Source organism: Pseudomonas sp. GD03944, from assembly GCF_029839275.1.
Taxonomy (GTDB): Bacteria; Pseudomonadota; Gammaproteobacteria; order Pseudomonadales; family Pseudomonadaceae; genus Aquipseudomonas.
Map to the genome: position 1 here is coordinate 338,265 of NZ_JAOCAH010000001.1, position 57,388 is coordinate 395,652.

Below are 57,388 nucleotides of genomic sequence, written 5' to 3' on the forward strand. Positions count from 1 at the left end.
GGTGGTCGGCTCTTCGTTGTCCAGGTTCTGCACGTGGTAACGGCGAGCCTGCAGGTCGTGGAAGGTGTCCAGCGCGGACCAGGTGGTCGGCAGGTCGTAGTAGTTTTTCAGGTAGGCGATCGAGACGCGCCACAGCTCGCCACGACCGTCGTACTGATCCACCACCGCGGCTTGCCAGCTGTCCTCGTCGAGGAACAGGGTGCGCTTGGAGTAGATGTGACGGGCGCCGGACTTCAGCGTGCCCTCGACGACCCACACGCGGTGCAGTTCGTTGCGGGTGACCGCCGGGTTCAGGTGGCCGACCTGCAGCAGGTCCTTGTACTTCACGTCAGGGCTGGTGACCTTATAGTTGTTGTAAGGAATGTAGATTTCCTTCTTGCCAACCAGTTTCCAGTCATAACGATCCGGTGCACCGTTGAACATGTCGGTGTCGTCTGCGGTACGCAGGCCGTCAGCCGCGGCGATCGGGGTGTCGTAGGCCAGGTTCGGCGCGCGACGCACGCGACGCTGGCCGGCATTGTAGCCCCACGCCTGGCGCGGCTCCTTCACCTGGTCCAGGGTCTCGTGTACCAGTACCGCACCACCTGCCAGGCGGGCCGGGCTCTTGGTGAAGGACAGGTAGTAGAACATGATGTTGTTCAGGTCCGCGTACGACCCGGCCGGGTTGTAGAACTTGAACATGGCTTCCTGCTGCGAGGTCACCAGGGAGTAGCTGCCATTACGCTGCACGGCCACTTCGGACGCACGGCGCACGATGTAGGTACCGCGGTAACGCGCAACGTGGTTCCACAGCGCCTCGACACCGTTCTGCGGGATCGGGAACGGGATGCCGCCGTAGGCGTCGGAGAAGCCGTTGCCGCCATCGAGGAGCTTGGCGCTGGTGGCGTTCTTGATGGTGTTGTCATAGACCCACTGCGGCGCGGAGCCGGAACGACGGGTCTGGTAAACCGGCATCTGGTAGGTGTCCGGGTAAGCCTTGAACATGGCGATCTGACCCGGGGTCAGGTTGGCCTCGTACTGGCTCAGGTTGGCCGCGGTAATGGTGAACAGCGGCTTGTCTTCCGGGAACGGATCGACGTGGTGCTGGCCCGGGGAGGTGTAGCCGGCCGGCGCCTTGGTGATGCCGCCGGTCCACTCGGGGATGGTGCCAGCGGCGTTGCCCGCCTTCTCGGCACCGAACGGCGTCAGGCTGGTGCCCAGCTTGGCCGCTTCTTGCGACGAAACCGCGGCCATTACGCTACCGGCAGACAGCGCCAGTGCAATCGCGGCGCCCATCAGCGTGTGCTTTTTCAGCATCTTGATTCTCCGTGATAAGTCATCGACCGAGCGCCCGTGGGCGCTCGGCATCTTTATAGGGGTCTTAGAACGAGTACTTGACGTTGACACCGATGTTGTCGCGGTCACGACTGGAGTTGTTCTGGCCGGCACCGTAGAACTCGGTGTACTGCAGCTCGGCTTCCAGGCTGTTCAGGTAGCTGGCACGCAGACCGACGGTGTAGGCCTTGCGACCTTCGATGAAGTTGCCGGTCTGGTGCGAGTTGCCTTCGAAGTCATGCTTGAACACGGCGAACGGCGACAGGTTCACACCGGCGTAGACGTCGTTCCAGGTACCGGACATGACCAGGGTGTAACCGTACGAGTTCTTGTTGATCTGGTCGTCGCGACCATAGTCGCTCGCATAAGCACCGTTGCCTCGGCCAGCGTAGTAGCGATTGTTGCCTTGGTAATCGATGTACTGCAGATCGCTGCCACGCAGGTGCTCGGAAGCCAGTTCAGCAACCCCGAACAGCGAATCGAAGCCAAGCGCCGGGCCGAAGTTCTGGATAGCACCCAACGAGGTATTGAACGCCTCGACGCGCTCGTAGTTGTGCAGCTCACCGCCCAGCCTTACGTCCTGACCCGCGATATTGATGCCCTGCCCCAGGGAAAACTGAGTGGCCTGACCGAGCAACTGCTGCAACGCATCGTTGGTTGCCGCCATGCCGATCGGCATATTCGGACGATAGGCAATTTCCCCGAACACCGATGTCTCATTGATCGTGGTGTTGAAGCTGAAGCCGTACACCCGGATGTCTTCAACGTATTCGCGACGGGCTTGAACCTGATTCCCCAGGTCTACCGCCAGCAATCCACCTACGACCTGCTGGGCACTGATACCACTTGCAGCTGCAGCTGCTGCCACAGCAGCGTTACCCAGCAACCCGCCGTACTGAGCAAGCGAAATGCCATTGTAAGCGCTGTTCACATCGGCATAGATGTAGGGTTCTTTGGAGTGATAGTTGATGAAGTACGCCCCGAACTCAGTGGAGTTCAGCTCTTCAGCAATGTATTTGAAGTTGACGCCGAACTGGCCGTCGTTTTTTGCGTTGATATCCGGTCCGATGGACGCAACCTTGAATGCATTACTGTTAGCAAACTCGCTGCCACGCAAACCAGTCGCCGGGTTGCTGGACAGCAGCCCATACAGCGAGTTGTTACCAAAACCTGGATTGGGCGTGAGCAGACCGGCCAGTGCCCCGCTTTCGTTATAGGCGGTGCTGCCACCATCGGCAAAGAGGTCGGTTTCAGAGAAATAGGTGCCAACCGGGTCGATGGCGCTTTCTTTCCAGTTGAACTGGTAGAAGGTTTCCATCGACAGGTTATCGGTGAGGCCGATGTTGAAGCTCAGGGCCTCGACCGGCACCAGCACTTCCTTCAGCTCCGAACCAGGCAGGCGGAACTTGGCGGCGTCCACCGGGTTGGTGGTGTTGATACCACCTCGGTAGAACAGGCCCTCACCCCAGTTGAATACCTGCTTACCGATACGGCCAGTAACCGGCATGTTGGCGATGTCCCAGTTGCCATACAGATAGGCGTCGAGGATCTGTGCATCACGACCGGCCTTGTGGCGGGTTTCACGGGTGAAGCTGTTGTCCCGCGGATAATTCTGGCTCGGCTGGACCGGGCTGTTGGCGTCGTAGTAATCGTTGCGCTTGTCCATGATCTGAGTGTCATAGAACGCAGTACCACGAATGAAGGCGCCGTAGTTCTGGTAGCTCACTTCCAGGTCGGAGGTGATCTTGAACACTTCGGAAACCAGGCCGGTGTCGAAGTTGCGGTTGCCATCGTTGGTGTTGATGTCGTTGTTGGTCTTGTCCTGGCCCTGGACACGCCACAGCTGGCCGTAGGAGACCGTGGTGTCGATGGAGCCGCTGATTTCATTGTCGGCGAAGCTGAACTCCACCGCCTGGGCGTGAACCGCGACCAGCAGTGGCAGAACGCCGGCGAAGGCAAAACCCGCCTTGGCAGGCGCAAAACGTAGTACGGGCTTACGGGACTTAATTTCCATCGAGATTTCACTCCGTGGACAGATCATTCTTCTTGTTTGCACTCCCGTAGGAGGGAGCACGATATGGCCATACTGACGACGGCCTTGTTATTTCCTGGATGGAACACGCCGACAAGGCCGTGCACACCGTTCCCCCAGGTTTGCTCCAATACGGGACCGAATCCGCGCATCCACCTGCAACCATGGTGCCAATTCAAACGACCGTATCAGCCAACACCCCTTTTCTAGAGCTTTCCCTTTCCAGCCATTCGTGACTGGTCATTCACTGATCAATCGGCCAGCTTTTAACCCTTGACGTGCGCGTTTTGTCCTACGATCTGGCGCCTTAAGTCACTCTTACAGGCGAGGCGAGCGCGGGAAAACCCATGAATAAACGGTGCAGTCAAGCCAGCGAACGCAATCTTAAGTAAGCGAACGCATAAGCGACGCCCTTCACATTCCTTTGGGTAACAAAAAAGTGTTACCAGCCAGAGACTGGTAACACTTTTTGTCCAACAAGATGCGCTGTCAGGCGAGGCTTTTGCTGACCACTTCGAAGACGTCGCTGGACAGCTCGCCCGAGGCCAGGATGCGCTCCAGCTCGGCCTTCATCAGGGCCTGCCGTGCGGCATCGTATTTGCGCCAGCGGGTCAGCGGCGCCAGCAGGCGCGAGGCGATCTGCGGGTTGAGTGCATTGAGGGTGATGACCTGATCCGCCAGGAAGCGGTAGCCACTGCCGTCGATCTGGTGGAAGTTCACCAGGTTCTGTCCGGCAAATGCGCCGATCAGCGCACGCACCTTGTTCGGGTTCTTCAGGGTGAACGCCGGGTGCTGCATCAGCGCCTGCACCTTGCCCAGGGTGCCCGGCAGGCTGCTGGCCGCCTGAACGCTGAACCACTGATCCATGACCAGCGGATTGTCCTTGAAGAAGTCGGCGAAGCTGGCCAGCGCCGTCGCCTTTTCCGCTTCGAAGGACGAATTGACCAGGACCGCCAGCGCGGTCAAACGCTCGGTCATGTTGTCACACGCTTCGAACTGCTCCAGGCAGGCGGCCAGGACATCCGGACGACCGCTGAGCATCAGGTAGGACAAGGCGATGTTCTGCAGGCTGCGACGCGCAAAGTGCTGGGCTTCGGCGACGTAGGCGCTGCTGCGCGAGGTCTCGCGGTTGGCCTGATAACGCTGCCAGAGCGGCTCGTACAGCGCTTCGGCCAGTTGCCCGCGGGCGAATTCACGGGCCGCGTGGATGGCGTCGACATCCGCCACGTCGCTGATTTCCACCAGGTAGGCTTCGCCCGGCAGGGAGAGCATTTCCGCCACCATGGCCGGGTCCAGCTCGGTGTTTTCCAGCACGCTGCGCAGCGCAGTGACCAGGCGCTGGTCGAGCACCAGGGCTTCGCCGCGCTGGTGCTGGCCGATCAGCTCTTGCAGCACCTGCACCGACAGTTGCTGCCCCGCCTCCCAGCGGTTGAAGCCATCAGCGTCGTGCTGCATGAGGAACATCAACTGGTCACGGCTGTAGGGGAAGCTCAGCTTGACCGGTGCCGAGAAGCCACGCAGCAGCGACGGCAGCGGCTTTTCCGCGACGTCGACGAAGGTCACTACCTGCTCGGCCTCGGTGATCGAGATCACCCGACTGGTGGCGCTGCCCGCCGCCTCGCCGCTCAGGCGCAGCGGCAGTTCACGACCCTGGGCGTCCAGCAGCCCCAATTCGACCGGAATCACGAACGGCAGTTTTTCCGCCTGCCCCGGGGTCGCCGGGCAGCTCTGACTGAAGGTCAGGCTGTAGGTCCTGGCCTGGGCGTCATAGGCCTCGCTGACCGCCAGACGCGGAGTGCCCGCCTGGCTGTACCAGCGCTTGAACTGGGTCAGGTCGATGCCACTGGCGTCTTCCATGGCCTTGATGAAGTCGTCACAGGTCACGGCCTGGCCGTCATGGCGCTCGAAGTACAGGTCGGTGCCCTTGCGGAAGCCCTCGGCGCCCAGCAGGGTGTGGATCATGCGCACCACTTCCGAGCCCTTCTCGTACACGGTCAGGGTGTAGAAGTTGGAGATCTCGATGAAAGCGTCCGGGCGCACCGGGTGAGCCATGGGGCCGGCATCTTCGGCGAACTGGTGGGTACGCAGGTAGGCCACGTCCTCGATGCGCTTGACCGTGCGCGAGTTCATGTCGGCGCTGAATTCCGCGTCGCGGAACACGGTGAAACCTTCCTTGAGCGACAGCTGGAACCAGTCGCGGCAGGTCACGCGGTTGCCCGACCAGTTGTGGAAGTACTCGTGGGCCACCACCGCCTCGACCCGCTGGTGCGCGGCGTCGGTGGCGGTCTCGGCCTTGGCCAGCACGCAGCTGGAGTTGAAGATGTTGAGGCCCTTGTTCTCCATCGCGCCCATGTTGAAGTCGTTGACCGCGACGATCATGAAGATATCCAGGTCGTACTCGCGGCCGTAGACCTCTTCGTCCCAGCGCATGGATTTCTTAAGGCTGTCCATGGCGTGCTGGCACTTGTCGATGTTCTCCGGCTCGACGTAGATGCGCAGGGCTACCTCGCGCTGGCTCATGGTGGTGAAGCTGTCTTCCACGCACCAGAGGTCGCCGGCCACCAGGGCGAACAGGTACGCCGGCTTCATGAACGGGTCTTCCCAGGTCGCCCAGTGCCGGCCACCCTCTTCCGGGCCGCTGGCGATCGGGTTGCCGTTGGACAGCAGCACCGGGTAGCGATGCTGCTCGGCGCTGAGCGTGGTGGTGAATTTGCTCATCACGTCCGGGCGGTCGAGGTAATAGGTGATCTTGCGGAAGCCTTCGGCCTCGCACTGGGTGCAGAACATCGTGCCCGACTTGTACAGGCCCTCCAGCGCCGTGTTGCTTTCCGGGTGAATGCGCACGCTGGTATCGACCACGAAGCTGGCCGCCGCCGGCTGCAGGCTGAGATGGTCGTCGTCGAGCTGATAATCCGCGGCGCCCAGCTCGGTGCCATCCAGCGACACCGCCAGCAGCTCCAGCTGCTGACCATCCAGTTGCAGGCGCGGCAGCCCGCCACCGGCAGCCGGGTTGCGGCGCATGACCAGTTGCGCATGCACCAGGGTGTGATCCTCGAACAACTCGAAGGTCAGGTGCGTCTCGTCGATCAGGTAATCGGGCGCCTGGTAGTCCTTCAGGTAGATCATTTTCGGCTGTTCGGTGCGCATGGCTTGTGGCCCTTTGTGTTCGGACCCTGGTCGGGCCCGGTTTGCGGAAGTCGGTTACTCGTGCACGGCGAGCTGATAGGCCGTGTACTTGCGGATATTGATCACGCCGGTGTCGAACATCAGGTACTGGCCCTTGATACCCAGCAGGGTACCCTCGGCGACCGGTTCCTTGTCCAGGTTGAAGCTGCTGATCTTGGCCGGGTAGGCCTCGATCGGGTAGCGGATGTCCACCACCGCCTGGTCGACGAGGGGCTGGATGGCCTGCAGGCCGAAGCGCTGTTGCAACGTCAGCAGGCCGTCCGCGCAGGCACTGAACAGCTGCTCACGGATCGCGATCAGGTCCACGGGTGCGGCATCGCCCTTGAGCAGGGCCCGCCAGTTGGTCTTGTCCGCCACCTGGGTGCGCAGCAGGTCTTCGACGAAACCGGACTGCTGACGGGTCGCCATGCGCAGGATCGGCAGCGCCTGGGTCGCGCCCTGGTCCATCCAGCGGGTGGGGATCTGCGTGGCGCGGGTGATGCCGACCTTCACCCCCGAGGAGTTGGCCAGGTACACCACGTGATCGGTCATGCAGAACTGCTCGCCCCAGCTCGGCTCGCGGCAGGTGCCGGCCTCGTAGTGGCAGCGTTCCGGGCTCATGATGCAGATATCGCACTGGGCCAGCTTCTGCATGCAGGGGTAGCAATAGCCCTGGCTGAAACTGGTCTTGGTCTTGCGCCCGCAGTGGGAACAATGGATCGCCCCTAGGTATTCGAGCCGCAGGCGCTTGCCGATCAACGGGTTGACCGGCACTTCCTCATCGCCCAGGCGAAACGCGTACTGCACCGGCGCGCCCAGGCGCGCCGCCATCTTGCTCAGCGAGCCACGAGCCAGCTCAGCCATCAGTGCACGGTGTCCGAGGATTTGAACAGCAGGTTGGGGATCGGCTCGGACTTGGACTCGCACTCCTGCGGGCCCATGTAGCCGATGCGCTCTTCTTCCGGCAGGTTCTGGATTTCCCAGGCGATGAGCGCCTGCAGGCTCAGTTCTTTCTGCTCCTGGGTCAGCTTGCGGCCGTCGGGCCATTTGCCGATTTCCACAGCCAGCTTGAGGCTCTGATAGATGTCCGGGGTGATGTTTTCAATCGCTTCGAGAAAGGACGACATGGCGCGCCTCCAAATACAAAGGGTCAGTTTACCGGTGCCGGCGCGCCAGCGCACCGCCCAGCAGCCCGGTGACACACCCGGCGAGCAGCCCGCCGACGTGCGCGGCATTGGCGATGGCGCCGAATTGCAGCAGCTCGAAGATGCCGGTCATGCAGATCAGCAGCCAGACCAGCATCATCACCAGCACGCCCGGCGGCAGCCGGTAGCTGTCGTTCGGCGCCAGGCGCTGGTACAGCCAGCAGTGCCCCAGCAGCCCGTAGAGCACCCCGGACAGCCCGCCGAACAGCGACGGCCCGCCCCACCAATACTGGGCGAAATTCGACGCCAGGCTGAACAGCAGGGTCAGGGCCAGCAGGCTGATGGCGCCCTGCCGGTGTTCGATGCGCCGCCCCAGCTCCCAGTACCACAGGCTGTTCATCGCCAGGTGCAGCCAGCCGAAATGGATCAGCATCGGCGTGGCCAGCCGCCACCACTCGCCCTCGGCCAACGTGGCCGCCAGGTAGTTGAGGTAGATGCTGTCACCCTGGATGCGGAAATCGGTGAAGCTCAGCCAGCGAATGGTAGCGAAGTTCTCCCCCGCCGCCGTGATGCCGAACACCACCAGGGTCAGCACCAGCATCACGGCCGTTACCGGGCTGCGCCAGAGGCGCGCCAGCAGGCCGTCGCCTGAGGCGGAGGCCACGGCGGGTGGCATCTCGGCCGCGGCGTCACCCTGGGGATAGCGCGCATACAGCTCACGCACCTGTTCGGCCAACTGCTCGCCCGGCACCCACAGCACCTGCTCGCCCGCCTCCTCCGAGACCCGGTGCGGCACCTGCAGGCGCCGCAACAGGGTCACGAAACCGCTGAGGTCCACCTGCACCGGCAGGCGCATGGCCACCACCGCACTCACGAGGGCAGCTCCGGCTTGAGCACATCGACCCAGACGAACTTGTTCGGGTCCAGGCGGGTTTCCTGGTCCAGGCGGTAGGCCACCAGCTTGCCGTACATCACCGCGCTGTAGTCCAGGCAGGCCAGGTTGGGGCGGATCGGTGCCGGCTTGCCCCTGCGCCAGTAATGGCCGACGAACAGCATCGGTTCGTGTGCGCCATATTTCAGCAGTTCGTCCTTCTGCAGTTCCGACAGCGGCGTCTGGGCCGCCTGCACCGGCAAGGCGTCGGGCTGGAACACGATGTCGCCGTAGGTCTGCGGGTTCTCTTCCCAGAACTTGGTGCGGAAGAACGAGCGGGTGAAGCCGTCATTGCTGGTCAGCGTCAGGCCATGGGGCAGGCGCATGTCGGTGCCACGCAGCAGGCGATCCAGCGCGGTGCAGGCGAAGCTGCCGGGCAGCGCCGAGGCCTGGAGGAAGTGCTCGTCGATGCAGGCATCCGGGAACTGCGCACGCAGCGGCTCGATCAGCCCGGCGTCCCAGCAGGCATGCACCACCCGAAAGCGGCCGGCGTCGATGAACAGCGGCATCTCGTAGAACCAGGCGAGAAATTCCCGCCATTCGCTCGGGTAGGCCGCGAACTGCTCCAGGGTTTCCTTGATCAGGCGCTCGTGACGCGGCGTGTGCTCGCGCACGAACTGCCGGCCGCTACCCGGCGGCGCCGGCGTGCTCCAGCCCAGGGCGTTGAACTCATGGTTGCCCATGATGCACAGCGCCTGGCCGGCAGCGACCATGTCATACACCAGGTGCAGCGATTCACGGATGCGCGGGCCCCGGTCTACCAGGTCGCCGACGAAGATCGCCATGCGCTCGGGATGACGCCAGGCGCCACCCTGCAGGCGATAGCCGAGCTGTTCCAGCAGGCGCTCGAGGGTATGGGCGCACCCGTGAATATCGCCAATCAGGTCATAGCTGCGCGACGGGTCCAGAGGCATTCAATCACCCCCGCCACCGAGCCGGCTGCCCCAGCCCAGCTTGGTACGACAAACCTCGTAGTAGTTGTGATCCAGCGGATGGATCAGGCACAGCTTCTGCGGCTTCTTGCGCACCGTGATGGTGTCGCCCGGCGCGCAGGTGAAATGGTTCTGCCCGTCGCACGACACCTGCGGGTAGATCTGCAGGTCCTTGGAGACGACGATCTTCAGCTCGCTGTTGCCGTCCACCACGATCGGCCGGCTGGACAGAGTGTGCGGGTACATCGGCACCACCACGATCGCATCCAGCTTGGGGTGCATGATCGGCCCGCCGGCGGACAGCGCATAGGCGGTGGAACCGGTCGGGGTGGCGACGATCAGGCCGTCGGCCTTCTGGCTGCAGACGAACTGGCCGTTGATGTACAGCTCGAACTCGATCATCCGCGTGGACTTGCCCGGGTGCAACACCACGTCGTTGAGGGCGTCGCCCTGGCCGATGGCCTCGCCATGCCGGCGCACTTCAGCCTCGAGCAGAAAGCGGTTCTCGGTCAGGTAATTGCCTTCCAGCACCTCGGCAATCTTCACCTCCAGCTCGTCGGGACGAATGTCGGTGAGAAACCCCAGGCTGCCGCGGTTGACGCCCAGCACCGGAATCTTGTGCCGGGCCAGGGCGCGGGCCGCGCCCAGCAGGCTGCCGTCGCCACCGACCACCACCACCATGTCGCACACCTCGCCCAGGTTCTTGCGCGAGGAGGTCTGCAAGCCATGGCCCGGAAGCACTTCGGCGATGGTGTCCTCGAGAATCACGTGCAGGTGGCGGTCGAGGAGAAACTTCTTCAGCCGGCGGATGGTGTCGAGCACCTGGGGACTGCCCAGGCGACCGATGATGCCGATATTGCGAAACTGCTCCATGGTGCTCCCGCGAACTCTGGGTGTAGAGGGCCGATTATGGGCGAAAGGCCGCGGCAGCGGCAAACGCGGGACTTTGCCGGGCATTGCCGAACGCAGCGATGAGCCGTTTTGCCACGGCCAGATGAAGATTAGGCGCTATGCTCGCAGGATGACGCCCTTTTCCTCACTCGCCGACCTGCCCCAGCGCCTGCGCCAGCCCGCGGTAAGGGACCTGGCCTGGGTCCTGCTGTCGCCGCCATTGCTCAGCCATACGCCCTGGCCGCAACGCCACCCGCTGATCGCCAGCGCCTGGAGCCGTGCCCCCGACGCTCTGGCCGACTGGCTGCTGCATCAGGACCAGGACAGCAGCGCCCTGCTCGCCTGGCTCGCGCAAAGCTCGGTGCGCCGCCTCGGGCTGTATTACGAACGCCTCTGGCAATTCGCCCTGCGTGCGGCGCCCGGTATCGAACTGCTGGCGGCCAACCTGCCGATCCGCCAGGGCGGGCACACCCTGGGCGAGCTGGACCTGCTGCTGCGCGACGAGGAAGGCACCCACCACCTGGAGCTGGCAGTGAAACTCTACCTGGGGCCGGAGCACGACGACGGTGACCAGGCGCGGCAGTGGCTGGGCCCGGGCAGTCATGATCGCCTGGATATCAAACTCGACCACCTCAGCCAGCACCAGTTGCCGCTGTCCGCCCGTGCCGAAGCCCGCCCGGCATTGGCCGAGCTCGACGTGCCGGGCATCAACGCCGCGCTGTGGCTGGGTGGCTACCTGTTTTACCCCTGGCCCCACACCTGCCACCCGCCGCAAGGCGCCAACCCACAGCACCTGACGGGCCACTGGCTGCACCGCCGTGACTGGCCGGCCTTCCGGCGCGACAGCCCACCCGGCACCTGGCAACCCCTGCCTCGCCAGGCCTGGCTGGCACCGGCGCGCATCGCCACGGAAGACCTGTGGGGCAGCGAACGGCTCAGCCAGTGGTTCGACGACCTGCTACCGCTGAGCAACGCTCAGCTCCTGGCACGCGTGCAGCCCGACGCCCACGGCGACTGGGTGGAAGCCGAGCGAATCTTTCTGGTGGATGACCGGTGGCCGGAAACGGACGAGACGCCCTCGCCCTGAGCGATCAGCGGCTGCGTTCGATGCGTCCGCCGGAGCGGGCCAGGTAACCGGAACCGCTTTCGCACAGCAGCGCATCGCGCTGCGCCACGGGCAGGGCATCCAGGCCATCGCGCAATGCATAGGCGCGGTAGCCGAGCTGCGACAGCAGGAACACCGCACTGGCGCTGCGCTTGCCGCTGTCGCAGTAGCACAGGTAGGTACGGCCCTTGTCCAGCAGCCGGGCCTTCAGGCGCAGCAGCTGCAGCGGCATATGCAGGGACTGGGGCGCGTGGGCGCGTTCGTATTCTTCCTGCAGGCGCACGTCCAGCCACTGCGCATCGGCACTGAGCAGGCGCGCGGCCTCGCCGAGGGAGACTTCGTCGACCACCGGCGCCTTGAGCAGGGAAAAGAAATCCTGGCGGCTCAGGCGCAGCACGACGCCGTCGTCCAGCAGGGTCACCGTGGCGTTGCGTGGCCGGTCGGCGAGCAGCGCTTCTTCACCGAAGCAGGCGCCAACCTCGAGTTCAGCCAGCACTTGGCTGTCACTGCCGGCCCCGCGGATGACCTCGGCCCGGCCGTTTTTCAGGAAGTAGCAGCAATCGCCGGTCTCGCCCTCACGCAGCACCGTGCTGCCAGCCGCCAGCTCGACCCGCTGCAGGCGCTCGAGCATGGCCCGCACGTTGGAAGGTGGCACCTTGGAGAACAGCGGGTTTTCCAGCAGGCGCTCCAGCCACTCCACCTCGTCGCCCTGCTGCCCCAGTTCCAGTAACAGGTCCTGGTAGGCCAGGCGCCAGGTCAGCAGGCGGTTGAGCAAGGCGCTGTCCAGCGCCAGGACACTGACGTCGCTCAGGGCGCGGGCTTCGTGCAGACGCGGCAGGCTGGGCGAAAGCGGGTGGCAGCTGGCTTCGCTGCCGGCCACCAGGCGCTGAGGCTGGCCATCGGCGCCCTGCAGCAGCAACTCCCCGGCCAGCAGGTAATAGGTCAGGCGGGCCTGATCCCCCTGGCGGAACAGCAGCTGTCCTGCCAACAGCGGCTGCGGCACCAACTGGCTGCGCAACTCGCGCCATTGCTGCTCGGACAGCACGTTGAGTGGCGTCAGACTGCGCAGCTGCTCGGGGTTCAGGGGTTCACTCATGGAAAATCCAGGCTCCGCTGGTCAAGAGTCAGTGTAGCCGGCTGCCGCAGAACCACCTGCCGGTCGCCGTAACGCCAGGGCAGCCTCTCGCCCCTGCAGACCGCCCGTGTGCACGAACAACACACGACTGCCGCGCGCAAAGTAACCGGCCTGCACCTGGTGGCGCAACGCAATTAATGCCTTGGCGGTGTACACCGGCTCCAGCGGCAATCCACTCGCCACTTCAGTGGCCTGAAGAAAGGCCAGCAGCTCGTCATCGACCCGGGCGAATCCGCCGCGGCTGACGTCCAGCAATTCGTAGCCACCCATCGTCACCCGGGCATCCTGCAGGATCGATGCGACCTGTTCCGCCACGCCATGCCCGTGCGGCACGGCCATGGCGCCGTAGACCGGGCGAGCGCCCTGCTCCCCCAGCACCAGCCCGGCCAGCGTGGTGCCGGTGCCACAGGCCAGCCACCAGCCGTGGTAGTCGGCCCAACCAAGCGCAGGCAATTGCGCACGGGCCTGGCTCACCAGGTCGACGCAGCCCAATGCCCCGGGCAGGCCACCGCCGCCTTCGGGGACGCAATGAAAGTCTGGATAACGCTCGCGCCAGGGCATCCAGAAACCCGCCTCATGCCGGGCACGGTAACCGCCGTAGCCCAGCCAGTGCAGGTCCATGCCGAAATGCTGGAGGTCGCGCACAGTCGGTGTGTCCTGCGGCGTGCCGCGCAGCAGCCCTACCGTGGCAAAGCCGAAGCGCCGGCCGGCAGCGGCCAAGGCGTGCAGATGATTGGAGTGGGCGCCGCCCAGGCTGATCACGCCCTGGGCGCCCGCGGCACTGGCCGCGCGCAGATGATGCTGGAGCTTGAACCATTTGTTGCCGCTGATCAGCGGGTCGATCAGGTCGAGGCGCAGCACCGCCACCTCGACACCCGCCGCTTCCAGCCAGTCGAGGTGCAGCGGCTGCAGCGGCGCGGATGCCGCCCAGTCAGGAATGACGAGCGACAAGGCTCAGCTGACGGTACGCAGGCGGCTGCTGGCCTTGTGGCGCGCGCAGCAGTTGGAATCGCCCACGGCGAAACGGCTGGGGGTGTCGACGCGGTCGATCGGGATGGCGCAGCGCTCGCCGCTGGGCAAGGCCGCTTCGCAGGTCGGCTGCTGGTAATGGGCCAGCCAGTGGCGGTACTGCTCCTCGGACACGAAGCACTTGGCCGCGGCATAGGCCATGGGGTTGTCCTGGTAGCGCGCGATGTCCTGCAGCGGAATCGTCAGGTGACCGGCGCCCGGGTGGTAGACCACGAACACCACGCCCAGCTTGGCCAGCCGCTCGAGAATCTGGTCGCCGCCCTGGTTGGTCAGCGCGTCGCGCTCACGCTTGAGGCGTTCCAGCTCCTGCTGGGTCTGGGCATCCTGTTCGTTGCGGTACGCCAGCTCGACATCGCGGATGGCAATCTGCTCTTTGTACTCGACCACGGCCGAGGCGATCTTGGCCTGCATTTCCCCCTCGAACTGGGCGCGCAGGATGTCGCTCTCGGTGCGCCCGTTGCGCTCGATGGCGCGCAACTGCTCGCTCATTTCCTCGCGGGACGACTGGAAACTGCTGGCCTGGGCCGCCAGTTGCGCCTTCAGCGTGGCGTTCAATTCTTCCTGCTGACGCAGGGCCTGGTGCATACCATGGATCTGCGACTGCAGGTTCTTGCTCTGCTCTTCGCCGGCCAGGCGGAACTTGGCCAGTTCCTCTTCGTGCTGCTGGCTGAGGCTGGCAATACGCAGGCGCTGCTGCTTGATCAGTTGTGCGGTCTTGAGGCGGTGCTCCTGCTCCATTTTCGCGGCGAGCTTTTCCGCGACTTCCTTGGCCGGGTCCGGGGCGTACCACTGCTCTTCCGAGGCCATCTGCAGGCGCTCGGGGGCGACCGCCTGGGCGCTGTCGTCCTCGACCAGCACACCCAGGCTGTTGCGTTTGATGGTTTCGCGCAGCAGCACCAGGTCGTTCTGGCCAGGCGCCAGGCTCGGGTCCCACAGGTGCATCTGGTGCCAGGACACCGGGCACTGGCTGCGGCAGGCCAGGCGGATCGGCCCGGCGCCCATGTCGGGGCCGCGCCCGGCGCGCTCGGCCAGGTGCTGCAGGGGAATGTTCCAGCCCTTGTCAGGCGCCCCGCGCTCGTCGAAATCCAGGTAGAAGAACACCACGGCCTTGATCAGCAGGCGCGGGTTGATCACCACGTAGGCGACACGCATCTGCTCGTCGGCGAACTCGGGCATGTTGACCACGCCATCGAGCAGCGCTTCGAATTCGGGAAAGAACATTTGCTTGCAGATGCCGCCACGTTCACTGAAGAACATCACGGCCTCAACCATCTGCGGCTTGTTCTGCATGCTCATCGGTTTCCCTCTAGGCCAACACGGTGAAGTCCGCTCAAGCGGGTATACGCCATCACGAAACGAGCTCCCCAGACACTCGGTACAACAGACACGCCGCGGGCCTGTGCGGGCAACGGCCGCACAGGCCCGGTACAGCGAATCAACGGTTGATTGTGTGGTAAGGCATCGCCTGTATTTCAGGCGCTATCCCTTTGTTTACGCAAGTCTAGGGGAAAAGCCGAAGCCAGCAATGTGACTGGGTTGGCAGTCGCTCCGCGCACTGGAGCGCGCAGACCGGCGGCAGCGCAAAACTGTGATGGGCTTGGTGCAAGCCGCAAAAGGCAAACGGCCTCGTCACTGCTTCCGCGGGCGCTGCCACACGGCGCTCTACCTTTCACCGGCGCTCGGCAGCGCCACGGCTCGCCCTCGCGAAATGCCGTCGAACATCGGCGGATTTCCGCTTCTTTGCCTCAGCGCATGAGCGTCTTACCGCTCACGCGGCTTCCTGCTCGGGCAACCGAACCGCTCTAGGGCGGGAATGCTGTCAAACTGGCACGCCATCTGCTGCGCCCAGCACGTCCGCGCGAACCAGACGTACGGAACGACTGATAAAAAAGATAAGAGGTCAGCGATGCATCGCCTTCCATTTCTCGTCACACCCCCTGTGCGTCCCGCACACGGACGCCCCCGGTTACCCACGAAAAACCCCTTCTGATAATCGCCACAGGTCATTGACCCTGCCGGCCGGATAACGCGTGCCTGCGCGTATTTTTTCTGCCTGAACACAACAATAAGAACGGAGAATTCCCATGCGTTTGAGCAAACGCCTCAGCCTGCTGGCTGCCGTTGCGGTACTGGCCCACAGTCCCGTCACCCTGGCCGAGCCCACCAAGATCAACATCCTGACCGGCGGCACCAGCGGGGTTTACTACCCCATCGGCGTGGCCCTGTCGGACCTCTACAGCGAAAACATCCGGGGGTCGGAAACGACCGTACGGGCAACCAAGGCATCGGTGGAAAACCTCAACCTGCTGCAGATCGGCCGCGGCCAACTGGCGTTCGCCCTGGGCGACTCGGTCGCCGACGCCTGGAAAGGCGACCAGGAAACCGGGTTCAAGGCGCCGCGGGACAGACTTCGCGCCGTGGCCGGCATCTATCCGAACTACATTCAGGTGGTCGCGCGCCGGGATTCGGGGATACAGACCCTGGCCGACCTCAAAGGCAAGCGCATTTCCCTCGGCGCGCCGCGCTCGGGAACGGAGCTCAACGCACGGGCCATTTTCAAGGCCGCCGGCCTGACCTACGACGATATGGGGCAGATCGATTTCAAACCCTACGCCGAGTCGGTGGAGCTGATCAGACGCAATGAACTCGATGCCACCTTGCAGTCCGCAGGCCTGGGCATGGCGGCCATTCGCGATCTGGCCTCGGCGATGCCCATCACCTTCGTGTCCATCCCGGCGGACGTCGTGGGCCGCATCGGCAATGGCGCCTACCAGGCAGGAATCATCCCGGCAGGCACTTACCAAGGCCAGAGCAGCGATGTACCCACGGTCACCATCACCAACGTCCTGGTCAGCCAGACGAAGGTTTCCGATGCAGTGGCCTACCAGATGACCAAGCTGCTGTTCGAAAACCTCGACCACCTGGCCGCCTCGCACCCTGCCGCCAAAGACATCAGGCTGGAGCGCGCGGTGCAGGGCTTGCCGATTCCCCTGCACCCCGGCGCCGAACGCTATTACAAGGAGGCTGGGGTGCTGAAGTAGCCCAGCGGACCGGGCAAGCGGTCAGCCCTTGCCCGCCGCCAGGAAGGGCGCCAGGCGTGCGCCCATTTCCGCGCCGAGGGCCTGCAGGCCGCTCATGGGGCGGATCATCACTTCGAACTCGACGATCTTGCCCGTCTCGTCGAAGCGGACCATGTCGATACCCTTGAGCTCGCGCTCGCCGACCCGGGCGCTGAACTCCAGCACCACGTTGAGGCCATCGGCAGTCGCCAGTTCACGGTGGTAGGTGAAATCCTCGAAGACCTTGAGCACGGTATTGAGGATCAGGTTGACCGCCGGCGCGCCTTCATACGGCTTGAAGGCCATGGGCGAGCGAAACAGTGCCTGCGGGTGCAGCAGCTCGCTCAACCGGCTCAGGTCGCCGGCGGCGACCATCCGGTGCCAGTGTGCGAGGCTCGCGGCCACGGCAGGCAGCAGTTGCGGGGATGTAATCATGGCAGTTCTCCTTGTTGTTATCCGCCTTGAAGGCCCAGGGGGCCATAAACAAAACGCCCCGCACGAGGCGGGGCGCTGGTGACTCAGAGCTCAGCGGCGAGGCGCGAGCCCTGGTTGATCGCCCGCTTGGCGTCCAGCTCGGCCGCCACGTCGGCACCGCCGATCAGGTGCACGTTCTGCCCGGCGCCCACCAGCTCGTCGTGCAGCTCACGCAACGGGTCCTGGCCGGCGCAGACGATCACCGTGTCCACCGGCAGTACCTGGGGCTCGCCTTCGGCGATGCGGATATGCAGGCCGGTGTCGTCGACCTTGAGGTACTCGACGGAGTTGAGCATCTGCACGTTCTTGTTCTTCAGGCCGGTGCGGTGGATCCAGCCAGTGGTCTTGCCCAGGCCATCGCCCACCTTGGATTTCTTGCGCTGCAGCAGGAACACCTCGCGCGCCGGCGCATGGGGCTCGGCGCGCACGCCTGCCACACCGCCACGGGCCTCGAGGTCGCCGTCGATGCCCCACTCTTTCCAGAACGCCCCACGGTTGAGGCTGGTGGCCTCGCCCTTGTGGGTGATGAACTCGGACACGTCGAAGCCGATACCACCCGCACCGATCACCGCCACGCGCTGCCCAACCGGCTTGCGTTCCAGAATCGCATCCAGGTAGCTGATCACCTTGCCGTGCTCGATGCCATCGATGGCCGGCGTGCGCGGGGCGATACCGGTGGCCAGGATGATCTCGTCAAAACCGCCGGCCGCCAGATCGGCTGCCGACACCCGGGTGTTCAGGCGCAGGTCGACGCCGGTGGTTTCCAGCTTGCGCTTGAAGTAGCGCAGGGTCTCGTAGAACTCCTCCTTGCCCGGCACGCGCTTGGCCACGTTGAACTGCCCGCCGATCTCGCTCGCGGCATCGAACAGGGTCACCGCGTGCCCGCGCTCGGCGGCCACGGTGGCTGCCGACAGGCCGGCTGGCCCCGCGCCCACTACCGCGATCTTCTTCACCGCCGCCGTGGGAATGTAGTTCAGCTCGGTCTCATGGCAGGCGCGCGGGTTGACCAGGCAGGTGGTCAGCTTGCCGCCGAAAGTGTGGTCCAGGCAGGCCTGGTTGCAGCCGATGCAGGTGTTGATCTCGTCGGCGCGGCCTTCGGCGGCCTTGTTGACGAAATCCGGGTCGGCCAGGAACGGACGGGCCATGGACACCATGTCCGCATCACCCTCGGCCAACACCTGCTCGGCCACTTCCGGTGTGTTGATGCGGTTGGTGGTGATCAGCGGGATCGACACCTCGCCCTTGAGCTTGGCGGTCACCTTGGTGAAGGCTGCACGCGGCACCTTGGTGGCGATAGTCGGGATACGTGCTTCGTGCCAGCCGATGCCGGTATTGATGATGGTCGCGCCGGCCTTCTCGATGGCCTTGGCCAGCAGCACGATTTCGTCCCAGGTGCTGCCGCCTTCCACCAGGTCGAGCATCGACAGGCGGTAGATGATGATGAAATTCGGGCCCACGGCCTCGCGCACCCGGCGCACGATTTCCACCGGCAGGCGCATGCGGTTCTCGTAGCTGCCACCCCAGCGGTCGGTGCGCTGGTTGGTGTGGGCCGCCAGGAACTGGTTGATGAAGTAACCTTCGGACCCCATGATTTCGACGCCGTCGTACTCCGCCTGCTGGGCCAGCACGGAGCAGGTGACGAAATCGGCGATCTGCTTCTCGATGCCCTCCTCGTCCAGCTCCTTGGGCTTGAACGGGTTGATCGGCGCCTGGATGGCGCTCGGCGCGACCTGCTTGGGGCTGTAGGCATAACGGCCAGCGTGGAGAATCTGCATGCAGATCTTGCCGCCCGCCTCGTGCACCGCCTGGGTGACGATCCTGTGCTTCTCGGCCTCTTCCGCCGTGGTCAGCTTGGCTGCGCCGGCGTACACGCCACCCTCTTCGTTCGGACCGATGCCGCCGGTGACCATCAGGCCGACGCCGCCGCGAGCCCGCTCGGCGAAATACGCCGCCATGCGCTCGAAGCCGCCCGGCTTCTCTTCCAGGCCGGTGTGCATGGAACCCATCAGCGTGCGGTTCTTCAGCGTGGTGAAGCCGAGATCCAGCGGGGCGAGCAGGTGCGGGTAACGAGCGGTCATGGAAGTCTCCACCATCAAGCGAGTGCATTTCACGGAATGCCGTGGTCTCAGATGGATCACGGTCGGTATGGGGCTAGACGATAATGAGCCGGACCAGGCGCCTCAATGACCCAAACTGACAACTTATTGATCCAAATGCACTCAACTGCTTGGCAAGCCCTCGCCATCGGCCTACCCTTCGCCCCATGAAAATCATCCTCTCGCTTTGCCTCCTCGTCCTGCTTGCCGGCAGCGGCCTGGCCGTGTTCCTGAACTGGGCGGAAAAACGCCCGGACGCCTATTACCTGTCCGACCTGCGCAGCGCCATCGACAGCGAACCTGCGCCCGCGACGGCCAGCGGCAACCTGCTGCTGATCCGCCCGCAAGTGGCCCCGGCGGATTACCAGAGCCCGGACCACCTGCAGCTGAAGATCGCCAGCAGCCTGGACAACGCCCGCCAGGCCGGCCTGCTGGGGCCAGAAACCCTGGTCGTCCTGCCGGAACACGTCGGCACCTGGCTGCTGGCCCGGGACGAGAAACCCGAGCTGTACCAGACCCGCAGCCGCCAGGAAGCCCGTGACTGGCTGCTGCTCGGCAACCCATTGCTGGCAGTCAAGGCGCTGCTGGTCAACCTGGACGCCGACCGCCTGGACGAAGCGCTGCTGCGCATGAAGGCCGAGCAGATGGCCCGGGATTACCAGCAGCTGTTCTCGACCCTCGCCCGGGAGTACCAGGTGACGCTGCTCGCCGGCTCGATCCTGCTACCCGAACCCCAGGTCCGCGATGGCCAGCTGGTCAGCGGCGACGGTCCCTTGCGCAACCTCAGCCTGGTGTTCGCGCCGGACGGCAGCATTCAGGACAAGGCCTATGACGAACCCTGGCCCTGGCGCCCGGGTGCACGTGCGCCCCAGCAGGTCACCGTGGGCACGCAGCGCTACCGTATCGAGCGCGACTGGCGCCCGGGTTATCCGCAAAGCACGGTGCAGGTCATAGGAACAGGCGTCACCAGCCCGCCCCTGTTCCTGCGCGGCAACCTCGACTGGCCGGTGGGCGGCGCCTCGCGCAACATCCACCTGACGCCCAAGGCCGCGCCCCAACTCAGCGACGCACCGGGCAGCCACGTGCTGAATCTCTGGCTCACGCCGCCATGAAACCGCAGCGGGTCCGTCTGGGCGATCTGTCGGTCGGTTTCGTTCACGGCCTGGCGGACGCCATGCAGCAGCTCGGCCAGGACCCGCAACCGCTGCTCGACCAATATGGCCTGGACCACGCCCGCCTGGCCGAGCCCCGCGCACGCCTGTCGATCCCGCGCTACATGCGCCTCGGCCATGCCGCGATCCAGGTGTGCGGCGAACCGGGGCTGGGCCTGCGCATGGGGCAACTGAGCCGCCTGAGCCAGATTGGCCTGGCCGGGGTCACCGCCGCCCAGGCCCCCACGGTGCGCGAAGCCGCCCGCGCCCTGACCCGCTTCGAACCGCTGTATGCCTCCAACTACCGGGGCAGCTCCAGCCTGCACGAAGACGCCCAGGGCGCCTGGCTGCGCTTCTATTCCATCAGCCCCTATAACGCCTACAACCGCTTCGTGGTCGACTCGGTGCTGGCCAGCTGGCTGCAGCAACTGGGCCACCTGGTTCGACAGCCGCTGACGGTGGACAAGGTGCAGATCGAATTCCCGCCGCCCAGCTACAGCGCGCAGTACAACGCGCTGTTCGACTGCCCGGTGGAGTTTTCCGCAGAGCAGAACCAGCTGCGCCTGAACCAGGCCACGCTGAATCTGCGCAACCCGGAACACTGCCCGAGCACCTGGCGGCACCTGCTGGAAATCTGCGAGCGGGAACTGGAGCAACTGACCCGCACCCGCAGCCTGCGCGAACGCATCAGCCAATTGCTGGGGCCGTTGCTGCATGGGCGCGAGCCCGATCTGAACGAAGTCGCCGCGCGCCTGCAGTTGCCCACCTGGACGCTGCGCCGCAAACTGGCGGAAGAAGGAACACAATTCCGCGCCATCCTCAACGACACGCGGCGCGACCTGGCGGTCGCCTACATAAGGGACACCGAACTGGCGTTCGGCGAGATTGCCTACCTGCTCGGCTTCGCCTCGGCGGAAGCCTTTCAGCGGGCGTTCAAGCGCTGGATTCAGCAGACGCCCGGGGAATTCCGCCGCGCCCAGCGCAAAGCGGGCTGATTAGCGCGGGTCTCTCACAACTCAGTGGCGTCTTCCACCGGCTCCAGGCCGCCCTCTTCCAGGGCACGGGATTCGAGCAGTTCTTCCTGGTAGTCATCCATCGAACGGTCCTCCTCATCGATCTGCACGGCCGAAAAAGGACCGTGCCCGATGACTCTAGGCCCGCCAGATGACCATCCGATGACGCCCGCCAGCAAATCGCGGGCAAGAAAAAACCCTCAGGTATCGCTACCTGAGGGTTTTCGTGTATGGCGCAGCGGACGGGACTCGAACCCGCGACCCCCGGCGTGACAGGCCGGTATTCTAACCGACTGAACTACCGCTGCGCGTCGGTTGGACTTTCGTCCGTGGAACTCTTGCTTCGTCTGGCAAACGACCCTTGCGGGTTTTCTGCCTCATCTCAGGGGGAGAGCCTGGGATGGAAAATATGGCGCAGCGGACGGGACTCGAACCCGCGACCCCCGGCGTGACAGGCCGGTATTCTAACCGACTGAACTACCGCTGCGCGTCGGCCGGACTTTCGTCCGATTCACAAAGATGGTGGGTGATGACGGGATCGAACCGCCGACCCTCTGCTTGTAAGGCAGATGCTCTCCCGGCTGAGCTAATCACCCATCGCTTTGCGAGGCGCGCAATTTACGGTTGGAACGATCCTAAGTCAACACCCTGCTTAAAGTTTTTCTCAAATCAGGCAAATTTTCTTTTTGCCCAAGGGCATCCGCTGCACCAGCAAAAGCACGATGAACGGTACGGGGCGAGGCTCAGGGACCGGCGCGCAGGGTCAGCCGCGTGCTCACCCGGTTTTCCTCGCCGCGGTCCAGGCCGGCTTCGCTGATCGTCACCCCCTGCTCCTGCAGCGCGGTGAACCAGCGCAGCAATTGGCTGAACGGTGCCGGCTGCAGGCTGACTTGCAGGGCGCCGTCGCCATCGCTGTCCACCCGTTCGATGGCCAGTCCCTGTTCGGCGGCGCTGGCCGTCACCAGCCCTTGCAGGCGGGCCGGGTCCAGGTTGACCTGCGGTTTGAGCGACACACGGCGAGCCAGGGGGGCCTTTTCCTGGAGGTAGGCATACAGCGCCCGCTCGTGCTCGAACGCGGCACGGGCGCTGTTCAGGCGCTGCTGCGCCGGTTGCCACAACAGCAGGTAAAGCAGCACCGCGCCGAGAAACAGCGCCAGCAGGCCCAGGGCCAGGCGGTCACGCGGCGGCAAGCTGCGCCAGCGCTGGGCCAGGGCAGAATCCTGCCACTGGGCGGCCAAGGGGGTCTTCAGGGGACTCAGGCTGCCCATGTTCATCCTCCGATCACCAGCCGCGCGCTCACGCCGGCCGACTCGCGGCTGGCGGACCCCATCTGCACCGCCAGACCGGCGTCCTGCAGACGGGTACGCAACTGTTCCAGTTCATCGAACCCAGAGGCCTGGACCTGCAGCGCCAGGTCGCCACGGGTACTGCTGTAGTCCAGCTGCTGCACCTGCACCTGGCTACCGTCGACCTGCATCGCCTGGCTCACCTGGCCCAGCAACCCGAGCAAGCGACCTTGCCCTTCGCCGACTCCGGCGCTCAGGTGCTGGTCCAGTTGCGCCCGCAGGTTGACCAGCTTGGTGTCTTCGGGAAACAGCTCCCGGTACAGCGCCGCGCTGCTGGCGGCGTATTCATCGGCCTGGCGCTGCAGGTACCAGCCCTGCCCCAGGTTGAAGCCCCATTGCAGCACCAGCCACAGCGCCAGCAGGCCCGCCACGGGGCGCCAGCGCTGCCAGTGCCCCGTGCCCTGCTGGGCAGCGAACTCGGCCTGGGCCAGGTTGACGGTGACCGGCTGCTGCGCCAGCCAGCGGTGGCCGTCGGCGATCTCAGGGTTGGCGTCCGCCGGCTCCAGTGCCGGTTCGTCCCCCGAGCGATAGGCCACCTGGGGCGGCGGGCAGACCGTCTGCAGCGTTTCCCAGGCGTCGCGGCTCAGCGCCATGCGTGCCACATCGCCGCCCCCCAGCAGCCAGCGTCCATCCAGCAGGAGCAGTTGCGTGCCCTCCCGCGGCAGCAGGTCGGCATCCACCGCGATGCACTGGGGCGCTAGCGGGCACAGGCCGATCCAACCGGCCAGCCAAGCACGGCGTACGGCGAACACCCGGTGGCGCCCATCGGCCATGACCTCGCCCAGGGCCAGGTGCATCTGTTCGACGTCTTCGGCCAGCAGTTCTTCCACCGCGAAGGGCAAGGCCTGGCGCAGCCAGCGGGTCTTCTGGGTGGGCAGGCGCACCGCACAGGCGGTCACCGCCTCGACCGGCAACACCAGCGTCCAGGCGCCGGCCAGCTCGGCCAGCGCCTCGGAAAAAGACATCCGTTGGCTGTGCTCGCCGTTGATGCGCTGCACCGGCAGGTCCGCCTGGATGCCGGTGGACGCCTCTGGCGGCAGGAACAGGTAGGTCTGACTCATGGTTCGACTTCCTTGACGGGTTCGGGTGGCGCGCCGCTCTGCCCCAGATCACGGGCCAGGACATACACCTTGCCGTCGCTGGCGCGCTGCAGGGTGCTGCGTAAAACCTGACGGCGGTCGCCCACCGTCACTTCACTGGTCGCCTGGAAATACTGGCTGCCCACCGCCAGGGCCTGGCTCTGCACCTGCAGGCCGGGCAACTGGGCGAGAAAAGTCGGCACATCCGGATAGCCCTGGCCACCCCGGGCCGCCACCAGCCCCTGAGCAGTGCTGAGGGGGATGCCATCGGCCAGGCTGGCCAGCACCCAGGCACTGGCGGTGTTGACGTTCAAGGTAGCATCCGCCGGCAGCGCCGTGACGAAGGGCAGCAGGCGTTGGTAATCGGCCTCGGTCATTTCCAGCAGCAGGCGCAGCTCGGAGACGTCGGCCAAGCGCCGGTTGGCGGCCCGGTAAGGCGGCGCCAGCAGCAAGTACTGGTTGTCTTCGGCACCGAAGCCGCCACTCGGCTCCTGGTCGGCGTCCAGCCAGTCCACCAGCCGTTCGGCATAGGGGGTCTCGATCTGCAGGATCAGCAGCAGGCGACGGAACTGGGCCACCGCCGCCTCGTTGACCTGGCCCTGGCGCACCAGGCTGTTGAGATTAAAACGCCCGCTCGGGTCGCTGATACGCAGCAGCAATTCGCCGCCTTCATCCAGGGCGAAGGAATCCTGAGGCCTGGCCCAGGGCTCGCCCAGGTGATCCACCGGGGCCCGCGGATCGCCCTGCTGCAGGTCACGGCGCAGGATGGCCTTGGCCAGGGTCTCGCCGCCCAGGGCGTAGTGCCAGGCCTGGCGCACGTGCAGCTGGTTGGCGCTGCTGCGGATCGACACCTGCTGACGCGCGATGATGCCGGCGCTGACCACCGTCACCACGGCGACCACCAGCAACACGGTGATCAGGGCCATGCCCCGTTGCCGGTTCATGGCAGCGGCTCCTGGCCATTCGGGAGTTCGGGTGCCTGGCCGAGGTTGTCAGGCAGCACATCCGGCAGGCGCAGCACGCGGCGCAACTCGCCGTAGCGGCGGTGTTCGAGCACCAGCTCGACCGCTCTCGGCAGGTCTTCCAGGGCTTCATCCTCGGTTCGACCCTGGGGCGGCCAGGCGGGCAACCAGCTGCCCTCTTCATCCAGGTAACGCAGTTGCACGCGGGTCACGCCATCGAGGGCCTGCTGAACCTGCGGCTGCGTGTCCTGAGCCTGATCGAGCACGCTCCAGTAGCGCCGCTGCCACTGCTCGCCGCTCAGTTGCCAGCGCACCCGCTGCAGGTTGGCTCGCGGGCTGCCCTGGGGATTGCGCCAACCGCTGCGCGTCCATTCGATGGCGCTGCCGCCCTCTTCGTCGCCCAGCAGCGCGGCCCGCGCGTCACCAAACGGGTCGCGCACCGGCCGCACCACCACCTGGGCCAGGTCGCGCTCGAAGGCGCCCATGGCCCGTACCAGTTCACGCAGTTGCTGCTCGTGGGCACGGGTGGTGCTGTCGGTGCGCAGCACGCTGTCGAGCATGCGGTAGGTGCCGAGCGCCAGCAGCGCGAAGATGGCGATGGCGATCAGCAGCTCCAGCAGAGTAAAGCCCCGTGAGGTGCTCATAGCGGCTCACCGAGAAACCCGCTCAGGCTGACCGTCGCCCGCTCGCGCAGGTCGCCCGCCAGGCCACTGGCCGACCGCGGCGCCACCCACAGGGTGACACGGCGCATGCTGGGTTCGCTGGTGGCTTCGATCTCGCTCTGCCACAGCCAGCGGCGCCCGGCGAAGGTCACCTCGCCCTGATCGCGGCCATTGGCCACGGCGCTGCGCTCCAGCTGCAACTCCACCAGGCGGTTGTCGGCGACCCACATCGCCAGGGTCTTATCCTCCAGCCGCGAGGCGGTCTGCAGGCTGCGTGCAGTGGCCGTCAGCACGCTGGCCGCCACCAGGGCGAAGATAGCCAGGGCCACCAGCACTTCGAGCAAGGTGAAGCCGCGCGTGCGTTTCATCCGCGGCCTCCCGCCGGTGTAGCCTGCTCGACCGTGGGCAAGCGGAATCCGTCGCTGGACAGGCGCAGGCGCATGCCGCCCTGGCGACGTTCGCCAATGCGCAGCAGGAAGGGGCTCATTTCACCGCTGGAGAGAATTACCAGGTGCGGCGCGAGACCGCTCGCTGCCTTTTCGCCGGTCGGCGCCGGCAGGGTCAGGGGTTCGCCCTCCAGCTCGACGCTCAGCTCGGCCCATTCCGGCAGGCGGTGGGGTTTACCAGCAAGCGCCTGCCATTGCCGACGCTGCGGGTCATAGGCCAGTACCTGGTAGCTGTCGGCCGCCAGCGACAGGCCGTATTCGCGGTTATCCAGCACGGCTTCCTCGGCTAGCACGCCAATCAGCCCGGCCAGCCGCTCGGCCTCGTTGCGCAGCTCCCGTTGCGGGCCGGCAATGCCGGTGCTGAGCACCGCCAGGCCGATCAGCACACCGAGGATGACCAGCACCACCAGCAGCTCGATCAGGGTAAAGCCGCGCCCCGCGAGCGAACGCCCGCGACGCGCCATCGCCAGCCGACCGAGCACCATGGCTCAGCGCCTATCCATCACAGGTCCCAGTTGCCGATATCGGCATCCAGGCCGCTGCCACCCTGCTTGCCGTCGGCACCCAGCGAGTAGAGGTCGAAGGCACCCTTGGTGCCGGGCGCCAGGTACTGATAAACATTGCCCCAGGGGTCGATGGGCAGGCGCTTCAGATAGCCGTCCACGTTCCAGTTCTTCGCCGGCGGGTTGCCGGACGGTTTGCGCACCAGCGCCTCGAGGCCCTGCTGGGTGCTCGGGTAGACCTGGTTGTCGAGCTTGTACATGTCCAGGGCCGCGCCGATGGCCTTGATGTCGCCCTGGGCCACCGTGACCATGGCCTGGTCCGGGCGGTTCATCACCTGCGGCACCACCAGCGCCGCGAGAATACCGAGGATCACCACCACCACCATGATCTCGATCAGCGTAAAACCCGCTTGCCCCGTACGTCGCAACGATCCGTTATTCACCTGATTACCCCACCAGTTGATTGAGAGAAAGAATCGGCAGCAGGATGGCCAGGACGATGACCAGCACCACTGCGCCCATGAACACCAGCATGAAGGGCTCGAACAGGCCGACCAGCAAGGCGATCTGCGCCCCCAGGTCGTTCTCCTGGTTGCGCGCGGTGCGTGCCAGCATCTGATCCAGCTCGCCGGAGCGTTCACCGCTGGCGATCATGTGCAGCATCATCGGCGGGAACTGCCCGCTGGCCTCCAGCGCGCGGGTCAGGCTGCCGCCTTCGCGGACCTTCTGCGCCGCCACCACCACTTCGGCGCGGATCACCCGGTTGGCGATCACTTCGGCGCCGATGGCCAGGGCCTCGACCAGGGGCACGCCGCTCTGGGTCAGGATCGCCAGGGTCGAGGCGAAACGCGCGCAATCCGTGGCGCGAATCAGCCGACCGACCAGCGGAATGCGCAACAGCAACCCGTGCCAGCGCAGCCGGACCTTGTCGTCACGCAACGCCCAGCGCAGGCTGAAGAACCCCGCCACCGCCAGCAGTGCGGCCAGCCAGCCCCAGTTCTTCACCCACTCGCTGAGGGCGATCAGGCCGCGGGTCAGGACAGGCAGGGTCTGCCCGGAATCGACGAACACCCGCACCACATCGGGCACCACGTAGCCGAGCAGAAAGCCGACGATCAGCAGCGACGCGCACATCAGGATCACTGGATACAGCAGCGCCAGTTGGATCTTCTGCCGTGACTGCTGGCGTTGCTCGGTGTAATCGGCCAGTTGTTCCAGCACCGGGCCCAGGTGCCCGGCGTGCTCGCCGGCCGCCACGGTGGCGCGGTACAGGTCGGGAAAGGCGGCGGGAAACTCCTTCAGGCTGCTGGCCAGGTCGTGCCCTTCCAGCACCCGCGCACGCACCGCGAGCAACATGCCCTGGATACGCGGCGAACGGGCCTGGGCCGCTGCCGCCCGCAACGCTTCTTCGATGGGCAGTGCAGCCTGCACCAGGGTCGCCAGCTGCCGGGTCAGCAAGGCCAGGTCCCGCGCCGACAGGCCCCGGGACAGGCTGAAATAACCGGCCTGGCCGGCCTGCTCGCGGGTGCGGGTGGCCTTGACCTCCAGCGGTGCCAGTTGCCGGTCGCGCAGCAACTGCCGCACCTGGCGGGCACTGTCGGCCTCCAGCACGCCTTTCTGCTGGCGACCGTTACCGTCGAGGGCGAGGTATTCGAAGGCGGCCATTTATTCTTCCTGGGTCACGCGCAGGACTTCTTCCAGGCTGGTCACCCCTTCCAGCACCTTGCGCCGACCGTCCTCGCGGATGCTCGGGCCCAGGGTGCGGGCATGGCGGGTCATGTCCTGTTCGGAGGCCGCGCTGTGGATCAGCGTACGCAGGCGGTCATCGAACACCACCAGCTCGTAGATCCCGGTGCGCCCGCGGTAGCCCTGCTGGTGGCACTGCCCACAGCCCCGGGGCCGGTGCAGCGTCGGCGCCTCTTCCACCGAGAGCCCCAGGCGCGCGCATTCGGCGGCGTCGGCCGTGTAGGCCTCCTTGCAGTGTGGGCAGAGCACGCGCACCAGGCGCTGGGCCAGCACGCCCAGCAGCGAGGACGACAGCAGGAACGGCTCGACGCCCATGTCCACCAGCCGGGTAATCGCGCCGATGGCGCTGTTGGTGTGCAGGGTCGAGAGCACCAGGTGTCCGGTCAGCGAGGCCTGCACGGCGATTTCGGCGGTTTCCTTGTCACGGATCTCCCCCACCATCACCACGTCCGGGTCCTGGCGCAGGATCGCCCGCAGGCCCCGGGCAAAGGTCATGTCGACCTTGGTGTTGACCTGGGTCTGGCCGATGCCTTCGAGGTGGTATTCGATGGGGTCTTCGACGGTGAGGATATTGCGCGTGCGGTCATTGAGGCTGACCAGGCTGGCGTACAGGGTGGTGGTCTTGCCCGAGCCGGTGGGGCCGGTGACCAGCAGGATGCCGTGGGGCCGGCGCACGGTTTCTTCCATCACCTGGCGATCCCGGGCACTCATGCCCAGGTGCTGCAGGTTCAGGCGCCCGGCCTGCTTGTCCAGCAGGCGCAGCACCACCCGCTCGCCATTGGCCGATGGCAGGGTCGATACGCGGATGTCCACCTCGCGCCCGCCGACCCGCAGGGAAATGCGGCCGTCCTGGGGAATGCGTTTCTCGGCGATATCCAGCCGCGCCATGACCTTGACCCGCGACACCAGCAACGCCGCCAGCTCGCGTTTGGGCTCCAGCACTTCGCGCAGGATGCCGTCGACGCGAAAGCGCACCACCAGGCGTTTCTCGAAGGTTTCCAGGTGGATGTCGGAGGCGTTTTCCTTGATCGCTTCGCCGAGGATGGCGTTGATCAGGCGGATGATCGGCGCGTCGTCTTCCTGCTCCAGCAGGTCCTCGGTTTCCGGCACCTGCTCGGCCAGGGCCGCCAGGTCCAGGCGCCCGCCGAGGTCCTCGGCCAGTTGCATGGAGCCGCTTTCATGCTGATAGGCACGGGCCAGCGCCTGTTCGAAGGCTTCGCGGGTCAGGGCTCGCAGCGGCAACTGCCGGCCGATGAAGCGCTGGGCTTCGGCCAGGGCCACCAGTTCCACCCCCGGGCGGTGCGCCAGGCAGGCCGTGTCGGCCTCGGTCACCACCACCACGCCATGGCGCCTGGCAAAGCTGAACGGCAGACGGCGAGGCGAACTTTCTGCGAATGGAGCGTTCATTTGAGCGTGCCTTGAAACGGTAAGTGTGTGCGGGTGCACGGTCAGTTCTGACCGCTCGTACGACCACAGTTCCGTCGGTTAATTGTTATTGTTTTCCCGCTGTAGCGCGCAAGCACTGAGCTATCTTTAGCATATTGCACGCTGTGGTACATCACCCGGGGAGGGGCTGCCAAATGCATGCCAACGGTCTATGATCCAGGCGCGCCGCACACCGCATAACAATAATTTTCCGGAGTGACGCATTTGCCTCTTTCGGCTTCCCGAAGCTGGGTACACGCCCGTGCCACGCCCCTGATCGGCTCCGCACTGGTGGTTGCCATGAGCGTCAGCCTGGCCTGGCAGACCATGGACTGGCTGCGCCTGGTACGTGCCCCGCTCCACACCGATTCCGCCACGGCCGTCGACCAACCCTCCCCCGTGGTCGACCAGCGCCTGCAACACCTGTTCGGCGCCAGCCAGCTCAGTGGCGACGCTCCGGCCCCCGCGACCTCCATGCGCCTGACCCTGCTCGGCAGCTTCGTGCACGCCGACCCGGCCCGTTCCAGCGCCATTCTCAGCCTTGATGGCGGCACCGCGCGGCGCTTCGGCATCGACAGCGAAATCAGCAACGGTGTGCGGCTGCACGCCGTGCACGCCGATCACATCGAACTGATGCGCAACGGCCGCCGCGAGAGCCTGGCCTTCCCGCGCAGCCAATCCCCCACCCACGTGCCCGAAACGCCCGCCCCGGACGCGGTCGACCAGCTCAGCGAGCTGGAAGCCGGCAACATCGAACAACTGCGTGAACGCATGGACGCCCTGCGTCAGCAAATGGAGGCCTCCGGCACGCTGGAGCCGGAAACCGACACCCCAGAACAGCCTACGGAAAGCGAATGACCCGATGACGCCACTTTTCTCGCACCTCACCCTGGCCCTGCTGGCCGCCGGCCTGGCCATTGCGCCGCTGCCGCTGAGCGCCGCCAGCACCCCGACCTCCGCGCCGCTCAGCCAGCAGGAGGACGGCTGGACCATCAACCTCAAGGGCGCGGATATCCGTGAGTTCATCGATCAGGTGGCGCAAATCACCGGGGAAACCTTCATCGTCGATCCGCGGGTCAAAGGCCAGGTCAGCGTGGTCTCCAGCACGGCCCTGGGCCTGAGCGAGGTGTATCAGCTGTTCCTCTCGGTCATGGCCACCCATGGCTTCAGCGTGATCACCCAGGACGGACAATCGCGGATCGTGCCCAACGCCGAAGCCAAGGCCGACGCTGGCCGCGGGCGCGATGCCGCCGACCAGCTGGAAACCCGCCTGATCCAGGTACAGCACGGCTCGGCGACCGAACTGATCCCGCTGATTCGCCCGCTGGTTCCGCAGTTCGGGCACCTGGCCGCCGTGACCTCGGCCAACGCCATCATCATCAGCGACCGCCGCGCCAACATCGCCCGCATCGAAGACCTGCTGCGCCAGCTCGACCAGAAGGGCAACGCCGACTTCAGTGTCTATGACATGCGCCACGGCTGGGTGATGGACGCCGCCGAGGTGCTGAAGGCCTCCCTGGACCGGGGCCAGGCCAAGGGCGCCACCAGCACCCAAGTGATCGCCGACGGCCGCACCAACCGCCTGATCATCCTCGGCCCGCCGGCCGCCCGTGCCAAGCTGGTGTCACTGGCCCAGTCCCTGGACACACCGACCAGCCGCTCGGCCAATACCCGGGTCATCCGCCTGCGCCACAACGATGCCAAGACCCTGGCGGAAACCCTCAGCGAAGTCTCCGAGCAGTTGCAACCGCAGGCCGAAGGCGAAGCCACGGGGCGACCGCAAACCGTGCTGATTCGCGCGGACGAGAGCCTCAATGCCCTGGTGCTGCTGGCCGAGCCGGACGTGGTGGCGACCCTGGAAGACATCGTGCGCCAGCTGGACGTGCCCCGTGCCCAGGTGATGGTCGAAGCGGCCATCGTCGAAGTCTCCGGCGACGTGACCGACGCCCTCGGCGTGCAATGGGCGGTGGATGCCCGGGGCGGCACCGGCGGCCTGGGCGGGGTCAATTTCGGCAACACCGGCCTGTCGGTGGGCACCGTGCTGCAGGCCATCCAGGACCAGCGCAACGACGTCGACAACCCGGCCCTGAACAACCTGCCGGATGGCGCCATCATCGGCCTCGGCACCGACAGCTTCGGCGTGCTGATCACCGCGCTGTCGTCCAACACCAAGAGTAACCTGCTGTCGACCCCCAGCCTGTTGACCCTGGACCACCAGAAAGCGGAGATTCTGGTGGGGCAGAACGTGCCCTTCCAGACCGGCTCGTTCACCACCAGCGCCTCGGGAGCGGACAACCCGTTCACCACCATCGAGCGCCAGGACATCGGCGTGACCCTGAAAGTCACCCCGCACATCAACGAAGGCGCCACCCTGCGCCTGGAGATCGAGCAGGAAATCTCCTCGATCGCGCCCACCGCCCAGGGCGTCAACGCGGTGGACCTGATCACCAACAAGCGCTCGATCAAGAGCACCATCCTCGCGGAGGACGGCCAGGTCATCGTACTCGGCGGGCTGATTCAGGACGACGTCACCCAGACCGACTCGAAAGTGCCGCTGCTCGGCGACATTCCCGTGCTCGGCCGGCTGTTCCGCTCGACCCGGGACACCCGGGTCAAACGCAACCTGATGGTGTTCCTGCGCCCCAGCGTGATCCGCGACGCGGCGGGCCTGGCGGCGATCTCCGGCACCAAGTACAGCGACATCCGCGTGCTCGGCGACATCCGCGAAGGTTACCGCCCTGGCTTCCTGCCGAAAGACCCGCAGCGCCTGTTCGAACAGAACCCGCAACCACCGGCGGTGGACCTGCGCGAGTAACCGCCCCGAAGCCAAAAGCCCCGGCATCGACCGGGGCTTTTCGTTGGCGTATTCGAAGTGGATGCGCTATTCCGGCCACTGCCACGGCGGCGCATCCAACAGGCCCTGACCGACGATCTGCGTTTCGCCCAGCACCTTTTCCAGCACGATCGAATTGCACTGCTCATCCTGCTCCAGCGCGGCGATCAGGCGACTGGCGTGGGACACCACCCACACCTGGCAATGCCGGGAGGCCTGGATGATCAGGCGCGCCAGGGCCGGCAGCAGGTCCGGGTGCAGGCTGGTCTCCGGTTCGTTGAGCACCATCATGGTCGGTGGCCGCGGTGTCAGCAGCGCAGCGATGAGCAGGAGGTAGCGCAAGGTTCCGTCCGACAACTCGGCCGCCGACAGCGGCCGCAGCAGCCCTTCTTGAAAGAACTCGACGGCGAAGCGCCCACCCTGCAGCGGCTGGATGTTCAGGCGCGCGCCGGGGAACGCATCGCTTACCGCGCGCTGCAAGGCCTCGGGATCGCCGATTTCGCGGATGGTCTGCAGCGCCGCCGCCAGATCGCGCCCATCGTGGTGCAGAAACGGCGTACGCGTACCCAGCTGCGGCTGGCGAACCGGTGCGTCCGCGTCGCTGCGAAAGTGGTCGTAGAAGCGCCAGCCACGGATGCTTTCGCGCAACAGCATGACCTCCGGCGAGCCGCGCAGGCTGCCCACCTGGTCGAACAGGCTGTGGTAATTGGGCGTGTGCTGAGCCAGGACATCCCAGCCGCGCCCTTCCCGGGCGCGCACCATGGGCCCGGAACGCTGCACCAGCAGGCTGGCCGGACGATAGGCCTCGCCTGCCCAGATGCACTCTTTCTTCACTTCCGGGTCGAGGCTGAAGAAGGACCGGCTAGGTTCCGGCAGCCCGAGGGAAATCGCGTAGCTGTAATCCTCCCCGGCAAACCCCAGACGCAGGCGCTTGACGCCCTGGCGCACGGTGGCCTCGACCGGCACCTCCCCACTGCGCATACGCCGCGTGATGGACTCCGGCCCGGCCCAGAAGGTGGAGTCCAGCCCGCCTTCACGTGCCAGCGCATTGATCACCCCACCCTGGGCGGTTTCCGCCAGCAAGCGCAGGGCGCGGTACAGGTTGGACTTGCCGCTGCCATTGGGGCCGGTGATCAGGTTCAACCGGCCCAGGGGCACCACCAATTTGTTGATCGAGCGGTAATTGGCCACCGCGAGGGTCTTGAGCATGGGCGTAGGGCCGGGCTGGAAACCGTCGGAGTATGGGATGCGCGGCGCGGTTAAGAAACCCTGTGCGAGGTGCACAGGCGGCCAGCAGCGGGTTGTCGAATGGCCGTTTCGCAGCCTGGGTCGAGCGAAGCGGCACCCGGGAAATCGCCCAGCACCATCACACGCCGTGAGTTATTCGGCGTAAATCATCTTGCGGCTCATGCCGCCATCGACCACGAACTCCTGGCCGGTGACGAACCCCGAGCGGCCCGACAGCAGCCAGGCGACCATGGCAGCCACGTCTTCGACCTTGCCCACCCGACCAGCCGGGTGCTGCACGTGATCGTGCTGGGCCAGCGGGTCGGCCCGTTGCTCGACCGGGTCGCGGGAATCGATCCAGCCGGGGCTGACCGCATTGACCCGCACCTCCGGCCCGAGGCTGATGGCCAGCGAATGGGTCAGCGCCAGCAGACCGCCCTTGCTCGCCGCATAGGCCTCGCTGTTGGCTTCGGACTGGTGGGCACGGGTCGAGGTCAGGTTGACGATGGCGCCACGGTGCGCCCGCAGGTACGGCACGCAATGCTTGGCCAGCAACATGGGCCCACTGAGGTTGATCGCCAGGGTACGGTTCCAGCGCGCCAGGCTGAGGCTTTCCAGTTGCGGGTTGTAGGGGTCGGCCACCGCGGCGTTGCAGACCAGGCCGTCGAGGCGACCGAACTGCCCAAGCACTTCGGCGACGCCAGTGGCGACCTGCTCTTCCTGGGACACGTCCATGGCGACGAACCAGGCGTTGTCGCCCAGCGCCTTGGCCACCCGGGAGCCGCGCTCGCGCTCGACGTCCGCGAGCACCACCTGCCAGCCCTCGGCGATCAGCCAGGCGGAAATGCCCAGGCCGATGCCCCGCGCGCCACCGGTGACCAGCGCCACCTTGCCGCCGGAGCGACCGCCGCCCCAGTCGAGCGCGACCTGCTCGCTCAAAGCGCTGCCAGGCCGCGCGCGAGGTCCGCCTGCAGGTCGGCCAGGTCTTCCAGGCCCACCGCCACGCGGATCAGGTTGTCACGGATGCCGGCATTGGCCCGCTCCTGCGGCGACAGGCGCCCGTGGGAGGTGGTGGCCGGGTGGGCGATGGTGGTCTTGGTGTCGCCCAGGTTGGTGGTGATGGAGATCACCCGCGTGGCGTCGATGAACCGCCAGGCCGCCTCCTTGCCGCCCTTGACCTCGAAGCTCACCACCGCACCGAAGGCGCGCTGCTGACGCTTGGCCAGTTCGTGCTGCGGATGGCTCGGCAGGCCGGCGTAGTAGACGTGCTCGATACCCGGCTGCTGCTCCAGCCACTGGGCCAGGGCCAGGGCGCTGGCGCAATGGGCCTGCATGCGCACGCGCAGGGTTTCCAGGCCCTTGAGGAAGATCCAGGCGTTGAACGGACTCAGGGTCGGCCCGGCCGTGCGCAGGAAGCCGACGACTTCTTTCATCAGGTCCGCGCGACCGGCGACCACGCCGCCCATGCTGCGACCCTGACCATCGATGTACTTGGTGGCCGAGTGCATGACCACGTCCGCGCCCAGCTTCAGCGGTTGCTGCAGCGCCGGGGTGCAGAAGCAGTTGTCCACGGCCAGCAACGCGCCCTTGCCATGGGCGATTTCCGCCAGGGCGGCGATATCGACCAGTTCGGCCAGGGGGTTGGACGGCGACTCGACGAACAGCAGCTTGGTGTTGGGCTTGAACGCCGCCTGCCAGGCATCCAGGTCGGACAACGGCACATAGTCGACCTCGACGCCGAAGCGCTTGAGGTACTTCTCGAACAGACTGATGGTCGAGCCGAACACGCTGCGCGACACCAGCACGTGGTCGCCGCCGCTGCACAGGCTCATGACGATGGCGAGGATCGCCGACATGCCCGAGGACGTGGCCACGGCCTGCTCGGCGCCTTCCAGGGCGGCGATGCGCTCCTCGAAAGCCCGCACAGTGGGGTTGGTGTAGCGCGAATAGACGTTGCCCGGCACTTCGCCGGCAAAGCGCGCCGCGGCGTCGGCAGCGGTGCGGAACACGTAGCTGGAGGTCGGATAGAGGGCTTCGCTGTGCTCACCCTCCGGGCTGCGCTGCTGCCCGGCCCGCACGGCCAGGGTGTCGAAGCCGACATCGGTGAGGTCGCTGTCGAGGCGACCGGCCTGCCATTCTTGCGTCATGTTCCTTCCCTCTAACGCGGCGCCCTGGTGGCGCCTCGCGGCGCCAGCGGGACTCAGTTGTTGTACAGATCGATGATCGCGCTGACCGCCTGGGACTTGACCTTGCTGGCGTCGTTGCGCGCCTGCTCGATGCGGTTCAGGTAGGCCTCGTCGACATCGCCGGTGACGTACTTGCCGTCGAACACCGCGCAGTCGAAGTTATCGATCTTGATCTTCTTGCTGCCGCTGACCGCTTCGATCAGGTCCGGCAGGTCCTGGTACACCAGCCAGTCAGCACCGATCAGCTCGCAGACCTCTTCGGTGGTGCGGCCATGGGCGATCAGCTCGTGGGCACTCGGCATGTCGATGCCGTAGACGTTCGGGTAGCGCACCGCCGGGGCCGCGGAGCAGAAGTAGACGTTCTTCGCACCGGCTTCGCGGGCCATCTGGATGATCTGCTTGCAGGTGGTGCCGCGCACGATGGAGTCGTCCACCAGCATCACGTTCTTGCCGCGGAACTCCAGTTCGATGGCATTGAGCTTCTGGCGCACGGACTTCTTGCGGGCCGCCTGGCCCGGCATGATGAAGGTGCGGCCGATGTAACGGTTCTTGACGAAGCCTTCGCGGAACTTCACGCCCAGGTGGTTGGCCAGCTCCAGCGCGGCGGTGCGGCTGGTGTCCGGGATCGGGATGACCACGTCGATGTCATGCTCGGGACGCTCGCGCATGATCTTCTCGGCCAGCTTCTCGCCCATGCGCAGACGCGCCTTGTACACCGAGATGCCGTCCATGATCGAATCCGGGCGTGCCAGGTAGACATGCTCGAAGATGCACGGTGCGTATTTCGGGTTGGCCGCGCACTGACGGGTGAACAGCTTGCCGTCTTCGGTGATGTACACCGCTTCGCCCGGTGCCAGGTCGCGGATCAGGGTGAACCCGAGCACGTCCAGGGACACGCTCTCGGAGGCGATCATGTACTCGACGCCTTCATCGGTATGGCGCTGGCCGAAGACGATCGGGCGAATACCGTTGGGGTCGCGGAAACCGACGATGCCGTAGCCGGTGATCATCGCCACCACGGCGTAACCACCCAGGCAGCGCTCGTGCACGTGGGTGACGGCGGCGAACACGTCCTCCTCGGTCGGCTGCAGCTTGCCGCGCTGCGCCAGCTCGTGGGCGAACACGTTGAGCAGCACTTCCGAATCGGAGTTGGTGTTCACGTGGCGCAGGTCGGACTCGTAGATTTCCTTGGCCAACTGTTCGACGTTGGTCAGGTTGCCGTTGTGCGCCAGGGTGATGCCGTACGGCGAGTTGACGTAGAACGGCTGGGCTTCGGCGGAGCTGGAGCTGCCCGCGGTCGGGTAACGGACGTGGCCGATCCCCATGTGGCCGACCAGGCGCTGCATGTGGCGCTGCTGGAAGACATCGCGCACCAGACCGTTGTCCTTGCGCAGGAACAGCCTTCCATCATGGCTGGTCACAATACCGGCAGCATCCTGGCCGCGGTGCTGGAGAACGGTGAGACCGTCATACAGCGCCTGATTGACGTTCGATTTACCGACGATACCGACAATGCCACACATGTGACGCAACCCCTACTCAATGAAACAGGCTAGTTAGAAGGCACTTGCGGCAATTTAGGCTGCAAGAACTCTTCTTTGAACGGCAGCTCAGCTGGTGCGCTGATACCGCTGGCAAGCCACTCGCTGGACATCCCCAGAATGAGGTTCTTCGACCAGTCCGCAACCATCAAAAAGTGAGGCAGCAAGGTTGATTGCTGCCACCACGAATCCTGCTGCACGGGCGCCAGGCTGAGCAGCCCGACCACGACGACGACCAACAAGCCGCCCCGCGCGGCACCAAATACCATACCCAGGAAACGATCGGTGCCGGACAGGCCGGTGACACGAATCAGTTCACCAATCAGGTAGTTGACCAGGGCTCCGACCAGGAGCGTACAGACAAATAACAGTGCGCAGGCCGCGATGACACGGGCTGACGGTGTTTCGATGAATTCGGTGAGGTGCTGGGACAGGGCGCCGCCAAACATCCAGGCGACCACACCGGCGACGATCCAGGTGACCAGGGACAAGGCCTCCTTGACGAAGCCACGGCTCAAACTGATCAGACTCGATACGGCGATGATGGCGATAATCGCCCAATCGACCCAGGTGAATGCCACGATTCAGGCTACCGACGGAAAAGGCGCTGCATTTTAGCAGAGCCCCCGCCCTCGGTTAAACAAAGGATTACAACCAACAGAAAAACAGCGACTAGCTGCTCTCCGGCTGGAAGCGCACGACGAAGCCGTTGAGCTTCTGCTGGCGATTGAGCAGGTCACGCAGGCGGTCGGCCTCGGCACGCTCGACCAGCGGCCCGACGAACACCCGGTTCATCCCGTCCGCCGTGCGGATATAAGCGTTGTAGCCCTGGCTGCGCAGGGTCTTCTGCAGGGTTTCCGCCCCGGAGCGGCTGGAAAGGCTGGCCAGCTGCACCGACCAGCTCACCGGCAGGGTATTGGCGTCCAGGCGGCTGGACGGCGCCGGGACTTCGGCTTTTGGCGGAGCGACCGGGGCCACGGCGGGAGTCGCAGGCGGTGCTGGCGGGGTGGCGGCGACAGGCGGCTGCTCGACGATTTCAGGCTGGATGGCAGCAGTCCCCTCCTCCGGCACCGGCTCCTGCGGCAGGGCTTCGGGCTCGGGAACGGCGACGGGCTCCATCTCGATGGTCGGCATCACCGGCGTTTGCGGCATGGCCGGGGCATCCACCACCACGTGGCGCAATTCGTCTTCGCGCGAGAGCAGCATCGGGATGAAGATCACGGCCAGTGCCATCAGCACCAGCGCACCGACCATGCGCTGCTTGAGCCCTTTATCCAGCAAAGCCATCCTGCATTTCCCCCTTGGCATGGCGGGCCAGCCATTCCAGGGCCTCGGCCACGCAGTAAAACGATCCGAACAGCAGAATCTCGTCATCCGCCGTTGCGCGGGCACATTGTGCCAGCAACGCAGCCTCGACGTCGTCATGCACCTGCACATTCGCGCGCCGCACCTGCAGGTGCGCCTGCAACTCGGCGGCCGGGCGCGAACGCGAGGTGGGCAGCGTCACCACCGCCCAATCGGCGATCTCGTCCAGCAGCGGCCCCACGACCCCTGGCAGATCCTTGTCGGCCAGCAGACCGAACACGGCCAGGCGCTTGCCGGCGATGGGCCGGGCAGCCAGGCGCTGAGCCAGGTAGTCGGCGGCATGGGGATTATGCCCAACATCCAGCAGCAGCGTGAGTGACTTGCCTTGCCAATTCAGCACGCGGCGATCGAGGCGACCGGTCACCCGGGTGGCGGCCAGGGCCCGGGCAATGCGCTCGGGCTGCCAGGGCAGACCGAGCAAGGCATAGGCCTGCAGGGCCAGGGCGGCGTTTTCCATGGGCAGGTCGAGCAAGGGCAGCGCGTCGAGGCGCAGGACAGCGCCGTGCTCGTTCAGGCCAAACCAGCTCCAGCTGTCCGCGCCAACGATCAGGTCATAGTCCAGGCCGCGGCGGAAAAACGGGCAATCCAGCGCGGCCACCTGCTGCACCAGTGGCAGCGGCGGGTCGATATCGCCACACAGCGCGGGCTTGCCGGCCCGCAGGATGCCGGCCTTCTCGAAGGCCACCGATTCGCGGGTATCCCCCAGCCAATCGGCGTGGTCCAGGCCGATGCTGGTCACCAGGGCCACATCGGCGTCGATCAGATTGACCGCATCCAGGCGCCCGCCCAGGCCGACTTCCAGCACCACGGCATCCAGCATCGACTGCTGGAACAGCCAGAACGCCGCCAGGGTGCCCATTTCGAAGTAGGTCAGCGACGTCTCGCCACGGGCGGCCTCGACAGCCTCGAACGCCTGACACAGCTGCTCATCGCTGGCCTCGACGCCATCGATCTGCACGCGCTCGTTGTAGAGCAGCAGGTGCGGAGAGCTGTAGACGCCGACCTTGAGGCCCTGCTCACGCAGCAGCGAGGCAATGAAGGCACAGGTGGAACCCTTGCCATTGGTACCGGTGACGGTAATGACCCGTGGCGCCGGCTTGCCCAGTTGCAAGCGGTGCGCCACGGCTCGGGAGCGCTCCAGGCCCATGTCGATGGCAGATGGATGCAGTTGCTCCAGGTATGCCAGCCAATCGGCCAGGGAGCGCGGGGTCATGCCGTGACCGGCAACGCGGTGGGCGAAGGACGGTGCATGAACTGCGCGAGCAGACGAGCCAGACGCGGACGCAGCTCGGCACGGTGGATGATCATGTCGATGGCGCCGTGCTCGATGAGGAATTCGCTGCGCTGGAAGCCTTCCGGCAGCTTTTCGCGAACGGTCTGCTCGATCACGCGCGGGCCGGCGAAGCCGATCAGCGCCTTCGGCTCGGCGACGATGACATCACCCAGCATGGCCAGGCTGGCCGACACGCCACCGTAGACCGGGTCGGTCAGCACGGAAATGAACGGGATGCCCTCTTCGCGCAGACGCGCCAGCACGGCCGAGGTCTTGGCCATCTGCATCAGGGAGATCAGCGCTTCCTGCATCCGCGCACCGCCGGAGGCAGCGAAGCAGACCAGCGGGCAACGCTGCTCCAGGGCGACGTTGGCGGCGCGCACGAAGCGCTCACCGACGATGGCGCCCATCGAGCCGCCCATGAACGAGAATTCGAAGGCGCAGGCCACGATCGGCATGCCTTCGAGCGTACCGCTCATGGCAATCAGGGCATCTTTCTCGCCGGTCTGCTTCTGCGCAGCCACCAGACGATCCTTGTACTTCTTGCTGTCACGGAATTTCAGGCGATCGACCGGCTCCAGGTCAGCCGCGATCTCGGCACGGCCATCAGCATCGAGGAAGATGTCCAGGCGGGCACGGGCGTCGATGCGCATGTGATGGTTGCACTTGGGGCACACATCCAGGGTCTTTTCCAGCTCGGGCTTGTACAGCACCGCGTCGCAGGACGGGCACTTGTGCCACAGCCCTTCTGGCACCGAGCTTTTCTTAACCTCGGAACGCATGATCGAAGGGATCAGTTTGTCTACCAACCAGTTGCTCATGCTCTTGACTCTCCACAGCTGTAGGCCTGGACATGCTCAAGGTCACGACCTTGCAACCTGTCCCGGCAAATTCACGAGGGCGATCCCAGCAGGGGCCGGTCGGCATGGCATCCACCACACATCCGACCCGCCACCTCACCTGCGATCACCAAAGGCGTCCGTTGCAGCGCATGCAACAGGTCTATGGACGGCGAAGCGCAGGCCGCCGTCACATTGCCCGCTCAATCCTCCAGGGTACGCCTGGACTCCCCCACGAACGCACGCACCTTGGCCGCGTCCTTGATGCCCTTGCTGGCTTCGACCCCACCGCTGACGTCCACGCCATACGGCCGGACCTGTTCGATGGCGCCGCGTACGTTCTCCGGCGTCAGCCCGCCCGCCAGGATGATCGGCACCTGCACATCGCGCGGCACCAGCGCCCAGTCGAACGCTTCGCCCGTCCCGCCCGGCACGCCGGCGACGAAGGTGTCCAGCAGAATGCCGGCCGCCGACGGATAGGCTGCGATCTGCGCGGCGACATCATCGCCCGGCTTGACCCGCAGCGCCTTGATATACGGACGGCCATGACCTTCGCACTCAGCCAGCGTCTCGTCACCATGGAACTGCAGCAAATCCAGCGGCACCTCGGCCAGGATCGCGTTCAGCGCCTCGCGCTCGATGTTCACGAACAACCCCACCGTGGTCACGAACGGCGGCAGCGCCGCGAGGATCGCCCTGGCCCGCGCCACATCGACCGCGCGCGGGCTCTTGGCGTAGAACACCAGGCCAATGGCGTCCGCCCCGGCATCAACGGCGACCAACGCATCTTCTATGCGGGTAATTCCACAGATCTTGCTGCGAACGACTGACAACGGGCAGGCACCTCAGTAAATCGGCAAGCTTCGGATAGTAGCAAAAGCGGATTTAGGCGTCAGCCCGCACATCCGGCAGCCCCGACAGGAAATGCGGCCCCAGGTAGCGCTCGGGCAATTCGAACTCTTCCGGGTAGTCGACCTGAACCAGGTACAGCCCATAAGGATGGGCCGTGACACCGCCCGTGCGCCGTACGCCGGTTTCCAGCACTTCCCGCGCCCACTCCACCGGCCGCTCGCCCGTGCCGATGGTCATCAGCACACCGGCGATGTTGCGCACCATATGGTGCAGGAAGGCATTGGCGCGAATGTCCAGCACGATGAAACGGCCATGTTGTAGCAGTTGCAGGTGATGCACCGTCTTGATCGGCGACTTGGCCTGGCACTGGCGCGCACGGAACGCACTGAAATCGTGGGTACCGAGAAACACCTGGGCCGCTTCGCGCATGCGCTCGATATCCAGCGGCCGGTGATTCCAGGTCACCTCCTCCGCCATGTGCGCCGGACGGATCTGATCGTTGTAGATCACGTAGCGATAACGCCGGGCCATGGCGCAGAACCGCGCATCGAAATGCGCCGGCATCAGCTTGGCCCAGGTCACGCTGATGTCCGAGGGCAGGTTCATGTTGGCGCCCATGATCCAGGCGTGCATGGAGCGTTCGACCGTGGTGTCGAAGTGCACGACCTGGCCGCTGGCATGCACCAGCGCATCGGTACGCCCCGCACAGCTCAGGGTGATCGGCGCACCGCCGGCCACTTTCGACAGGGCCTTTTCCAGGGATTCCTGAATGGAAGGCACACCGGCGCGCTGCCGCTGGAAACCGCGATAACGCGAGCCTTTGTATTCGACGCCGAGGGCGACCTTGAAAATGCCAACGGCAGCCGAATCGGCTGCCGTTGTGGGTAGAGCATCAGACATGTATCAGACCAGTTTACCGATCAGCTCTCGTGCTTCCTGCTGCTGACCGTCGTTACCTTCGGCGATCACTTCATCGAGGATGTCACGGGCACCCTCGGTATCGCCCATATCGATGTAGGCACGCGCCAGATCCAGCTTGGTGGCCGTCTCGTCGGTGCCGGAGAGGAAATCGAAATCGTCGTCGCCATCCAGACCCAGCGGAGCGGCCGGCGCGGAAGGCACCGGCAGGTCGAAGGTGTCTTCGGCGGCAGGCTGATCCAGGCTGCTCGACAGTTGATCCAGTTCGGCAGTCACTTCGTCCAGTTGAGCGGCGAAGCTGTCGGCGGCCGGTTCGGCCACTGGAGCGTCGTCGTTCAGGGACAGGTCGAAGTCAGCCGGCAGGTCGAAATCGTTGGCGGACTCGCTGGCCGGCAGATCCAGGCTCAGATCGGCCAGGTCGTCGGAGGCAGCAGTCGGAGCGGCCGGGGTGGAGGTCAGGTCGTCATCCAGGCTCAGCAGGAAGTCGTCGTTTTCGGCAGTGGCCGCCGGTGAGTCGCTGCCCAGGTCCAGGCTGAAATCGGCCAGGTCGTCGCCCAGGCTCAGGCTGTCGTCGGCCTTGTCATCCAGGCTCAGGTCGAAACCCTGGTCATCCGGGGTGGTGGCGGCTGGCTGGTCGAAAGTGTCGAGACCCAGGTCGCTGTCCAGCGACAGGCTATCCAGGTCATCCAGGGACGCATTGCTGCTGGAGGCCTGCAGGTCGTTGTCCAGCTCGGACTCCAGGTCATCCAGGCTCAGGTCGAAGGCATCGTCCATGTCGGCAGGCGCTTCGGCAGCCGGCTTGGTCGGCTCGTCCAGGGTCAGGTCGTCGAGGCTGAAGCTGTCCAGGTCATCATCGGCCAGCGGTGCGGTTGCCAGCGCTGCGCCAGCAAAGACGGCCATGGCCGGGTACTTGGCCTTGAGCTGATCGGTCTCGACTTGCGCCCCACCGATTTCACGCAGTTCGTTTTCCTGGCGGGCAAAGCCTTCGCGGTCGCCCAGCTCGGCATAGACTTCCATCAGCTTCAGGCGCAGGTCGCTGCGGTGCGGCTCTTCATTGATCGCGTTCTGCAGCAGTTCGGCGGCCTGGTTGAAACGGCCGTAGGCGATATAGATGTCAGCCTCGCCCAGCGCATCACCGGTCTGAGCGGTCACGCGCTCTTCAGCGGCCTGCTGCGCCGGGGTGTCGATGTCTTCCGGGAAGCTGTCGAAGCTGTCCGCCGGCAGTTGCAGGTCGTTGTCGTAGGCGTGGTCAGCGTTGTCGGCTGCCAGGCTTTCCTGCAATTCGGCTTCCTTGAGTGCATTGCGGCGCGACAGCATCATCAGGCCGATCAGCAGCAGAAGCAGAACACCACCACCGGCAATACCCAGCAGCATCGGGTTGGCCAGCAGGCTGTCCAGCGCGCTCGGCTGCGGTTCCGGCGTCACGGCCGGGGTCGGCGCAGGCGTCGGTTTGGCAGGCTCGGCCGGGGCCGGGGTCGACGGTTCAACGGCTACAGCCGGCGCAGAGGCCGGCTGTTGGGTATTGGTTTGCGAAGCCGCATCTGGCTCCGCTCCCGGTTCTTCGCTGTAGTTGTAGTCGGGCGCCTCGGCGCCCGGCGGGGTGACCGGCGGCACCGCCGCCGAACCCTCGGTCGGCGCGGCTGCCTTTTCCGGCTCGACCGGCGCAGGTTCCTCGACCGGAGCGACCGGTGCTTCCGCTGCCGGGGCCTGGGCTGGAGCCTGACCCTGGGCAGCGAGGTCAGCCTGCAGCTTGGCCAGTTGGTCGTCTTTCAGTTGAATCAGTCGCTGCAACTTGTCGAGCTGACCCTGCAGGTCACCCATGCGGCTCTTCAACTCTTCGTTTTCACGACGGGTCGAATCCAGGCCTTCCTGGGTCACCGCCAGCTTGTCGCTGAGGGCCTTGCTGTCGGCTGCGCCATTCTCGCTGCCGGCAGTGGACTTGCCGGTTTCACCGGAAACCAGCTTCAGGCTGTCGCGGGTATTCACTTCAGCCGGTGCGGCACCGGCGGTGCTGCGCTTGGTGGCGTCCAGCTGGCGGGCGCTGCTGGCGGCTACGCTGCGGCCTTCGCGCCAGGCGGCATTCTGCTCGGCAACCTGAGCCAGGGCTTCGGCCTGGGCGCGGCTGCGCACTTGCTGTTCTTCCGGCAGGCGCAGGACCTGGCCGCTCTTCATGCGGTTGATGTTGCCACCGATGAAGGCATCCGGATTGAGGTCCTGGATGGCCAGCATGGTCTGGTGCACGCTGCCGCCACCCACACGCTGGGCGATTTCCCACAGGGTGTCGTTGGAGGTGGTCTTGTATTCGCTACCGCCCTGCAGGCTGCTCGATGCCGCGACGGCCGGACGCGGCTCTGGCGCGCTCGGCGAAGTCGACGGAGCCGGCTGAGTGGTCGGACGCGGCGCCTGGGCAACCGGGGCACGCGGCGCCTGGGCCGGGGCGACTGCCGGGGCCTGCGGTGCGGCTACCGCGGTTTGCGGGGAATAAAGCGGCGGGTCCAGCAGCAGGGTGTACTCACGCAGCAGGCGACCGTTCGGCCACAGCACTTCCACCAGGAAGTTCAGGTACGGCTCGCGCACCGGCTTGTTGGACGTCACACGAATGACACTTTTGCCATTCGGCTTGAGTACAGGCGTGAACTTGAGATCGGTCAGAAAATACTGACGATCAACACCCGCCTTGGTGAATTCTTCGGGGGACGCCAGGGTTGGCAACACTTCATTGGAGGCCAGATCGCGGACCTCCAGCAATTCGATCTCAGCCACCAGGGGCTGATTCAGCGCAGACTGCAGGGTAACTTCACCCAGACCCAGCGCATGCGCCATACCGGATGACAGCGCCGAAGCAGCTGCAATTGCCAGCACCAGTTTGCGAACCCGAACCATAGCGTTATCCCTTGTTTTATCTTTTTCTCAGCATGCGAGACGATCCAGTTGATTGTTGCCTGTTCCGCCAGAAGACGGCTCCCCATTCAACAATCAACTCAGCCAGTATTGCCAAGCTCGAAAGATTCTTCAAATTTCTAGGTAAGTATCTTTTACAGATAGTGTTTTATCAACAACTCGGCTAACTGCACGGCGTTCAGCGCAGCGCCTTTTCTCACATTATCAGACGCAATCCACAAATTGAGTTCCGACGGATCATCCAGCCCACCGCGAACACGCCCAACATAGACTTCATCTTGCCCTAACGCGTCACCCACTGCTGTTGGGTAGTCGTCGTTCTCGACATATTCAATGCCACTTTTTTCGTCCAGGCCCTTGCGGGCCGCGGCCACATCGACCGGCGCGTCGGCCAGGATCGAGACACTGATGCTGTCGCCGAAGAACACCGGCACCTGGGCGCAGGTCACCGACACAGCCAACTGCGGCTCACCCAGCAGACTTTTCAGCTCGTCCGCCACCCGCCGCTCCAGGCCGACATGCCCTTGCTCGTCCACGGCCCCCGTCTGCGCGAGCACATTGAACGCCATCTGCCGGTCGAACAGACGTGGTTCCAGCGCCCGGCCATTGAGCAGCTCCGCGGTCTGACGGGCCAGCTCCACCACCCCTTCCCGCCCGCGACTGGACACGGCCAGGCAGGCGGTGATCGCCACGCGCTTGAAGCGAATCGTTTCGGGCAGCGCGGCCAGCACCGTGGCGACCGCCACACTGACCGCCGCCGGGCTGGTCAACTGGTACGGCGCGGACAATTGCTCCACCACCTGCGGGTTCACGTCCGGCACCACCCGAGGTGCAACGTCCGCCGGGAGCGCTGCGGCCAAATCGATGACCGCGCACCCTGCCCGCTTCGCCTGATCGATACAGGCCCGGGTCGCGGCTTCGCCGGCGGCGAGAAATACCAGGCGCACGCTGGCGAAATCGAAGGACTCCAGCGCCTTGACCCGCACATTCTTGCCCTTGAAGGGTTGCGAATGGCCGTCCGACTCGCCGCTGGCGAGCAGATAAAGGTTGGCAACGGGAAACTCGCGCTCTTCGAGCACGTGCACGAGGGCTTCGCCAACGCTGCCGGTGGCGCCGATTACAGCAATATCAAAGGTACGGGTCATGACACGGGTTCTGGGCAAATTAGCCACGCACTGTATAGCGCCGCCCCCGGAATGCAAAGGAGCGAGTCAGCTGACGTTCAGCCTTACAGGCCGATCGCAAGCAGAACTCGCTCCTTCTTTATTACTGCATGGACAGACCGGACAGCGCCGGCCGTTCCATCAACGCTCCAGCAGGATCCGCAGCATGCGGCGCAGCGGCTCGGCGGCGCCCCACAGCAGCTGGTCGCCCACGGTGAAGGCGCCCAGGTACTGCGAGCCCATGTTGAGCTTGCGCAGACGACCGACCGGCACGCTCAGGGTACCCGTCACAGCGGTCGGGCCCAGTTCGCGGATGCTGGCTTCGCGCTGGTTCGGCACCAGCTTGACCCAGGGATTGTGCTGGCTGATCAGGCCTTCGATGTCCGAGAGCGGGACATCCTTGTTCAGCTTGATGGTCAGCGCCTGGCTGTGGCAACGCATGGCACCGATGCGCACGCAGATACCGTCCACCGGGATCGGGCTCTTGAAGCGACCCAGGATCTTGTTGGTTTCAGCCTGGGCCTTCCACTCTTCACGGCTCTGCCCGTTCGGCAGTTCCTTGTCGATGTAGGGGATCAGGCTACCGGCCAGCGGCACGCCGAAGTTGTCGACCGGGAACGACTCGCCACGCATGGCTTCGGCCACCTTGCGGTCGATGTCGAGAATGGCGCTGGCCGGGTCGGCCAGCTCGTCGGCCACGGAGGTGTTGATCGCGCCCATCTGCTTGATCAGCTCGCGCATGTTCTGCGCACCGGCGCCCGAGGCCGCCTGGTAGGTCATGGCGCTCATCCACTCGACAAGGCCGGCTTCGTACAGGCCGCCCAGCGCCATCAGCATCAGGCTGACGGTGCAGTTGCCGCCGATGTAGTTCTTGGTGCCGGCGTCCAGCGACTGGTCGATCACCTTGCGGTTGACCGGGTCCAGCACGATGACCGCGTCATCGTTCATGCGCAGCGAGGACGCCGCGTCGATCCAGTAGCCCTGCCAGCCCGCTTCGCGCAGCTTGGGGAAGACTTCATTGGTGTAGTCGCCGCCCTGGCAGGTCAGGATCACGTCCAGGCCTTTCAGGTCTTCGATGCTGTAGGCGTCCTTCAGCGGGGCGATGTCCTTGCCAACGGCCGGGCCTTGGCCACCGACGTTGGAGGTGGTGAAAAACACCGGCTCGATCAGGTCGAAGTCCCGCTCTTCCAGCATGCGCTGCATGAGCACGGAACCGACCATGCCACGCCAACCGATCAGACCTACACGTTTCATAACGACTACACCTATATAAACAGCTCGCCGGACTCCCCCGGCGGGACTGGAAGATTACAGACTACGCAGCGCTTCGACTACCGCATCACCCATGGCGGCGGTACCGACCTTGGTCGTGCCCTGGGACCAGATGTCCCCGGTGCGCACGCCCTGATCGAGCACCTTGCTGACCGCCAGCTCGATGGCATCGGCGGCAGCGCCCTGGTTGAAGCTGTAACGCAGCATCATGGAGACCGAGAGGATGGTCGCCAGAGGGTTGGCAATGCCTTTGCCGGCGATGTCCGGCGCCGAACCGTGGCACGGCTCGTACATGCCCTTGTTGTTGGCGTCCAGCGAAGCGGACGGCAGCATGCCGATAGAGCCGGTGAGCATGGAAGCTTCATCCGACAGAATGTCGCCAAACATGTTGTCGGTGACGATCACATCGAACTGCTTCGGTGCACGCACCAGCTGCATCGCGGCATTATCGACGTACATGTGGCTGAGTTCCACATCCGGGTAATCCTTGGCCACTTCCTCGACCACGGCGCGCCACAGTTGGCTGGAGGCCAGCACGTTGGCCTTGTCCACCGAGCACAGCTTCTTGCCGCGCACGCGGGCCATGTCGAAACCGACACGGGCGATACGGCGGATTTCGCTTTCGCTGTACGGCAGGGTGTCGTACGCCTGGCGCTCGCCATTTTCCAGTACGCGGGTCTCGCGCGGCTGGCCGAAATAGATGCCGCCGGTCAGCTCACGCACGATCAGGATGTCCAGGCCAGCGACGATTTCGCGCTTGAGGCTGGAGGCATCGGCCAGTTGCGGGTAGAGGATCGCCGGACGCAGGTTGCCGAACAGGCCCAGCTGCGAGCGGATTTTCAGCAGACCGCGCTCAGGGCGCAGCGCCGGGTCGATGGTGTCCCACTTCGGGCCACCGACGGCGCCGAGCAGAATGGCATCGGCGGCACGGGCACGGGCCAGGGTTTCGTCGGCCAGCGGTACGCCATACTTGTCGTAGGCCGCGCCGCCCAGCTCGTCGAAGCTCAGCTCGAAGCCCAGGTCGTACTTGTCGTTGGCCAGGCGCAGCACCTTGACCGCCTCGGCCATGATTTCCGGGCCGATACCGTCGCCAGGAAGAATCAGAATCTGTTTGCTCATCGCGTCCTCAAATCATTTCAATGAGGTCAGCGCCCCAGGGCGCTCACCTGAAATCAGCGTCGTACCGGCACGCCATACAACTGCAGGATGCGCACATCCTGCTCGGCGGCACTGAACAGTTCCCACGCCAGGCCGTTGACGTCGACCTCGCTGGCAAACCCCTCCACCCCATCCACCTCGAAACCGACGTGACGCAACTGGCCACCCCGGCCCGGCTGCTGGTTGATGGAAAAATTCAATTGCGCGGTACGCCACATCGCGTACTGCCCGGGCACCACCACGCTGGCCGGTTGCCCGAGGCGCTGGTTGTAATCGGCGATGGAGGCTTGCAGATCATCCACCGCGAGGGCGATATGAAAGCGCTTCATCGCCGACCTCTTACTTGATCGCGCCGAACAGCCAGGGGCTGTTGGGACGGTACTGGGCCTCGAACGCCTTGATCGCGTCGGCATCCTGCAAGGTCAGGCCGATGTCGTCCAGACCATTGAGCAGACAATGTTTACGGAATGCGTCAACGTCGAAGCTGTACTGCACGCCATCCGGACGGGTCACGGTCTGGGCGGCCAGGTCGACCGTCAACTGATAGCCCTCGGTCGCCTCGGCCTGCTGGAACAGCGCGTCGACTTCTTCGTCCTTCAGGATGATCGGCAGCAGGCCGTTCTTGAAGCTGTTGTTGAAGAAGATGTCGGCATAGCTCGGCGCGATGATCGCGCGGAAACCGTACTCTTCGAGCGCCCACGGGGCGTGCTCGCGGCTGGAACCGCAGCCGAAGTTCTCCCGGGCCAGCAGGACGCTGGCGCCCTGGTAGCGGGGGAAGTTGAGCACGAAGTCCTTGTTGATCGGACGCGTGGAGTTGTCCTGGTTGGGCTGGCCGACATCCAGGTAGCGCCACTCGTCGAACAGGTTGGGGCCGAAGCCGGTGCGCTTGATCGACTTGAGGAACTGCTTGGGAATGATCTGATCGGTGTCGACGTTGGCGCGATCCAGCGGGGCGACCAGACCGGTGTGTTGGGTAAAGGCTTTCATCTGCTCGCTCCTCAGGCCTGGATCAATTCACGGACGTCGACGAAACGACCGGTCACGGCTGCTGCGGCCGCCATGGCCGGGCTGACCAGGTGGGTACGACCACCGGCGCCCTGACGCCCTTCGAAGTTGCGGTTGGAGGTCGAAGCGCAATGCTCGCCGCTGCCCAGCTTGTCGGGGTTCATCGCCAGGCACATGGAGCAGCCCGGTTCACGCCATTCGAAACCGGCCTCGATGAAAATCCGGTCCAGCCCTTCGTCTTCGGCCTGCTGCTTCACCAGGCCCGAGCCTGGCACCACCATGGCCTGCTTGATGGTCGAAGCCACCTTGCGGCCCTTGGCGACGGCGGCCGCCGCACGCAGGTCTTCGATCCGCGAGTTGGTGCAGGAACCGATGAACACGCGGTCCAGCTGGATATCGGTGATCGCCTGGTTGGCGGCCAGGCCCATGTACTTGAGCGCCCGCACGATGGAGTCGCGCTTGACCGGGTCCGCTTCGGCAGCCGGGTCCGGCACGGTCTGATCCACCGCCAGGACCATTTCCGGCGAGGTGCCCCAGCTGACCTGCGGCTTGATGTCTTCGGCTTTGAGTTCGACCACGGTGTCGAAATGCGCATCGGCGTCTGACACCAGGCCCTTCCACTGCGCCACGGCCTTGTCCCAATCAGCACCCTTCGGCGCGAACGGACGGCCTTCGACGTAGGCGATGGTCTTCTCGTCCACCGCCACCAGGCCGACACGGGCACCGGCTTCGATGGACATGTTGCAGATGGTCATGCGCCCTTCCAGCGACAGGTCGCGAATCGCGCTGCCGGCGAACTCCAGGGCATGGCCGTTGCCGCCGGCGGTGCCGATCTTGCCGATGATAGCGAGCACGATGTCCTTGGCGGTGACGCCGAACGGCAAGGTGCCTTCGACGCGCACCTGCATGTTCTTCATCTTTTTCGCCACCAGGCACTGGGTCGCCAGCACGTGCTCGACCTCGGAGGTGCCGATGCCGTGGGCCAGCGCACCGAAGGCGCCGTGGGTGGAGGTGTGCGAGTCGCCGCAGACCACGGTCATGCCGGGCAGCGTGGCACCCTGCTCCGGGCCGACCACGTGCACGATGCCCTGGCGCACGTCATTCATCTTGAACTCGAGGATGCCGAAGTCATCGCAGTTCGCATCCAGGGTCTTGACCTGGATGCGTGAGACTTCGTCGGCAATGGCTTCGAGGCCGCCCTGACGCTCGGCCTTGGTGGTCGGCACGTTGTGGTCCGGGGTGGCGATGTTGGCGTCGATGCGCCAGGGCTTGCGACCGGCCAGGCGCAGCCCCTCGAAAGCCTGCGGCGACGTCACTTCGTGAAGAATGTGGCGATCGATATAGATCAGCGACGAGCCATCGTCCCGACGCTTGACCTCGTGCATTTCCCAGAGCTTGTCGTAGAGGGTCTTGCCGGCCATCTGCTTGTGTCCTCATCAGGTTATACGGGTGCAGCGGGTCCAATAGCCCTTCTGCTTATGGGGCGATCGTAGGGGCTTGCAATGAATAACTCAAATTCATATTTTTCATCCATTGGATAACTCTCTGGAATTCAAATATGGACCTCGCGACACTCAACGCTTTTATCGCCATCGCCGAGATCGGCAGCTTCTCGGAAGCCGCCGAGCGCCTGCACCTGACGCAGCCGGCGGTGAGCAAGCGCATCGCCAGCCTGGAGCAACAACTGGGGGTGCGCCTGTTCGATCGCCTGGGCCGCGAGGTCAACCTGACCGAGTCGGGCCGTGCCCTGCTGCCGCGGGCCTACCAGATCCTCAACGTGCTGGACGACACCCGCCGCGCCCTGACCAACCTCAACGGCGAGATCAGCGGCCGCCTGACCCTGGCCACCAGCCACCACATCGGCCTGCACCGCCTCCCGCCGCTGCTGCGCGCCTTCACCCGCGCCCACCCCAAGGTCGCCCTGGACATCCAGTTCCTCGATTCGGAAGTGGCCTATGACGAAATCCTCCACGGCCGCGCCGAGCTGGCGGTGATCACCCTGGCCCCGGAAACCCGCGAACCGGTGCGCGCCGTGCCGGTGTGGAACGACCCCCTGGACTTCGTGGCGGCGCCCGAGCACCCCCTGGCCTGCATGGACAGCGTCGCCCTGCGCGACGTGGCGGAACACCCGGCAGTGTTCCCCGGCGGCAACACCTTCACCCATCACATCGTGCGGCGCCTGTTCGAGGCCCAGGGCCTGACGCCCAACATCGCCATGAGCACCAACTACCTGGAGACCATCAAGATGATGGTCTCCATCGGCCTGGCCTGGAGCGTCCTGCCGCGCACCATGCTCGACGACCAGGTCGCCCGCCTGCCGCTGCCGGGTATTCAGCTGACGCGGCAGCTGGGCTACATCCTGCACACCGAGCGCACCCTGTCGAACGCGGCACGGGCCTTCATGCAATTGCTCGACGCCCAGCGCGACGACCTTGCACTGGGCCGCGAACAGACGCTAACGTGAGTTCATAACGATAAAAAAGGCGCCTGCATGACACAGTCACCTCGATTGCCCACCGGCCATTCGGCCGCCGCGCACCCACAAAGGGCCGCTCATGGCCAATTCCAGTGACCGCAAGCCACCACTGCCCTTCATCCCGGCACTGGACCCCGCCGAATTCGAAAAGACCTGGGACGACGCCCAGCGCCTGCTGGCCGCGCTCAATGGCGCCCAGCTCGGCGCCTGGTACTGGGACGTCGGCAGCGGTCAGGTGCACTGGTCCCGTGGCGCCCAGGCGCTGTTCGGCCTGGACCCCAAGCGCCCGCTGCGCACCGCCGTCGACTACATCGAGCTGATCCCCGAAGAAGAACGCCAGGACGTCCTGCACCTGTTCCAGGCCGTGCTCGACGGCTCGCCGAGCAACCGCGCCCTGCGCCACCGCATCCGCTGGCCGGACGGCAGCCTGCACTGGCTGGAGATCAGCGGCAGCCTGCAGGCCGACAGCGACGGCCGCCAACGAATGTTCGGAGTGATCCGCGACATCACCACCCAGCAGGAACGGGCCCAGGCCCTGATCAACTCCGAGCAGCGCTTCTTCAACCTGTTCCACCTGAGCCCCGACGTGGTCCTGCTGGTGCGCTACGCCGACAGCGTGATCACCGAGGCCAACCAGCACTTCATCAGCACCTTCGGCTGGCCGGCGGAGGCCACCATCGGCCACTCGACCCAGGAGCTGGACATCTGGGTCCACCCGCAACAGCGCGACTACCTGCGCCGCACCGCCCCGCTGACACAGGACCCGGTGGTCCAGGAGGTGCAGCTGCGGACCTGCGACCAGCGCATCCTCGACGGCGTGATGTCCAGCCAGTACATCGAACTGGACGACCAGGCCTTCCTGCTCTGCTCGTTCCTCGACACCACCGAGCGCAAACGGGCCGAAGCCGCCTTGCGCAGCAGCGAAGAGAAGTTTTCCCAGGCCTTTCGCCACACCCCGGACGCCGTGGTGATCACCGAGAAGGACACTGGGCGCTTCATCGAGGTCAACCCCAGCTTCGAGCGGCAGTTCGGCTGGAGCAGCGCCGAAACCCTGGGCCGCACCTCCCTGGAAATGGGCATCTGGGCCGATCCCGAAGACCGCCAGCGCATGCTCGATGCCGTCCGCCAGGGCACGCTCAACGAACTGGAAGTACGTTTTTTCAGCCGCGACGGCCAGGTCTCCACCAACCTGCTGTTCGGCGGTGAGATCGAACTGGACGGGCGCACCTGCCTGGTCCTTACCGTGCGCGACATCACCCGCCAGCGCGCCCAGGAACAGGCCCTCAAGGAAAGCCAGGAACGCCTCACCCTGGCACTGGAATCCGCCGACCTCGGCACCTGGGACTGGCACATCCCGAGCAACCAGCTGTTCGGCTCGACCCGCGCCTCGATGCTCCACGGCCTGCCGAGGGAACCCTTCCAGGGCGACTTCCGCGCGTTCTTCAGCTTCGTTCCGCTGGAAGACCGCCAGGCCATGCGCAAGGCCTACTTCGAAGTGCTCCAGGGCATCCGCCTGGATTACCAGGTCACCTACCGCGCGGTGTACGCCGACGGCGAGGTGCATTACCTGGAAAGCACCGCCAAGCTCTACCGCGACGACCAGGGTGCGCCCCTGCGCATGGCCGGCATCCTCATCGACATCACCGAACGGGTGCAGCGCGAACAGCGGCTCAAGGCCTCGGAAGAGAAGTTCGTGACCCTGTTCCAGGCCAGCCCCGACCCCATCGCGCTGACCACCATTCCCGAGGGCGTGGTGCTGGAGATCAACCCCAGCTTCACCCAGGCGTTCGACTGGGAACCCGAGGCCATCGTCGGGCGCAGCATGCTCGACCTGAACTTCTGGAACGACCTGTCGCTGCGCCAGGTGCTGTACGGCAAGTTCCAGCGCGAAGGCGGGCTGGATAACGAAGTCGCCGAGTACCGCAGCCGTAACGGCCGCACCGTGACCTGCGTGGTGTCCTGCCGGCCGATCGAGATCGACGGCCAGCACTGCATCCTCACCACCTTCCGCGACATCACCGAACGGCAGAAAGCCGAGGCCGCCCTGCAGGCCAGCCGGGAAAAGTTCTACAAGGCCTTCCAGTCCAGCCCCGACGCCATCACCATCACCGCCCGCGACACCGGGCGGCACATCGAGGTCAACGAAGGCTTCACCCGCCTGACCGGCTACAGCGCCGAGGAAGTGATCGGCCATACCTCGCTGGAACTGAACATCTGGGCCGACGGCAGCCAGCGTGCGCAGTTGCTCGATACGCTGCGCAAGGAAGGCCGGGTCTACCGGCAGGAACTGATGGCGATGAATCGCCACGGCAAGCTGCTGCACGTCGAGGTGTCGGTGGAGCAGATCGAGCTCGACGACGAGCCGTGCCTGCTGCTCACTGCCCGCGACATTGGCGAACTCAAGGATGCCCAGGCCCAGGTTCAGCATCTGGCCTACCACGACTCCCTGACCAACCTGCCCAACCGCGCCCTGCTGATGGACCGCCTGACCCAGCAGATTGCCCTGCTCAAGCGCCACGAGCTGCGCGGCGCGCTGCTGTTCATCGACCTGGACCACTTCAAGCACATCAACGACTCCCTCGGTCACCCGGTGGGTGACGCCGTGCTCAAGCTGGTGACCGCCCGCCTGGAAGCCAGCGTGCGCCAGGAAGACACCGTGGCCCGGCTGGGCGGCGACGAATTCGTGGTGCTGGTCTCCGGCCTCGAAGGCAAGCGCTCCGAGGTCACCCGCCAGGCCCGCAACGTCGCGGAAAAACTGCGCCACCTGCTGGCCGAACCGATGCTGCTCGACGGCCACCGCCTGCAGGTCACCCCGAGCATCGGCATCGCCCTGATCCCTGACCACGGCGCGACCCCGGCCGACCTGCTCAAACGCGCCGACATCGCCCTGTACCGCGCCAAGGATTCGGGACGCAACGCCATCCAGCTGTTCCGCAAGACCATGCAGGAAGCAGCCAGCGAACGCCTGCGTCTGGAGAACGACCTGCGCCTGGCCCTGGCCCGCGGTGAGTTCGAGCTGCACTTCCAGCCCCAGGTGGATGCACGCAACGGCCAGGTCATCGGTGCCGAAGCCCTGCTGCGCTGGCAGCACCCGACCCATGGCGCGCAGTCGCCGGCGCTGTTCATCCACGTACTGGAAGAAAGCGGCCTGATCCTCGAAGTCGGCGGCTGGGTACTCGCCGAGGCCTGCCACGCCTGCGCCCAGTTGCTGGAAGAGGGCCTGGTCAGTGTCGAGGACTTCAGCCTGTGTGTGAACATCAGCCCCCGGCAGTTCCGCCAGAACGACTTCGTCGAACGCGTGGAAAACAGCCTGCGCAACAGCGCGCTGCCCAAGGCCATGCTCAAGCTGGAAATCACCGAAGGCATCGTGATCCAGAACATCGAAGACACCATCGCCAAGATGAACCGACTGAAGAAGTTCGGCGTCAGCTTCGCCATGGACGATTTCGGCACCGGCTACAGTTCGCTCACTTACCTCAAACGCCTGCCAGTGGACGTGCTGAAGATCGACCAGTCGTTCGTGCGCGACGCCACCGATAACCCGAACGACGCGGAAATCATCCGCGCGATCGTGGGAATGGCGCGCAGCCTGCGCCTGGCGATGATTGCCGAAGGGGTCGAACAGCAGAGCCAGCTGGACTTTCTGGAAAGCCAGGGCTGCCACCTGTACCAGGGTTACCTGTTCAGCAAACCCCTGCCGCTGGCGGAGTTCCGCGCCTTGCTGGCCCACACCCGGCAACGCCCGCCCAGGAGCTGAAACGACGAAGGGCGCCCACAGGCGCCCTTCTTCTCACCTCGCGGCGAGCTTAGTTTTCCAGCACGGGGCGCGCGCCACCGATCGGGATGCGCTTGGCCTTGGCCTCTTCCGGCACGAGACGCACCAGGTCGATATTGAGCAGGCCGTTGACCAGATTGGCCGCCTTCACTTCAATGTGATCCGCCAGGCGGAACGACAGCTTGAAGGCGCGCTGGGCAATGCCCTGGTACAGGTAAGTGACGTTCTCGGTGCTGTTTTCGCGCTTGCCACCGGTCACGGTCAGCACGCCGCGCTCGACCTGCAGGTCCAGGTCCTGGTCCTGGAAACCGGCCGCCGCGATGACGATGCGGTACTGGTCATCGGCATGCTTTTCGACGTTGTAGGGTGGATAGCTGGTACCCGACTCGTTGCGCATGGCCGATTCGAACAGATCGTTGAAACGATCGAAGCCGATGGACTGACGGAACAGCGGGGTCATGGAAAATGCGGTGCTCATGTAGATTTCTCCTGATAGTCAGCGAGTGATTGCAGGCCCCTGAGAGCGAATGTGCTCTGGACGACCTGACTTCGCGGGACCCGACTTCGGCATCCCGCACGACTGAAAATGTGGACGCGAAAAACGATTTCAAGCACCTGAAAAACTTTTTTACAGGGAGACACGTGATGAACAAGGTCATGCTGATCACCGGCGCCAGCCGCGGCATCGGGGCCGCCACCGCGCGCCAGGCCGCGGCCCAGGGCTACGCGCTGTGCCTGAACTACCGCCAGCAGCGGTCAGTCGCCGAGGACCTGGCGCGGGAAATCGTCGACGCCGGCGGCCAGGCCATCGCCGTGCAAGCCGATGTCGCCGACGAAGCCCAGGTGCAAACCCTGTTCACCACCCTCGACGAGCGCTTCGGCCGTCTCGATGTGCTGGTCAACAATGCCGGCATGCTGGAACAGCAGATGCGCCTGGAAGCCATGGACCTGGCGCGCTGGCAG

Annotated in this window: 49 protein-coding genes and 3 tRNA genes (2 of these 52 only partly in view); 9 read left to right on the forward strand and 43 right to left on the reverse strand. The window is 65.2% G+C overall.

Features of this window, described 5'->3' with window-relative positions; all coding sequences use genetic code 11:
- The 8 genes from N5C28_RS01600 to N5C28_RS01635 form a co-directional block, all read right to left on the reverse strand.
- A protein-coding gene (locus N5C28_RS01600; RefSeq protein ID WP_279819349.1) for a DUF1329 domain-containing protein crosses the window boundary here: on the reverse strand, positions 1–1,296 show its 5' portion. Its footprint begins 75 nt before the window's first position; 1,296 of the gene's 1,371 nt are visible here — the first part of the coding sequence; it begins with the start codon at positions 1,294–1,296; the stop codon falls past the left edge of the window.
- A gap of 64 nt (positions 1,297–1,360) precedes the next feature.
- On the reverse strand, positions 1,361–3,328 hold the full coding sequence (locus N5C28_RS01605) for a DUF1302 domain-containing protein (protein WP_279819352.1): 1,968 nt from the start codon (positions 3,326–3,328) through the stop codon (positions 1,361–1,363).
- A 507-nt stretch (positions 3,329–3,835) separates the two neighbouring features.
- On the reverse strand, positions 3,836–6,493 hold the full coding sequence (gene pepN, locus N5C28_RS01610; RefSeq protein ID WP_279819354.1) for an aminopeptidase N: 2,658 nt from the start codon (positions 6,491–6,493) through the stop codon (positions 3,836–3,838).
- Positions 6,494–6,547: 54 nt separating this feature from the next.
- Positions 6,548–7,375, reverse strand: coding sequence for a DUF2797 domain-containing protein (locus N5C28_RS01615; RefSeq protein ID WP_279819357.1), 828 nt, complete (start codon positions 7,373–7,375; stop codon positions 6,548–6,550).
- Positions 7,375–7,638 (reverse strand): DUF1315 family protein, encoded by a 264-nt coding sequence (locus N5C28_RS01620; RefSeq protein ID WP_279819359.1) that lies wholly within the window; start codon positions 7,636–7,638, stop codon positions 7,375–7,377. Before N5C28_RS01620 ends, N5C28_RS01615 begins: the two co-directional genes overlap by 1 nt.
- 28 nt (positions 7,639–7,666) lie before the next feature.
- Entirely contained in the window at positions 7,667–8,530 is an 864-nt protein-coding gene (locus N5C28_RS01625) for a rhomboid family intramembrane serine protease (RefSeq protein ID WP_279819360.1), read from the reverse strand.
- Complete coding sequence (locus tag N5C28_RS01630; protein ID WP_279819364.1) at positions 8,527–9,501, reverse strand: metallophosphoesterase; 975 nt, start codon at positions 9,499–9,501, stop codon at positions 8,527–8,529. Before N5C28_RS01630 ends, N5C28_RS01625 begins: the two co-directional genes overlap by 4 nt.
- Positions 9,502–10,392: an NAD(+) kinase gene (locus N5C28_RS01635; protein ID WP_279819366.1), complete on the reverse strand. Its 891-nt coding sequence runs from the start codon at positions 10,390–10,392 to the stop codon at positions 9,502–9,504.
- 148 nt (positions 10,393–10,540) lie between these two features.
- On the opposite strand from N5C28_RS01635, the gene N5C28_RS01640 reads away from it, so the two are divergent.
- Positions 10,541–11,497, forward strand: coding sequence for a DUF1853 family protein (locus N5C28_RS01640; protein WP_279819368.1), 957 nt, complete (start codon positions 10,541–10,543; stop codon positions 11,495–11,497).
- A gap of 4 nt (positions 11,498–11,501) precedes the next feature.
- Here the strand turns inward: N5C28_RS01640 and N5C28_RS01645 are convergent, their stop codons facing one another.
- The 3 genes from N5C28_RS01645 to N5C28_RS01655 are packed head-to-tail and all read right to left on the reverse strand — an operon-like array spanning position 11,502 to position 14,975.
- The gene (locus N5C28_RS01645) at positions 11,502–12,611 is read right to left on the reverse strand and encodes a cyclic nucleotide-binding domain-containing protein (RefSeq protein ID WP_279819370.1); all 1,110 of its coding nucleotides are present in this window, start codon (positions 12,609–12,611) and stop codon (positions 11,502–11,504) included.
- Positions 12,612–12,632: 21 nt separating this feature from the next.
- The gene (locus N5C28_RS01650; protein ID WP_279819372.1) at positions 12,633–13,601 is read right to left on the reverse strand and encodes a pyridoxal-phosphate dependent enzyme; all 969 of its coding nucleotides are present in this window, start codon (positions 13,599–13,601) and stop codon (positions 12,633–12,635) included.
- 3 nt (positions 13,602–13,604) lie between these two features.
- Positions 13,605–14,975 (reverse strand): chromosome partitioning protein ParA, encoded by a 1,371-nt coding sequence (locus N5C28_RS01655; protein ID WP_279819373.1) that lies wholly within the window; start codon positions 14,973–14,975, stop codon positions 13,605–13,607.
- A gap of 788 nt (positions 14,976–15,763) precedes the next feature.
- On the opposite strand from N5C28_RS01655, the gene N5C28_RS01660 reads away from it, so the two are divergent.
- Positions 15,764–16,720 carry a TAXI family TRAP transporter solute-binding subunit gene (locus N5C28_RS01660; protein ID WP_279819377.1) on the forward strand — a complete coding sequence of 319 codons (957 nt, stop codon included), beginning with the start codon at positions 15,764–15,766 and terminating at the stop codon, positions 16,718–16,720.
- Positions 16,721–16,741: 21 nt separating this feature from the next.
- On the opposite strand, the gene N5C28_RS01665 is transcribed toward N5C28_RS01660, so the two are convergent.
- The gene (locus N5C28_RS01665) at positions 16,742–17,173 is read right to left on the reverse strand and encodes a nuclear transport factor 2 family protein (RefSeq protein WP_279819379.1); all 432 of its coding nucleotides are present in this window, start codon (positions 17,171–17,173) and stop codon (positions 16,742–16,744) included.
- Positions 17,174–17,256: 83 nt separating this feature from the next.
- Entirely contained in the window at positions 17,257–19,290 is a 2,034-nt protein-coding gene (locus N5C28_RS01670; protein WP_279819380.1) for an NADPH-dependent 2,4-dienoyl-CoA reductase, read from the reverse strand.
- Positions 19,291–19,475: 185 nt separating this feature from the next.
- On the opposite strand from N5C28_RS01670, the gene N5C28_RS01675 reads away from it, so the two are divergent.
- Together N5C28_RS01675 and N5C28_RS01680 are read left to right on the forward strand one after the other, a co-directional pair.
- Complete coding sequence (locus N5C28_RS01675) at positions 19,476–20,420, forward strand: hydrolase (RefSeq protein ID WP_279819382.1); 945 nt, start codon at positions 19,476–19,478, stop codon at positions 20,418–20,420.
- Entirely contained in the window at positions 20,417–21,454 is a 1,038-nt protein-coding gene (locus N5C28_RS01680; RefSeq protein WP_279819385.1) for an AraC family transcriptional regulator, read from the forward strand. Before N5C28_RS01675 ends, N5C28_RS01680 begins: the two co-directional genes overlap by 4 nt.
- A gap of 249 nt (positions 21,455–21,703) precedes the next feature.
- Here the strand turns inward: N5C28_RS01680 and N5C28_RS01685 are convergent.
- The 12 genes from N5C28_RS01685 to gspE form a co-directional block, all read right to left on the reverse strand.
- Positions 21,704–21,780 (reverse strand) — tRNA-Asp (locus tag N5C28_RS01685).
- Between the two features lie 102 nt (positions 21,781–21,882).
- Positions 21,883–21,959, reverse strand: a tRNA-Asp gene (locus N5C28_RS01690).
- A 33-nt stretch (positions 21,960–21,992) separates the two neighbouring features.
- Positions 21,993–22,068, reverse strand: a tRNA-Val gene (locus N5C28_RS01695).
- Positions 22,069–22,215: 147 nt separating this feature from the next.
- Entirely contained in the window at positions 22,216–22,740 is a 525-nt protein-coding gene (locus tag N5C28_RS01700; RefSeq protein ID WP_279819387.1) for a type II secretion system protein M, read from the reverse strand.
- A 2-nt stretch (positions 22,741–22,742) separates the two neighbouring features.
- Complete coding sequence (gene gspL, locus N5C28_RS01705; RefSeq protein WP_279819390.1) at positions 22,743–23,879, reverse strand: type II secretion system protein GspL; 1,137 nt, start codon at positions 23,877–23,879, stop codon at positions 22,743–22,745.
- Complete coding sequence (gene gspK, locus N5C28_RS01710; RefSeq protein ID WP_279819392.1) at positions 23,876–24,841, reverse strand: type II secretion system minor pseudopilin GspK; 966 nt, start codon at positions 24,839–24,841, stop codon at positions 23,876–23,878. The genes gspL and gspK overlap by 4 nt, the downstream gene beginning before the upstream one ends.
- Positions 24,838–25,503, reverse strand: coding sequence for a type II secretion system minor pseudopilin GspJ (gene gspJ / locus N5C28_RS01715; RefSeq protein WP_279819394.1), 666 nt, complete (start codon positions 25,501–25,503; stop codon positions 24,838–24,840). The genes gspK and gspJ overlap by 4 nt, the downstream gene beginning before the upstream one ends.
- Complete coding sequence (gspI, locus tag N5C28_RS01720; protein WP_279819396.1) at positions 25,500–25,889, reverse strand: type II secretion system minor pseudopilin GspI; 390 nt, start codon at positions 25,887–25,889, stop codon at positions 25,500–25,502. The genes gspJ and gspI overlap by 4 nt, the downstream gene beginning before the upstream one ends.
- Positions 25,886–26,431: a type II secretion system minor pseudopilin GspH gene (gene gspH / locus N5C28_RS01725; protein WP_279820314.1), complete on the reverse strand. Its 546-nt coding sequence runs from the start codon at positions 26,429–26,431 to the stop codon at positions 25,886–25,888. Before gspH ends, gspI begins: the two co-directional genes overlap by 4 nt.
- 38 nt (positions 26,432–26,469) lie before the next feature.
- Complete coding sequence (gene gspG / locus N5C28_RS01730) at positions 26,470–26,913, reverse strand: type II secretion system major pseudopilin GspG (RefSeq protein ID WP_279819399.1); 444 nt, start codon at positions 26,911–26,913, stop codon at positions 26,470–26,472.
- Positions 26,914–26,917: 4 nt separating this feature from the next.
- Positions 26,918–28,135 (reverse strand): GspF family T2SS innner membrane protein variant XcpS, encoded by a 1,218-nt coding sequence (xcpS, locus tag N5C28_RS01735; RefSeq protein WP_279819401.1) that lies wholly within the window; start codon positions 28,133–28,135, stop codon positions 26,918–26,920.
- Positions 28,136–29,623: a type II secretion system ATPase GspE gene (gene gspE, locus N5C28_RS01740; protein WP_279819403.1), complete on the reverse strand. Its 1,488-nt coding sequence runs from the start codon at positions 29,621–29,623 to the stop codon at positions 28,136–28,138.
- A gap of 318 nt (positions 29,624–29,941) precedes the next feature.
- On the opposite strand from gspE, the gene N5C28_RS01745 reads away from it, so the two are divergent.
- The gene (locus N5C28_RS01745; protein WP_279819406.1) at positions 29,942–30,499 is read left to right on the forward strand and encodes a type II secretion system protein N; all 558 of its coding nucleotides are present in this window, start codon (positions 29,942–29,944) and stop codon (positions 30,497–30,499) included.
- Between the two features lie 4 nt (positions 30,500–30,503).
- On the forward strand, positions 30,504–32,456 hold the full coding sequence (gene gspD / locus N5C28_RS01750) for a type II secretion system secretin GspD (protein ID WP_279819409.1): 1,953 nt from the start codon (positions 30,504–30,506) through the stop codon (positions 32,454–32,456).
- A gap of 66 nt (positions 32,457–32,522) precedes the next feature.
- On the opposite strand, the gene N5C28_RS01755 is transcribed toward gspD, so the two are convergent.
- From N5C28_RS01755 to leuC, 17 genes are all read right to left on the reverse strand, one after another.
- Positions 32,523–33,683, reverse strand: a complete 1,161-nt coding sequence (locus tag N5C28_RS01755) for an AAA family ATPase (RefSeq protein ID WP_279819412.1) — start codon at positions 33,681–33,683, stop codon at positions 32,523–32,525.
- A gap of 171 nt (positions 33,684–33,854) precedes the next feature.
- Entirely contained in the window at positions 33,855–34,640 is a 786-nt protein-coding gene (locus tag N5C28_RS01760) for an SDR family oxidoreductase (RefSeq protein ID WP_279819414.1), read from the reverse strand.
- Entirely contained in the window at positions 34,637–35,848 is a 1,212-nt protein-coding gene (locus N5C28_RS01765; RefSeq protein ID WP_279819415.1) for an O-succinylhomoserine sulfhydrylase, read from the reverse strand. Before N5C28_RS01765 ends, N5C28_RS01760 begins: the two co-directional genes overlap by 4 nt.
- A gap of 53 nt (positions 35,849–35,901) precedes the next feature.
- Positions 35,902–37,410: an amidophosphoribosyltransferase gene (gene purF / locus N5C28_RS01770; protein WP_279819416.1), complete on the reverse strand. Its 1,509-nt coding sequence runs from the start codon at positions 37,408–37,410 to the stop codon at positions 35,902–35,904.
- A gap of 29 nt (positions 37,411–37,439) precedes the next feature.
- Positions 37,440–38,009, reverse strand: a complete 570-nt coding sequence (locus N5C28_RS01775; protein ID WP_279819419.1) for a CvpA family protein — start codon at positions 38,007–38,009, stop codon at positions 37,440–37,442.
- Positions 38,010–38,100: 91 nt separating this feature from the next.
- Positions 38,101–38,715: an SPOR domain-containing protein gene (locus N5C28_RS01780; protein ID WP_279819421.1), complete on the reverse strand. Its 615-nt coding sequence runs from the start codon at positions 38,713–38,715 to the stop codon at positions 38,101–38,103.
- Positions 38,699–40,006 (reverse strand): bifunctional tetrahydrofolate synthase/dihydrofolate synthase, encoded by a 1,308-nt coding sequence (folC, locus tag N5C28_RS01785; RefSeq protein WP_279819423.1) that lies wholly within the window; start codon positions 40,004–40,006, stop codon positions 38,699–38,701. The genes N5C28_RS01780 and folC overlap by 17 nt, the downstream gene beginning before the upstream one ends.
- Positions 40,003–40,887, reverse strand: a complete 885-nt coding sequence (accD, locus tag N5C28_RS01790; RefSeq protein ID WP_279819426.1) for an acetyl-CoA carboxylase, carboxyltransferase subunit beta — start codon at positions 40,885–40,887, stop codon at positions 40,003–40,005. The genes folC and accD overlap by 4 nt, the downstream gene beginning before the upstream one ends.
- 221 nt (positions 40,888–41,108) lie before the next feature.
- Entirely contained in the window at positions 41,109–41,738 is a 630-nt protein-coding gene (locus N5C28_RS01795) for a phosphoribosylanthranilate isomerase (RefSeq protein ID WP_279819429.1), read from the reverse strand.
- Between the two features lie 52 nt (positions 41,739–41,790).
- Positions 41,791–42,657 carry a tRNA pseudouridine(38-40) synthase TruA gene (gene truA / locus N5C28_RS01800; protein ID WP_279819432.1) on the reverse strand — a complete coding sequence of 289 codons (867 nt, stop codon included), beginning with the start codon at positions 42,655–42,657 and terminating at the stop codon, positions 41,791–41,793.
- 3 nt (positions 42,658–42,660) lie between these two features.
- Positions 42,661–45,558, reverse strand: a complete 2,898-nt coding sequence (locus N5C28_RS01805) for a FimV/HubP family polar landmark protein (protein WP_279819435.1) — start codon at positions 45,556–45,558, stop codon at positions 42,661–42,663.
- A gap of 152 nt (positions 45,559–45,710) precedes the next feature.
- Positions 45,711–46,721 carry an aspartate-semialdehyde dehydrogenase gene (locus N5C28_RS01810; protein WP_279819438.1) on the reverse strand — a complete coding sequence of 337 codons (1,011 nt, stop codon included), beginning with the start codon at positions 46,719–46,721 and terminating at the stop codon, positions 45,711–45,713.
- A 159-nt stretch (positions 46,722–46,880) separates the two neighbouring features.
- Positions 46,881–47,993: an aspartate-semialdehyde dehydrogenase gene (gene asd / locus N5C28_RS01815; protein ID WP_279819441.1), complete on the reverse strand. Its 1,113-nt coding sequence runs from the start codon at positions 47,991–47,993 to the stop codon at positions 46,881–46,883.
- A gap of 54 nt (positions 47,994–48,047) precedes the next feature.
- Positions 48,048–49,130, reverse strand: coding sequence for a 3-isopropylmalate dehydrogenase (leuB, locus tag N5C28_RS01820; RefSeq protein ID WP_279819444.1), 1,083 nt, complete (start codon positions 49,128–49,130; stop codon positions 48,048–48,050).
- 53 nt (positions 49,131–49,183) lie between these two features.
- Complete coding sequence (locus tag N5C28_RS01825; RefSeq protein WP_279819447.1) at positions 49,184–49,498, reverse strand: hypothetical protein; 315 nt, start codon at positions 49,496–49,498, stop codon at positions 49,184–49,186.
- A 10-nt stretch (positions 49,499–49,508) separates the two neighbouring features.
- Positions 49,509–50,156 (reverse strand): 3-isopropylmalate dehydratase small subunit, encoded by a 648-nt coding sequence (gene leuD, locus N5C28_RS01830; RefSeq protein WP_279819450.1) that lies wholly within the window; start codon positions 50,154–50,156, stop codon positions 49,509–49,511.
- An 11-nt stretch (positions 50,157–50,167) separates the two neighbouring features.
- Positions 50,168–51,595 (reverse strand): 3-isopropylmalate dehydratase large subunit, encoded by a 1,428-nt coding sequence (gene leuC / locus N5C28_RS01835; RefSeq protein WP_279819451.1) that lies wholly within the window; start codon positions 51,593–51,595, stop codon positions 50,168–50,170.
- Positions 51,596–51,732: 137 nt separating this feature from the next.
- Here leuC and N5C28_RS01840 point away from each other — a divergent pair, with 137 nt between their 5' ends.
- Positions 51,733–52,638 (forward strand): LysR family transcriptional regulator, encoded by a 906-nt coding sequence (locus N5C28_RS01840; RefSeq protein ID WP_279819452.1) that lies wholly within the window; start codon positions 51,733–51,735, stop codon positions 52,636–52,638.
- A gap of 91 nt (positions 52,639–52,729) precedes the next feature.
- Positions 52,730–56,407, forward strand: coding sequence for a PAS domain S-box protein (locus N5C28_RS01845; protein ID WP_279819453.1), 3,678 nt, complete (start codon positions 52,730–52,732; stop codon positions 56,405–56,407).
- A 49-nt stretch (positions 56,408–56,456) separates the two neighbouring features.
- On the opposite strand, the gene N5C28_RS01850 is transcribed toward N5C28_RS01845, so the two are convergent.
- Positions 56,457–56,903 carry an Hsp20 family protein gene (locus N5C28_RS01850; RefSeq protein ID WP_279819455.1) on the reverse strand — a complete coding sequence of 149 codons (447 nt, stop codon included), beginning with the start codon at positions 56,901–56,903 and terminating at the stop codon, positions 56,457–56,459.
- 167 nt (positions 56,904–57,070) lie between these two features.
- Here N5C28_RS01850 and N5C28_RS01855 point away from each other — a divergent pair, with 167 nt between their 5' ends.
- Positions 57,071–57,388, forward strand: the 5' end (the start) of a protein-coding gene (locus N5C28_RS01855; RefSeq protein ID WP_279819458.1) for an SDR family oxidoreductase. The gene runs 429 nt beyond the window's last position; the window shows 318 of its 747 coding nt (coding positions 1–318); its start codon is at positions 57,071–57,073; its stop codon lies beyond the right edge, outside the window.

Coding starts and splice junctions, on each gene's coding strand:
- N5C28_RS01605 (WP_279819352.1), bottom strand. CDS start 3,328: ATGGAAATTAAGTCCCGTAAGCCCGTACTACGTTTTGCGCCTGCCAAG.
- pepN (WP_279819354.1), bottom strand. CDS start 6,493: ATGCGCACCGAACAGCCGAAAATGATCTACCTGAAGGACTACCAGGCG.
- N5C28_RS01615 (WP_279819357.1), bottom strand. CDS start 7,375: ATGGCTGAGCTGGCTCGTGGCTCGCTGAGCAAGATGGCGGCGCGCCTG.
- N5C28_RS01620 (WP_279819359.1), bottom strand. CDS start 7,638: ATGTCGTCCTTTCTCGAAGCGATTGAAAACATCACCCCGGACATCTAT.
- N5C28_RS01630 (WP_279819364.1), bottom strand. CDS start 9,501: ATGCCTCTGGACCCGTCGCGCAGCTATGACCTGATTGGCGATATTCAC.
- N5C28_RS01635 (WP_279819366.1), bottom strand. CDS start 10,392: ATGGAGCAGTTTCGCAATATCGGCATCATCGGTCGCCTGGGCAGTCCC.
- N5C28_RS01640 (WP_279819368.1), top strand. CDS start 10,541: ATGACGCCCTTTTCCTCACTCGCCGACCTGCCCCAGCGCCTGCGCCAG.
- N5C28_RS01645 (WP_279819370.1), bottom strand. CDS start 12,611: ATGAGTGAACCCCTGAACCCCGAGCAGCTGCGCAGTCTGACGCCACTC.
- N5C28_RS01655 (WP_279819373.1), bottom strand. CDS start 14,975: ATGAGCATGCAGAACAAGCCGCAGATGGTTGAGGCCGTGATGTTCTTC.
- N5C28_RS01660 (WP_279819377.1), top strand. CDS start 15,764: ATGCGTTTGAGCAAACGCCTCAGCCTGCTGGCTGCCGTTGCGGTACTG.
- N5C28_RS01665 (WP_279819379.1), bottom strand. CDS start 17,173: ATGATTACATCCCCGCAACTGCTGCCTGCCGTGGCCGCGAGCCTCGCA.
- N5C28_RS01670 (WP_279819380.1), bottom strand. CDS start 19,290: ATGACCGCTCGTTACCCGCACCTGCTCGCCCCGCTGGATCTCGGCTTC.
- N5C28_RS01675 (WP_279819382.1), top strand. CDS start 19,476: ATGAAAATCATCCTCTCGCTTTGCCTCCTCGTCCTGCTTGCCGGCAGC.
- N5C28_RS01680 (WP_279819385.1), top strand. CDS start 20,417: ATGAAACCGCAGCGGGTCCGTCTGGGCGATCTGTCGGTCGGTTTCGTT.
- N5C28_RS01700 (WP_279819387.1), bottom strand. CDS start 22,740: ATGGGCAGCCTGAGTCCCCTGAAGACCCCCTTGGCCGCCCAGTGGCAG.
- gspL (WP_279819390.1), bottom strand. CDS start 23,879: ATGAGTCAGACCTACCTGTTCCTGCCGCCAGAGGCGTCCACCGGCATC.
- gspK (WP_279819392.1), bottom strand. CDS start 24,841: ATGAACCGGCAACGGGGCATGGCCCTGATCACCGTGTTGCTGGTGGTC.
- gspJ (WP_279819394.1), bottom strand. CDS start 25,503: ATGAGCACCTCACGGGGCTTTACTCTGCTGGAGCTGCTGATCGCCATC.
- gspI (WP_279819396.1), bottom strand. CDS start 25,889: ATGAAACGCACGCGCGGCTTCACCTTGCTCGAAGTGCTGGTGGCCCTG.
- gspH (WP_279820314.1), bottom strand. CDS start 26,431: ATGGCGCGTCGCGGGCGTTCGCTCGCGGGGCGCGGCTTTACCCTGATC.
- xcpS (WP_279819401.1), bottom strand. CDS start 28,135: ATGGCCGCCTTCGAATACCTCGCCCTCGACGGTAACGGTCGCCAGCAG.
- gspE (WP_279819403.1), bottom strand. CDS start 29,623: ATGAACGCTCCATTCGCAGAAAGTTCGCCTCGCCGTCTGCCGTTCAGC.
- N5C28_RS01745 (WP_279819406.1), top strand. CDS start 29,942: ATGAGCGTCAGCCTGGCCTGGCAGACCATGGACTGGCTGCGCCTGGTA.
- gspD (WP_279819409.1), top strand. CDS start 30,504: ATGACGCCACTTTTCTCGCACCTCACCCTGGCCCTGCTGGCCGCCGGC.
- N5C28_RS01755 (WP_279819412.1), bottom strand. CDS start 33,683: ATGCTCAAGACCCTCGCGGTGGCCAATTACCGCTCGATCAACAAATTG.
- N5C28_RS01765 (WP_279819415.1), bottom strand. CDS start 35,848: ATGACGCAAGAATGGCAGGCCGGTCGCCTCGACAGCGACCTCACCGAT.
- purF (WP_279819416.1), bottom strand. CDS start 37,410: ATGTGTGGCATTGTCGGTATCGTCGGTAAATCGAACGTCAATCAGGCG.
- N5C28_RS01780 (WP_279819421.1), bottom strand. CDS start 38,715: ATGGCTTTGCTGGATAAAGGGCTCAAGCAGCGCATGGTCGGTGCGCTG.
- folC (WP_279819423.1), bottom strand. CDS start 40,006: ATGACCCCGCGCTCCCTGGCCGATTGGCTGGCATACCTGGAGCAACTG.
- accD (WP_279819426.1), bottom strand. CDS start 40,887: ATGAGCAACTGGTTGGTAGACAAACTGATCCCTTCGATCATGCGTTCC.
- truA (WP_279819432.1), bottom strand. CDS start 42,657: ATGTCTGATGCTCTACCCACAACGGCAGCCGATTCGGCTGCCGTTGGC.
- N5C28_RS01805 (WP_279819435.1), bottom strand. CDS start 45,558: ATGGTTCGGGTTCGCAAACTGGTGCTGGCAATTGCAGCTGCTTCGGCG.
- N5C28_RS01810 (WP_279819438.1), bottom strand. CDS start 46,721: ATGACCCGTACCTTTGATATTGCTGTAATCGGCGCCACCGGCAGCGTT.
- asd (WP_279819441.1), bottom strand. CDS start 47,993: ATGAAACGTGTAGGTCTGATCGGTTGGCGTGGCATGGTCGGTTCCGTG.
- leuB (WP_279819444.1), bottom strand. CDS start 49,130: ATGAGCAAACAGATTCTGATTCTTCCTGGCGACGGTATCGGCCCGGAA.
- N5C28_RS01825 (WP_279819447.1), bottom strand. CDS start 49,498: ATGAAGCGCTTTCATATCGCCCTCGCGGTGGATGATCTGCAAGCCTCC.
- leuD (WP_279819450.1), bottom strand. CDS start 50,156: ATGAAAGCCTTTACCCAACACACCGGTCTGGTCGCCCCGCTGGATCGC.
- leuC (WP_279819451.1), bottom strand. CDS start 51,595: ATGGCCGGCAAGACCCTCTACGACAAGCTCTGGGAAATGCACGAGGTC.
- N5C28_RS01840 (WP_279819452.1), top strand. CDS start 51,733: ATGGACCTCGCGACACTCAACGCTTTTATCGCCATCGCCGAGATCGGC.
- N5C28_RS01845 (WP_279819453.1), top strand. CDS start 52,730: ATGGCCAATTCCAGTGACCGCAAGCCACCACTGCCCTTCATCCCGGCA.
- N5C28_RS01850 (WP_279819455.1), bottom strand. CDS start 56,903: ATGAGCACCGCATTTTCCATGACCCCGCTGTTCCGTCAGTCCATCGGC.